This window comes from Mycobacterium genavense ATCC 51234 (genome assembly GCF_000526915.1).
Lineage (GTDB): Bacteria > Actinomycetota > Actinomycetes > Mycobacteriales > Mycobacteriaceae > Mycobacterium > Mycobacterium genavense.
In genome coordinates, this window is the sequence record NZ_JAGZ01000019.1 from 1 (window position 1) to 54,013 (window position 54,013).

The following is a 54,013-nucleotide window of genomic DNA, read 5'->3' on the forward strand; positions in this document are numbered from 1 at the left end:
CGGTCACCACGCTTAGAAGGGTGGGGGTTCGTCGTCGGGTGGGTGGCTCGGTGTGGTGAGTTGTGTTGGGGGTGGGCTGGTTGGTGTGGTTGGTGTGCTTGGCGTGTTGCGTGGTTTCGGCGTCGTTCGGCGGCGATGTAGTCCGATGTAGTCGTAGCGGCGTCGGGTGCGGGTGCGGCGGCGTCGGGGCATCATGGCGGTGCGGTCGGTGCAGGGGTGGGGCGGGTCTGGTGTGGTGATTTCACCGGTGGGGGCGCATAGGGCTGGGAATAGTAGGGCGGCGCCGGGGGCGGTGATGTGGGTGCGCCCGGCCGGGGAGGTCCAGATGATGGTGCCGTCGGGTAGTTGTCGGTCGTGCCATCCCCAGAAGGTTTTGATCAGGTGGTGCAGTCGGCATAGGCATTTGATGTTCGCCGCGCAGGTGGGGCCGCCGTGGGCGTAGGGGATGGTGTGGTCGAGGTCGGTGTCGATGGCGGGGCGGTCGCAGCCGGGGAATCGGCAGGTCAGGTCGCGGCAGCGGACGAAGTCGGCCAGCGCGGGTGTGGGGGTGTAGTGGGGTTCGGCTGGTGCGTTGCCGGGGTGGACCAGTGGTCGCAGGGTGGCCTGTGCGGCCAGTTGGGCGATCAGTTCGGCGGGGATGAGTACGTCGGTGCCGATCAGTGCGCCGGGTGCGGGGGCGCTGCCATCGAGGGTGGATTGGGTGGCCACGACGTGGATGAGTACCGGGCTGGGTGCTGTGGTGGTGGCGGCGGGGCAGGTGGGTTGTCCGCAGCGACACAGCAGCCGGTCGGCGTCGGTGGCCAGTGCGGCCATCGCGTCGGCGCGGCGCTGGGCCAGCGTGCGCGGATCGGCCGGACACACCGACTGGGCTAGGGCGGTTAGGCGGGCGTCGACGAGGTGGGTGTTAGGGCTTTGTAGGCGGCCGAAGATCTCGCTGAGCCCGTTGCCGCTGTCGTGGAAGGACACCTCGCGGTCGGCCTGCTGTTGTCGGGTGCGCCGGAGCGCGTCACGGTCAGTGGTCGCGACGACGCGATCGACCGCCGCACCCAGTTGGGCGCGGGTCATCGAGGGCCAGTGACGCACCTTGGCCGCCAGGTGGGCGTCGACGGTGGCCATGGCCTCGGGGTCGGTGATCAAGTCGGTGCGGTACACGATCGTCTGAAACGTCGCCTAACTGATGTCGCCGGCCAGCAACAGCGCACCGATGCGTGGCAGCCGCATGCGCAGCGCGCGGGCATAGTTCAGATAACTCGACGCCAACCCCTGGCTGATATCCAGGGCGGCGGCGATCTCGGCGGAGATGGCCGCCCAGGTATCGGCCACCCAGGACTCTCGTTCCCCCCACTGGCGCAGCCGCAGCACGTCGAGCTCACCGATCGCCGTCAACCGCGCCCCGGCCGCCCGGTTCTCCGCCAGCGCCGCCGCCCACATCCGCTCCACCACCGCCGCATCGGCATCCCCCGTCGAACACGTGTTCGATTATAGTGAAGGGCCCCGACAAGTTCCCTCAGCCGCCGCGGGCCGCGATCATGGCCGATCGATTGACCTTGGTCGCGGCGGTGCGGGGGATGGCGTCGACGAACTCGACCGTCTTGGGCGCCTTATAAGGGCGAGTCGGCTCTTGGCGTACTCGATCACCTGGGCCTCGTCCAACTCGGCGCCGTCGGCGCGCTGCACCACCGCGTGCACTCGGCGCCCCCAGCGCTCGTCGCTGAGTCCGATGACGACGACGTTGGCGATGCCGGGGTGGCCCGACAGCGCCGATTCGACTTCGGCGGGAAAGACATTGGCGCCGCCGCTGACGATCATGTCGACGCGGCGGTCGACGATGTAGAGGAAACCGTCCTCGTCCAGGTGGCCGATGTCACCCGCGGAACGGAATCCGTCGTCGGTCGACGGCAACGGCGGCGCTCCACGCAGATAGCGGTAGCCCGCACTCATCACCGAGCGCAGATAGACGTCTCCGTCTTCGCCCGGACCCAGCGGGTTCTTGTCGGCGTCCAAGATGCGAATCTCGGTGTCGCGGAAGCCGCGGCCGACATTGCCGGGATGAGCCAGCCACTCGTCGCCGCGCAGTGCGGTGAGGCCGAGATTCTCGGTCATGCCGTAGGCCGTCACGATCTGCTCCGGGCTGAGCAGTTTGAACCAGGTGTGCAGCAGCGACGGCGGCATCACCGCGGCTCCTGCAGGATGAACACGATGTTGGACAGGTCGCGCTCTCGGATGTCGGGCAGGGCCGCGATGCGTGCCAGCATCGTCGGCGTGGCCGTGAAGTTCGTGATCCGGTAACGCTCGACGGCATCGACAAACACTGCCGCATCGAACTTTTCGAGAATCACCAGATGGTCGCCGCTGAGCAGCATCAAAAAAGTCGCGAAGCCGTTGGTGTGATACATCGGCGCGGGCACCAGGATGGTCTGCAGCTTGGCCACCGGTGTCCAGTTCGCCAGGAACGGTTCGCCCTGCTGCGGGATCCACAGCGACGGCGCCAGGTTGAGAATCACTTTGGGCACGCCGGTGGAGCCGCTGCTGCAGATGCCGTTGGCGGTGGGGGACACGGCTTCGGGTAGCGGGTCCGGGGATTCGCCGGCCGCCAGCGCGTCCAGCTCCCACCGGGTGTCCTCGTCGACGACCACCGCCGGGTTGATCACCGCGCGCACCCGGTCACGCTCCCATTCGGGCAGATCCCAGTGCATCGGAATCGGTACGGCATCGATCTTCCAGCACCCCAGCGCGGCCAGCACCAGATGCTGTGAGTTCGGGATGGCAAGAGCGACAAACGAACCCGCTTCGGCGCCGCTAGCGGCCAGCGCCCGTCCCCACTGGTTGACGCTTATGTCGAGCTCGGCGAAGCTCATGGTCTGCGCGGTGCCGTCCAGCGCGACGATCGTCACCGCCGGCTGGTCGGCCAGTTCCTCGGCGAGCTCGGCGAGTTTGGTGCCGAACGGGATCCCGTCTGCGAATGGGTTCGGGGTCACCTCGGTCGCGGCGGACTCTGCGCTCATCGGCGCACATCGCTGCGCTCTGCATGGTCGCCGGCGCGGCTCACGCCGATACCGGCTCGCTGAACAGCGTCTCCAGGGACCCATCGCGGACATTGGAGATCAGGCGCAGCCCGAGCGCCTCGGTGCCCAGCGGCAGCCGGATCAGCGGTTGGGTATGGCGGTCGAGCACACTGACGTCGGACTCGTCGCAAAAGCCCAGGGCGCCCAGCAATTGGTGGGAGGTGCGCAGCACCTGCCGTGCGGTGTCGGTCGCCTTGAACCGCAGCACCAGCGCGTCGGCGGAATGCACCTGCATCGCCAGCGATTCGGGTCGGCAGATGGTGAACTTGGCCACCTCGTACAGTCCGCGCACCGCGACCGAGGCATCCGCGGCGGCGAACCGGACGGCCTGGAAGTCCGCCAACGGCTTGCCGAACTGAATGCGGGCCTGCACATGGTCGGTGACGATCCGCAGCGAACGCTGCATCGCTCCCAGAATCCGCCATGATCCGAGCACGAGATGAAGATTAACGTCGGCGGCCGGCACTGTCCCGTCGGGTGTGACCAAAGAGGCCGGCACCAGGAATGGGCCCAGCTTGGCGTTGGTCCGCGACCCCATCCGCAGCTGGTAGCGGTTGCCATCCAAATCGGCGGCGATCCAGTCGCCCGGCAGGTCGCCGTGGTCGATGCGTACCGCCTCGGGATTGACCAGCGCCAGCCGGGCACCGTCGATCGCCAGCAGCTCCTCGACGAGTAGATAGGGCAGCGCGTGCGCACCGGCCGTCTGGCACAGCACCGCCGCGGCCAGCAGGTCGTCCGGACCGGACCGGACATCGAGGTCGAACGCGCCGAGCTCGCCGAGCGCCGTGCGCGCCGCGTCCCGAACGCTGTCGTCTCGCTCGGCCCGCAGTGCGGCTTGTGGACCACCCAGCCGATCGAACCGTTTGGCGGCGACGGCCGCGAAGTCGCTAATATCTTGTGGCAGTGTGGTTTTCACCGGTGTTCTCCCAGGGCGTCGCGGGCGACCAGCATGCGCTGCACCTCGATGGTGCCCGACGCCACGATGGCCGCTTGTGCGTAGCGCCAATGGTCTTCGCTCGCCCCGTGCAGTGCCGACGATGTGCCGCTGTCCAGCGCCGTTGGTCCGAGCACGTCGAACAGCAGCTCGGCGACCTGTTAGTCGCAGGTGGTGGTGGCGATGCGGGCGGCGCTGGCCGCCGCCCCGGCCGACGGATCGTCCTGCAGCGACACCGCGCGGTAGGCCAGCAGCCGGGCCACCCGCAGGTCGACAAGCGCCCGGACCCACCGGGCCCGCAGCGATTCGGGCAGTCGGTCCCATTCCTCGCCGAGCTCGCTTTGCATGCGATGCAGCAGGGACTCGCAGCGCGCGTAGCGTGCGATGCCGACCCGCTCGAACGCGAGCGCCTCGCGCATCACCCGCCAGCCGTCACCGACCTCGCCGAGCACGTCACCGGGGAACGCCGGCACGTCGTCGAGGAACATCTCGTTGAGGTGATGCGGCCCCAGCATCGACGGGATGAGCCGCACCGTGAAACCGGGCCGATCCATCGGGATCAGAAAAAGGGTGAGCCGCTTATGTTTTGGCGCATCGGGGTCGGTGCACGTCGCCAGTACGCACCACGACGCCATCTGGGCATACGACGTCCACACCTTTTGGCCGGTGATGCGCCAGCCGTCGCCGTCGGGCACGGCGCGGGTACGCAGCGAGACGAGGTCGGTTCCGGCCTCCGGCTCGGAAAAGCCTTGGCACCAAATCACATCGCCGGAGGCGATGGCGGCCAGGTGCTGGGCCTTCTGCTCTTCGGTGCCGTAGCGCATCAATGCCGGGCCGACCCAGTTGATCCCCATGTACTGCGGCCCGCGCGGCTCGTGCTGGGCCCACATCTCCTCGCGCAGCGCGGTGTTGGCAGACCGGATCGAACCACCGTCGCCGCCATGCTCTTTCGGCCACGCCAGCGCCAGCAGTCCCTCGACGGCCAGCAGTTTGCAGAACGTCTCGGTGGTGGCGTGGTCTTGCGGATCCTCCGTGCACGCCCCCAGGAAATCCGGCGGCACGTGGTGAGCGATCAACTCCCGCAGGCGGTGTCGCAGTTCGACGGCGTCGTCGCCGAGGTCGTAATCCATCGTCATCCCTTCGGCAGCCCGAGCAGTCGCTCGGCGATGATGTTGCGCTGCACCTCCGACGTTCCGCCGTAGATGGTGGCCGCGAGCGCGTCCTGGCGTTCGAACAGCAGGTCCGGGTCGCCGGCCGATCCGGGTCCTTGGGCCGTGGCCGCAAGTTACCAAACCCGTTGCAAGGTAACCGATCCGAGCAGCTTCATGATGTCGGCCTCCGGGCTGTTCCGGCCGGCGAGTTCGTTGCCCAACGCGCGGTACCCGGTGGCCCGCAGCGCTTCGGCGTCGGCGAGCAGCGACCCGAGTTCGGCGTAGAGGTCGGAGTCTTCGGCGCCCGCAGTGCGCACCGCATCGAGTCCGCGCTTGATCTCGACCCAGTTCATGATCCAGATCATCTGGCGTTCGTGGTGCAGCGACGACAGCGCGACGTTCCAGCCGCCGTTGACCGGGCCCAGCAGGTTTTCCGCGGGGATCTCGACGTCGTCGAGGAAGACCTCGCAGAACGTCTCGTCGGAGATCGAGGCCATCCAAATGGGTTCGATGCACACGCCGGGGGAGTGCAGGTCGAGGATCAGACACGAGATACCACGGTGTTTCGGCGCGTCCGGATCGGTACGGGCATACAGCGTGCACCACCGCGATTCGGTGCGCCTGCGTCGTCCAGATCATGGACCGTTGACCCGGAAGACGTCGCCGTCCCGCTCGGCGCGCGTGCGCAGGCTCGCGAAATCCGATCCGGCTTCCGGCTCGGACATGCCCAGCGCCCACCATTCGTCGCCGCGCAGCAGCGGCACCAAGAACCGCTCGATCTGGGCGGGCGTGCCGAACTGGCGAATGCCAGGAGCCGCGACGCCGGGCCCTTGAATGCTGGGCAGCTTGGGTGCCGAGCGCAGCGCGCCCTCGATCCGGATCTCCATCGCGTCGCGCAGGCCCAGCGATCGGCCGCCGTGCTCGCGCGGCCAGGTCGGCTGCAGCTACCCACCCTCGAAGGCTGCGCGTTGATAATCGCGGCGCAGCGGGATATCCCAGCGGTACCGGCGGTAGTTCTCGTAATAGTCCTTCGGCAGAAACGCGACCAGCCACTCGACGAACTCGGCGACCACCTCGGATTTGGTTGTCATGCCGCGCCTGCGGCGACAAAGCGGCGGCCCACCTGTTGATAGAGCGCGCGACTGTCGCCCAACAGTGCGGCGCCCTGCCAGGCGTGCCGGACGTAGAGGTGTGCGTCGTGCTCCCAGGTCTGCCCGAGCGCACCATTCACCTGGACGGCGGTGCCCGCACAGTTGGCCGCGGCGTCGCTGGCCGCCGCCTTCGCCAGTGCCCCGGCGGTCCAAGCGTCCGCGGGTGCAATGTCCGGATCGGCCAGCCGGGCCGCGGCCGCGTAGGTGAGGCTGCGGGCGCGCTCGACGGCAACTTAGTTGTCGGCCAGCGCGTGCTTGATTCCCTGGAATGCCCCGATCGGTGAGCCGAATTGACGGCGTGACTTGGCGTGCTCGACGGAGAGGTGCAGGGCGGCGCCGGCCACGCCGACCAAATCGGCGGGGACGGCCACCATCGGTGCGGTCAGCGCCGACTCCAGGTCGACGGGAGTGGACGCCACCGGTTCGGCGTCGATCTCGACGTCGGCGACCGGGTGCGCGGGATCGGTGGACTCGCCCGCGGTGATCGTCACGCCGTCGCCGATGCGCACCACCACGGCGACATGGCCGTCGATGGATTTGGCCAGCGCGACGATCAGCTCTGCCCGAGATGCGTTGGGAACAGCGACCGCTGGGCCGCGCACCCGGCCGTCGCGCAACGTCATCGGTGGCTCGGGTAGCCGAGATCCCTTGGCGTGCACCGCCAGGGTGGCAACCACCCCGCCGGCGATATCGGTGAGCACCTTGTCCAGACCACAGGAGCGCCCGACGCCCGCGGCCAGGCCGACGCTGCTGAGCAACGGAATTGGCGCCAGCGCGGCACCGCACTCCTCGAGAACCACTGTCTGCTCGACGGGTCCGTAATCGCCGCCGGTGGGTACGGCGAGTTCGGTCCAACCGAGATCGACTACCGTCTTCCACAGAGCGCGCCAGCGCTCCGGGTCCGTCAGGGCCTGCCGGGCGGCATCGGGAGGACATTCGGTAAGCAAGATGTCGCGCACGGTGTCGCGCAGCGACAGCTGATCCGAAGTCAGTCCGACAACCATAAGACCCCTAACATAATAAAGATAGTAAACTAGCCGCGCTTTTGTAATCGGCACGAGCATAGGTGGCGCATGGTCGAGTGGTATCTGTTCCTGCCGCAGGTGCGGCTGTCTGTGGGTGACATCACGGACCGGGCGCGGTCCGTCGAAGCCAGTGGCTTCGACGGAGTGGCGTTCATCGATCACCTCGAGGCTCCGGGGTTACCCGGCGAAAGCATTTGGGAGGCAATGGCCGTCGCCACCTGGGTGGCGGCCAAGACCGAGCGGCTGCGCATCGGTCATCTGGTGCTCTGCGACGCCTTCCGGCATCCCGCCGTGCTCGCCAAGCAGTCCGTCACCCTGTCTGACGCATCCGACGGCAGGTTCGATCTGGGCCTGGGTTCGGGATCCTGGCCCGCCGAGTTCACCAGATTCGATGTCGGTCAGCAGGATCCGGTGGCCCGTGTGCAACAGCTCGGCCGTCACCTGGCCCTGATCAAGCAGTACTGGGGCGACGGCAGCAACGACGACGGTGCGGTTCAGCTACCCAAGCGCAACCATCCGATACCGCTGGTTCTGGGTGGCAGCGGGTCACGCATGATGGAACTCGTTCGCAATCACGCCGATTGGTGGAACCTGCAGGCCGACCATATCGACCGGTTGCCGAAGCTGGCCCCGTCGACGGGCAGCGCCCGGATCTCGGTCCAGCAGATGATCGGCTTCGCCCGCGCGGGCACCGACCCCGACACCGTGCGCGAGGTGAGCACCCGCCGCTTCGGCAACCTGGGGGCGGGCCTGGTGTGCGGTACTGCCGACGAGCTGACCCGGCACTTCGCGGGTCTGGCCGGCCAAGGGGTCGAGCGTTTCTACGTGTGGTTCGCCGACTTCGCGAAGCCGGAGTCGCTGCACGAGTTCGGGGAAACGGTGATCAAGCCTTTCCCTGGTGGCGGCGCGCTTCGTTAGGGACCACCGGCGGTCGGGCATACGGGCCGCGCTGCGCCGCCGAGAGCCGGATCTCCGGCAGATCGACCGACGGGTCCACGGTGTCCAGCCAGGCGACGGCGTGGGCGACGTCGGAGATCTGAATCGCGTACATCTCGAAGGGAACGTCTTGCAGCATCTCGGTTTCCACCGGGCCCGGCGTCACGATGTGCACGGTGATACCGTCGCGGTCGACTTCGAGCGCCAACGCCCGGGCGAACGCGTTCATGCCGGCCTTCGATGCGGAGTAGGCGGTCCGGGCCATCATCGGCTCGTGCGCGGCCGACGACGTGATGAACACGAACCGGGAGCCGGCGCGCATCCGCGGCAGCACCGCCGAGGTCACCACGAAGCAGGAATCCAGGTTGGCCGAGATGATGGTCCGCCACTGCTCGAAGGTCTGCTTGCGCGCATACGTTCCACCCAGCGTGCCCGCGGCACGAACCACCAGGTCGATCGTCGCCAAAGTGCTTATCGCAGCGGCGAATCCGTCCGGATCGGAGGCGTCGGCCACGATGTGACGGGCCCCGATCTCCTCGGCGGCCGCGCGCAACGGGTCTGCGCGCCGGGCCACCAGCACCACGTCGTAACCCAGTTCGGCTAGCTTGCGACCGTAGCCCTTACCTATCCCGCCGCTGCCGCCGGTGACCACCGCGGTTCGCATGGGGACTTAAGACTGCCGGAGGCCCGGCGGGCGTGACCCCGAACGGGAAAGAGCTTGCGGCGAAAGCGCATAGATCCGTTGCGTGGGCCGACCGGCCAGCACATAGGTCTGTGTATCGGCGAGGTGACGACCCGCGATGCGCCGCGCCCGGTCGACGTCGCCCTCCGCAATGGTCTCGGCCAGCTTGATGTGCGTGTTGAGCACCACCCGCCGCTGGGTCAGCGAGGGGTAGGTGCCGCGCGCCGCGCTCTCGTCGGCCCATTGCTTTTCGTGGCTGCTCCACAGCGTCTCCAGGCTGCCGACGACCGCGATGATGGTGTGATTCCCGCAGCCCTGCACGATGAGATCGTGGAACTGGCGCCCGATTTCGGTAAACAGCCGCCCGTCGTCGAGGTGCTCGGCCATGGAATCGTTGACTCCCTTGAGCTCTGGCACCAGGGTGTCCGCCCGGTCCGGCCGCTGAGCGGCCAGCGCCGCGCAGGCGGGCTCGAGTTCCTGCAACGCCATGCCGAGGTCGGCGACCTGAACGGACTCGCTCTGCAGTAACAGCCCGAGCATGTAGGCCGCGCTGGTCTTGGCCGGCGCATGCACGACGGCGCCACCGCGGTTACCCCGCCGCACCGAGACCAGACCCTCGGTTTCCAGGATGCGAAGCGCTTCGCGCAGCGAGACCAGGCTGACGTTGAATTGTTCGACGAGTACTTCCTGACGCGGCAGGAGATCGCCGTCGGCGAGTTCGCCGTCGATGATTTGGCGGCGCAGCTCGTCGGCTACGATTTCGGCGATCCTCGGCGCCGACAACCGGCGACGGGCATCGGGACCAATTCCCAGGGTGGTCATCCAATCCTCGCAGGAACAGCGGGAAGAGCGGCGAGCGCGCACTCAGCTGGCTTAGCTATTTTAGCAGTAATGATATAAGTAGCATCTCTGATTGCGTGTCGATCGGAAGGACGCGCGTGTCGATCGGAAGGACGGATGCAATTGAGCCAGGGGTCTGACGACCGTCCGACACCGCTGCACGGGTTGCGTGTCGTCGAGATCAGTGACCGGATAGCTGGCAGTTACTGCGGCAAGTTACTGGTCGACGCCGGCGCGCAGGTGCGCAAAATCGAGCCACCACAAGGAGATTGGCTGCGGCGCTACTCTGCGTCGGGTTCGCCGGTACCGGACGACCAGCCGTCGCCGTTCTATTGCTACCTCAACGCCGGCAAGCAGAGCATGACGTTCGCGCCGGGCTCGCAGCGATTGCGCGCGGAGCTGGCGGGCGCCGACGTGATCATCCTCACCGCCGGCCCGTCATCATCCTCACCGCCGGCCCGTCGCGAGCGGCCGCGCTGGGCATCGATCCGCGCCGGCTGCTGGCGGATGCGCCGCGGGCCGTGGTCGTCACGATCTCCGACTTTGGCTGGACCGGACCGTATGCCGACCGTGCCGCCAGTGAATTCACCCTGCAGGCCTGGGCCGGCTCGCCCGGTTTCCGCGGTGATCCCGCCGGGCCCCCGATCTCGATCGGCGGCGACCTGGGGGAGTACATGGGCGGCGTGTTCGCCGCGTTCGGCGCGCTGGCCGTGCGGCGCCGCGTCGAGCACGGCGGTCCCGGCGAACATCTCGACCTGTCGATGCTCGAGGCGATGACCCTGATGCAGAGCAGCGAGTGGCTGCATTCGCAGCTGCTGCGAGTGCCGCCGATCCGCCGCACCACCGAAGTGCCGTCGATCGAGCCGGCCAAGAACGGCTTCGTCGGGATCACGATGGTCACCGGCCAGCAATGGCTCGACTTCGTGGTGATGGTCGAATGCCCGCAGCTGGAAGAGATCGAGCAGCTGCGTTTTCAGATCGGACGCTGGGCCTACCGAGACCTGATCCGCGAGCAGATCGGCCCATGGCTGGCGCAGCGGACCGTCGCGGAGATCGTCGAACTGGGCCAACTGTTCCGGCTGCCGATCGCGGCGCTGGGCAACGGCGCGACGATCCGCGAGGTGGAATACGCCACCGAGCGCGGGGTGTTCCGGCAAAACCCGGCCGGGTTTCATCAGCCCCGCCCGCCGTGGCTGATGTCGGCGTGCGCGCCGGCCCCGGTGGGCAGGACCGCCGCAGCGGGTGCCGACAATGACGAAACAACCTGGCGCACAACCGAATCAGAGGACACAGTGGCGACCGCTGATCGGCCGCTCGAAGGCGTTCGAATCGTGGACCTGACCGCGTTTTGGGTCGGGCCGGCGGCGACGCATCTGCTGGCGGCCTTCGGCGCCGAGGTGATCAAGGTCGAGTCGATCCAGCGCCCCGACGGCATTCGCTACTCCGGTGGGATGCGCAAGGACGTCGACGACTGGTGGGAGTACGGCTGGGTGTTCCACGCGATGAACACCAACAAGCGTTCTGTCACATTGGATTTGGGTTCCGAGGAGGGGCGGCGGCTGTTCAAGAAGCTGGCCGATGTGGTGATCGAGAACTTCTCGCCGCGGGTGATGGACCAGTTCGGGCTGACCGCCGAGGTGCTGCTCGATGTCAATCCCCGACTCGTCGTGGCCCGCATGCCCGCGTTCGGGCTGGACGGCCCGTGGCGCGACCGGGTCGGATTCGCCCCCACCATGGAGCAGCTGGCCGGGCTGGCCTGGGTGACCGGACTGCCAGACGGGCCGCCGGTGACACCGCGCGGCGCCTGCGACCCGCTCGCCGGGGTGCATGCCGCCTTCGCCGTGCTGGCCGCGCTGAACGTCACCGATCGCACCGGAACCGGCCAGCAACTCGAGCTGCCGATGCTCGAAACGGTGCTCAACGCCGCCGCGAAACAGGCCATCGAATTCGAGGTATTCGGAAAGACGCTGAGCCGCAACGGTAATCGCGGCTTCGGCGGGGTGATCCAGAACCTTTACCGGTGCACCGGAGACGACGACTGGATCGCGGCGACCGTGCGCGACGACCGGCAGTGGTCCGCGCTCGTCGAGGTGATGGGACGACCGGCCTGGTGTGACGAGGCCCTGGCCACGGCGGAGGGCCGGCGGGCGCGCGCCGACGACATCGACGGGCGGTTGCAGGACTGGTTCGCCGGGCAGCCGCTGGAATCGACGGTGGAGCGGCTGGCGGGTGCGGGTGTTCCCGCCGCGCCGGTGGTTTCGCCGTCGCTGGTGACCGAGAATCCGCAACTGCGTGCCCGGGGTTTCTTCGAGGAAATGCGGCATTCGAGCATCGGGTCAGCCCTGTATCCGTGCCCGCCGTTCGCTTTGCTGTCCGGCCAGGATCGGTGGCTGATGCGCCCGCCGCCGCTGCTGGGCGAGCACAATGGAGAAGTACTGCGCGATCGGTGCGGGCTGACCGACGACGAACTGGCGAACCTCGCAGCCAGCGGGGTGATCGGAACCCGCCCGAAGGGCCTATAAGGAGGCAACTGATGCGCGTGACCGTCGACGAGACCTTGTGTGAGGCCAACGGATTCTGTGAATCGCTCGCCCCGGACGTCCTCGAGCTGGGCGACGAGGACGTGGTGCAGATCGCGGACGGACCGGTGGCGCCGGATCGGGAGATCGATGTGCGCGCCGCAGTGGAGCAGTGCCCGAAGGCCGCACTGCGACTGCAGGAGGACTGAGTCGGGCAAACAGGCTCAGCGCCGCTGCGTCAGCGAGATCGCTATCTCGTCATAAATCGACATGTTGGTCGTCAGGTTCGGATAGGACACCTTGGCCGGCCCGATTTCGATGCGCTCGCACCGCAGCAGCAGCTCGTCGAGCACCGCCCGCATTTCGGCGCGCGCCAGCATCGCGCCCAGGCAGTGGTGTGGCCCGCCGCCGCCGAACGCGACGTGCGGGTTGGGTTGCCGCCCGATGTCGAAAGCGAATGGCGCCTCGAACACCTCCTCGTCGCGGTTGGCCGACCGCAGCATCGACACCACCCGGTCGCCCGCGGGGATGTGCTGGCCGTCCATCTCCACATCGACCTTCGCGGTGCGCGTCCAGTACGCCACCGGCGACGCCCAGCGCAGCACCTCCTCGACGGCGCTGGGCCGCACCGCTTCCTCCGTGCGATACCGTTCGATTTGCTCGGGGTTGGCGACGAACGCCTGCAGCCCCATGGCCAGTGCGTTTTTGGTGGTGTCACTGCCGGCAAAAGCTAACACGAAGAAGAAGAACTCGAGTTCGTGTTCGGGCAGGCTGAACTGCTCGCCGTCGTCACCGGTGATCACCGCGGACGCCAGCGTGCTCCAGATGTCGTCGGTGGGGGTGCCGCGCTTGGCCGCGGTGAGCTCCATCGCGTAGCCGAAGACCGAGCCGAACAGCTCGAGTTCCACCTGTCCGCTCGGCCCCGCCTCGGGTGCCATCGCCTTGAGGATGCGGTCGAAAATGTCGAAGATGCGCGGGCGGTCCTCTTCCGGGATACCGATGATGTCGCCGATCACCGTCATCGGCAACGCGTCGGCGACATCGCGATCCAGTCCCCGCCGCCCCTGGCGAGCAGGTCGTCGATCATCCGCGCCGCCCGTGCCCGAATACCGTCCTGCAACTTGGCGATCGCTCGCGGATTGAACGCATTGGAGATCAGCTTGCGGCGCTTGTTCAACTCCGGCGGATCCAACGTAATGATCGTCGGGTACGACGAAAACATCGCGACCGGCTGAATGAGCGGGCCGTCCCCTGCGGTGAACGAGTCGGTGTCGCGGTGCAGGCGGACCGTATGCCGGTGCTTGGTCGCGATCCAGAAATCGCGGCGCACGGTCTGCGCCACGCCGGGCGTCAGGCCGTGTCGGAAAAGCGGCCGGTGGTGCCGCAGCTCGGCGAACAACTCGTCGGGAAAACCGTTACGCCACAACGCGAAATCGGATAGGTCCACTGCAGCAGCAGTCATGTGCAACCCCGCTCGCTTTCCCGCTCCGCGGCCACCGGCCGGTGCCGCGTTGACGTTCAATGCTTAAAATAGTAAAAATAGACTCTAGTCGTCGAAGCGCGGTAAGGTAAGAGCGGCCCGGCCGCGTGGGAAACGGAGTGCTCGTGACGAATACGATTCCAGAGCCAGACCCGTCGGAACGCGAGTTCCGACACTCCGGCATCGCGCTGTCCACCTATCGGTTCCCGACCGGGTGGTTCATCGTCGCCTTTGCCAGCGACGTCAAGCCCGGGGACGTCAAGCGCCTGCACTACTTCGGCGAGGAGTTGGTGCTGTTCCGCACCGCATCCGGCAAGGTCAATGTGCTGGACGCCTACTGCCAGCACCTCGGCGCCAACATGGGCGTCGGCGGCACCGTCGAGGACGAGAACATCGTCTGCCCCTGGCACGGTTGGCAGTGGCGCGGCGACGGCACCAACGCGCTGATACCGTACAGCAAGATCGGCTGTAAGAACAACGTTCGCATCCGCACCTATCCGTGCATGGAGTGGTACGGGTTCATCCTGGTCTGGCACGAACGACACGGGCGGGCGCCGTATTGGCAGCCGCCGGCGCTGCCCGAACTGGAAACCGGCGAGTACTACCCGCTGCACCCGCACAGCCGGATGCTGAACCGGGTCAAGGTGCACGCGCAGATGATCATCGAGAACGCCGCCGACCCGTATCACGTACAGTACGTGCACAAGGCCGCCAACCCGGCCATTACCGCTTCCTTCGAACTGGCGGGCTATCACTTGCACGCCACCGTCAACGCGCACTTCGGTGGTGGCCGGGCCAGAACCTGGCTGACCCCCAATGGGCCGGTCGATGCCAAGATCATCTACGACAACTACTCGTTGGGGCTGGGGCTGGTCCGGTTCCCGAGTGACCTGGTGGCCACCATCGAGGTCACCGGGCAGACGCCGGTCGACGAGGACTACACCGACTACTTCTACACGCAGGCCTCCGTTCGGGAGCCCGGCGACACCGGCGACGTGCCGACCGGTCGTGCCGCGAAATTCCTGGCGCTGCAACAAGAAGTCATCAAGCAGGACTTCTTCACCTGGGAGAACATGAAGTATCTGGAGAAGCCGAACCTCGCGCCCGAGGAAGCGCGCGACTACGCCGCGCTGCGGCGCTGGGCGCACCGCTTCTATCCAGGCGCCGAGCCGTCGCCCGACGACTTCGGGTACACCGCCAGCGGCGATCCCGACCCGGCGGCCGCGAAAGCCTAAGGGATGCACTCGGTTCGGAGCAGGCCGCCCGGGCCCTCCGATTTCGGAGTGGATCGATTCACGGTTCCGGCCGTGCTGGATCGGCGGGCCGAGCAACACCCCGATCGGGTGATGCCGAGATAGCCTTCGCCCTTGCCCAATCCGGAACGAAAATTCTCCTGGTCGATGACCTCTTCGCGCCGGAGGTGGCAGGCCTGCAAGAGCGGCTTGCCGAGCTCCGAACCGTGGTCTATATGGGCGAAAACGTCACGCCCCCAGGCATGTTCGGCTACGAGCAGTTAATCGCTGATCACCTCCCGTGCGAGGACCGTCGGGCCAGTGGTGATGCATTGTTTGGGCTGTTCTACACGGGCGGGACGACCGGGACACCCAAGGCGGTCATGCTCACCCACAACAACCTGCTCACGTCGGCGCTGGGGGCGTTGGCCTCCGAACGGTTGATCAGCCGCGGGGGCCGCATCTTGCATGCGGCACCGATGTTTCATCTCGCCGACCTCGGTCACTGGGTGCTCGGAAACCTCGTCGGGTCGACGCACGTCACAATCCCGTCATTTACAGCCGAGGCAGCAGTCGAAGCCATTGATGAACATGCGATCACCGATGTCCTGTTGGTACCGACGATGCTCCAGATGTTGGTCGACCACGTCGACGACGGTGTTCGGGTTCGCACGGTGCGTCACGTCCTTTACGGCGCCTCGCCCATGCCCGAGGACCTGCTGCGACGCGCGATGACATTGTTTGGGGCGGCCGACTTCACTCAGGTTTACGGTATGACCGAGCTAGCGTGTTTCGCGTCGTTGCTTTCGTCGGCTGCGCACCATCATCCGTTTCGGCGGCGTGGCGTCACAAAGCCAGCATTACACAACGAGATCCGGGTTGTCGATGACTCCGATCGTCAAGTTGCGTGCGGAACGGTCGGCGAGGTCGTGGTTCGTGGCGACAATGTGACGGCCGGCTACTGGGAGAATCCCGACGCAACCGATGCGGCTATCCGGGATGGTTGGCTGCACACTGGTGATGCCGGTTACCTCGACGCCGACGGCTACTTGTATGTGGTGGATCGGCTCAAGGACATGATCATCACCGGTGGCGAAACGTATATACGACAGAAGTCGAGAACGCGCTCACCGAACATCCGGCGGTGGCTTTGTGTGCAGTTTTCGGCCTTCCGCACCCGCAGTGGGGAGAGTCGGTTGAAGCGGCGGTGGTGCTGGCGCCAGGTACACACGCGTCGGAAAGTGAACTGCGCGAGCACTGCCGGGGACTGATCGCCGGCTATAAGGTTCCGCGGCGCATCGCGTTTGTCGATCAGATGCCGTTGTCGGGAACGGGCAAGGTGCTCAAACGCGAGCTCATCAAAGCTTTCGCCGCGTCGCAGTGAACCAAGAAATTGGTATGGGAGGTCAATCGATGACAAATCAGACAACATCCAGTGCCGAATCCGCTGGGGGCGTCGTACCCGACTACTTGAATGAACTGGCCGAACAGCGGGCTAGGGAGCCCGGCGAGGATCTGATCTCGCACATGATCGGCGTCAGCGCCGCCGACGGTAGACAGTTGCGCGGCGAAGAACTCGTGGCCCAGATCGCGCTTCTGCTGGTGGCCGGCAACGAGACCACGCTCAATCTGGTCGGCAACGGCATCACGCTGCTCCTAGATCATCCCGATGCCAAGCGCGACCTGGTCGCCGACCCGGCGCTACTGGGCGGTGCGGTCGAAGAGATGCTGCGCCTGGACCCGCCGTTACACCTGACTATGCGTCGCACGACCAAGCAGGTGACGCTGGGCAGTCACGAGATCAAGCCGGGAACAATGATGCGGCTCTGCATCACGGCCGCCAACCGAGACACGAGGGCCTTCAGTGAGAGCACGACGTTCAACATTCGACGCTCCGACAACAAGCACCTGGCCTTCCTGCACGGCATCCACTTTTGCGTTGGCGCCGCCCTGGCGAGACTGGAGGCCAAGATCATCTTCGAGCGGCTGTTGGCACGATTCCCCGACATTGGCCCCGGCAGCACCGCGCCCGTGCGCCGGACCTTGAACGTGGTCTTACGAGGTGGCAGACGCGCCCGGTGAAGCTGTGAGCGCACCGGTTCACGTCGAAATCCGCCCCGAGACGTGCATGGCCAGCGGACATTGCATTCGCAGCGCGCCGCGCGTGTTCGGCAGCGACCACGATGGCTGGGTGACGCTTCTTGACGCGGATCCGACGGGCCAGACAGAGCAGGTGCTCAAGGCCGCCCGCATGTGTCCGGTAGCAGCCATAGACGTGTTCGACGGCGACGGCTGCCAGCTGTCGTGAGCTGGCGTCCTAGTCGTGCTGAAGCTTCAAGAAAACCGCCTTAAACGCGGCGAATGTCTGATCCAAATCAATTTCTTCTGGCGCGACTCGCCACTGCTGATGGATACCGATTGCCGCACCGGTGAGCACCGTGACAACGTCGTCGCGGTTGACGCCGGCCGGCAACGGCATCTGTTCGGTCCAATTCTTCAGCCATTTGCGCATCGTGCGATGCAGCTCAGCATAGAAGCCGTGCACGGGGGAGTCCGGTTCTAAGGCCTCGGCGGTCAATGTGATCAACAGCCTGGTCGTCGGCCGACGGATAAATTCCCGAAGTTCGTCGAGGTTTTCTGCGGGATTGTCACCGGGCGGCGGGGCGTGAATCAGGCTTTCCGTGATCTCTTCGACGACCGCTTCGAGGAGGCCGTCTTTATTCCCGAAATGCCACGGAATCGATCCGCGGCTGATACCCGAGCGCTGGGCGATGTCGACGAATGTTGTTCTGCGAAAGCCTTGTTCGGCGAACAGCTCAGCGGCCGCCGAGATTAGCAACTGCCTGCTTTCGCTGCTCGTCTGCTCTCGCCTGGTCGGCATTGCTGCTGTGCCTCCTCTGCCAGATTTACTTCAACCATCTTGCCACACAACTCTCCACATGCCTGTTAGCATATGGTATGCTGGACAACACATAGTGTGGTGAATCGTGGAGGTGGTCACAAATGCGGTATTCCGGTCTGTTAGAAGTGCGCGACCGACCCGACTAAACCCGGCTGAGATCCCGTAACAGCCCCGCGGCCGGCTATCTCACCCGTGCTGAAAATTGGCCAGCAGGAATGGCCGCATTCATTAACTCCGTGTCCGCAGGCGGCACTCAGTGACGGAAATAATTCTCATCCATCTGGTTTAAATTGCCGCCGTTTAGCTTTCGGTCAGTTGACTGTTTGAATTAATCAAAATCCCTGACGGGGGATTGTGCGGGGCACAGTCTGCTCAAAATTCGCGTCACACAACAAACAAAACCCCTACTGCCTCGAAGAGTTGGAGAATCCCGAGTTTCGTTGGCAGAACACGCTTTACACGGCGGGGCTTGATTCGGACGGCTTCGACCCCGACGCTCCGCTGCCCGCCGAGCTCTGGGCGCAGCGGTCGGCGCCGTCGAGCCGGGCCGAGCAGCTCTTTGCGGCCTCGCGTGCCCGACCCGAGGCGTCGTTACGGGAGATCACGCGGGAAGTGACGGGCGGGCTGGCGGGGCAGACGCACTTCATCGGCACGCCCGAGCAGCTGGCCGACCACGTAATCGATTGGCAGGACGCGGGCGCGGTCGACGGGTTCACGATCATGGGATCGACACTGCCGCATGAGCTCACGACGTTCGTCGATCATGTCGTGCCCATCCTGCAGCGCCGTGGCCGATTCCGCACCGAGTACACCGGGCCCACTTTGCGCGATCATCTCGGACTCGAGCGGCCGGCCAATTAGCGTCTTAGGATTCCACGCGATCAACGACGAAGCGAACCTGGCAGCTTTTGTGAATATTACCGGGGCGGAAACCAGTGATTTCTGTATCCACAACACAAAAACCGAGACTGGTGAACAATGAATGCCACTCGCTAACCCGTTTGAACTGGCAGCCGAAATTCATATCGACAAGGCCCTGAGCGACGGCGTTGCCGAAGAAATCGACAAGTACGAGCACCTGAAATTGGTCATTTTCGGTCAATTTATTGAACTCGACTAACTCAGACTGCACCGCAGCAGCCCCGAGAGAGTCGGTGGGGACCGCGTACGTGTCCTCCTCGATAATCAACCGTCGAGCAACACGCCGCAAATTAATCAACAGCGGAATCACATCGGTGGCATCAACATGATGGAGAACCGTTTTGACGATCGCGCTGTCGAACATGTCGTCCGCATACGGGACATCAACAGGCGAGGCCATCTGCCGAAACGGCAGAACGTCGGCGTCCGCGCCACGATAGTCCATGACGTCAGTGGTGTAGCAGTCGAAGCCGGCGCGGGCGATCAGCGCAGCTAAATGACCGCGGCCGGAGCCGAAGTCGAGTACGGTGCTGCCGCTAATGGCGTCGGCAAGATTGTTGAAGTCCTGTATCGGCTTCCGCTGCGACTTGTACGCCGAGTAGCCCACGGTGAACCATGAGCCGTTTCCTTCGGGGGTGAAGAATTGCTCGTGCACCTCTTCCGATGCTTGATACAGCTCCCCGCCATCACCAGCTGCCAGCAAAAACTTAAAAGCGTCTTCTAGAATCCCACTCACATCGCTGGCATAGTCAGGAAAATGAGATTTGTAGCTCTTGTCCAACACCGACATCGTGAAATTCAGTGCCGACGTTCCCTGCTGCAAAGTCTCATGGATGAAATCGTATTGAGCTCGTTTGGTGGCTGTTGTCACCAAGGATCCTTTCGTCGCCCATACTGCAAATGCCTGACGCAGCGTCGTTGGGTAGCGGCAGGCGGAGGCCCAGCAGTGGATTGAACGACATGATATCAGGGCAATGCAAATAGAAGCCGCCCGGCTAAAACTAGTTAAATTTTCTTGATCCGCCTTTACAAATGTGCCACGCGCGCGTATTGGCAACGATGGCCTGCCCGCATGTCTTTTATGCACACTCGTCAGCAGATCCTGTTTGACGTGCAGTTTTCGCCGCGAACTGCTCCGTTCGTGCCGGTTTGAACCTTGCCGAGCGCCGCCTGGAAGCAAACCGCGAACCTTGCAGGGCACGAGCGTGCGGTGACCGGTAACCGTAGGGTTGCGGATTATGGCGGTGCTGCGTGGCAAGAGGATCCTGTTCGACATCGACGGCACCTTGGTCGACTCCACCGCCACAGTCGAACGGTCCTGGGGTACCTGGGCCGACGAATACGACGTCGACTACGAACAGGTCCTCAAGGTCTGTCACGGCAGGCGAACCGAGGACACGGTCGCGCAATTCGTCGCACCACGGCAGCGCGTCGCGGCGACGGCTCGGCTACTTGCCTTGCAAGAGAGCGCCGATCTCGAAGGTGTCCTGGCGCTACCGGGGGCACGCCGATTGCTTGATGCCCTACCACGTACCCATTGGGCCGCGGTGACGTCCGGGCCGCGCTCGTTGATGGCTGCCCGGCTGGCGGCAGCGCGGCTTCCGGCTCCGGAGTTGCTGATCGGCGCAGAAGACGTCTCGACCGGCAAGCCAGACCCCGAGAGCTACCTCAAGGCGGCCGCCGCGCTGGGCTTCGAGGCACAGGACTGTCTGGTGGTCGAGGATGCGCCCGCGGGCGTCGGGGCCGGCCGAGCCGCCGGGGCGCAGGTACTAGCCGTCACGACCACCCACTCCGCGACCGAACTGTCGGACGCGCACGTCGTCGTGGCCGATTTATCCTGCGTCAGCGTCGAAGCCACCGGCGACGGCGTGGCCTTGCTGACCACCTAATCCAGTGGACAGCCCCGCAACGATCAAGCGGCGGTGAGATGACGTGCGGTCCCCAACGGTATGGAGACGGCGAGTTCGGTGCCGGGGGAGGTGGAACGCACGTCGAACTGTCCACCGGAGGCGAGTACCCGCGCGCGCATCGATGCCATTCCGATATGACCTTCCTCGGCCTTGCGCGCGATAGCCGCCTCGGAGATGCCCACTCCGTCGTCGGCGACACGCAGCCAGGCCAACCCTTCGCGGTATTGCAACTCGATCCAAATATTGTGTGCCCGGGCATGTTTGATGACGTTCGTCGACGCTTCGCGCACAGTGTTGTACAGCACGTCGTCGGCCTCGGTGCGCAGGCCGTCGGGCCAACTGGCCGCGTCGAAATCGACGGTGAGTCCGGCGCGCGAACCAAGGCTTTCGGCGAGAGCGGAGACCGCCGACTTCAATCCCATCCGCACCAGCACGTCTGGATGCAGTTCACGGACGACGTCGCGCAGCAGCCCCGAACACTCGGCGAGCGCGGACGCGACACGGTCGGCGGCATCGGCTGAGCCGGCTTGCACATCCTCCATGTCTTGGCGTGCAACCAAGATGTACTGAAGAGCCCCATCGTGTAGACGTTCCGAAATCGCTTGCCGCTCATGCCGTTCCACTGCCAGCAACTCTTCCAGCAGGTGGCTTCGCTGCCGCGCCAAGTCGGCGATCATTTCCAGCCTGGACCGCTGGAGGAAGGACAGGGCAACCGACCCGCCGGCAAGTGCTGCCAAGACGAATGCGCTCAGCAGGATCGACGCCCACGGCTCCTGGTCGGCCGATCTGGTGATCGAGCAGGTCAGAACGAACACGGATATGGTCGGGTTCGCCACCGCCGCACTGATCTTGGGATCCAGCTGCGCGCCCGCGATCAACGGGATCAGGAAGAAACCAATCCGCATCACATCCGACGTCCAGTCCTGCGGGGAGGTCACACCGGCGAGTATCGACAGGACCGAAACCATCATCACGTCGGCGGTCAGCATGAGCAGCGGCACCAGCGTCGTGGTGGATGTCGTCGTGGGCGACCCACGGCGCAGCGTCAACGCACTCCAGCAGCCGAGGATGACCATGTACACCAGCGGGATGGTCGCGCAGACCCACTCGTAATGGTCCGGCGGGTCCAGCACCAACGTCGCTACGACCAAGACGATCAACACCGAGCGCAATCCAAACTGCAGCAGGGTGCCTTGCCACATCGTCCGGCGGACGTCGGGTACCACCTGTTGCGCTCGCAGGTCGACCACACGCTGAGGATCTCCGGGCATTAGCGGCTCCTGTCGTATCGCAATGGCGAGATCATAGCCACCGATTTCCGGCAAGAATGCGTGCTGCGGCAAACAAATTAGACGTGGCCCACGAGAACGCCAGCCCGGCTCCGTACGGGCCGGAAGGCTAAGGTCGCGCGGGTGCGGCCGCACTTCCACGCATGCAGTCCTGAAACTCAGGACTGCCCGGGGCGAAGTCGAAGCCACAGTTGCACTCATGAGTTTGCTGGGGGTTGGCCAGCGAATCGCAATAGGGAGTGCCTGCCGAGGCCGGCGATGCGGACACAACCCCGGCGGCCAAGACCGCCAATGCGGCGCAGGCGGTGGCCGTCAATACTCGCGCCTTCACGTTGGGATTCCTCTGCTCTGAAGACGACGGTACTGCCGCCCTTGGTTCCGGCGGTGACAACGATTGTCGCACCGCGCTAGCCAAATAGTAGGGATCTTGTGGCTCGTTCGCGATTCGAATTGCGTCCCGGTCAAAAGCGTTGCCCCCGCCGGCGCGCGTTCTCGTCGGCAGGTGGCCACTTTTACTCCCGTGCGTGCGGGGCTTGCGGCGGTACTGGCGATGACGGCGTGCGCGACGGCACCCGTCGGCGCCGCGGACCCGACGACCCAACAGTCGCCGTTCCCGACCGGAAAATCCGGTACGACGATCCATGTCACGGAGTACAGCACCGCGACCGCCGACGTCACGCTCAACAACGTGGCCTGGGTGTCGTCCGGCTGCACCAGCAGCGGGGGAGGCTGCAACGTCATCGAGCTCACCATCGTCGGCAAGTCCGACGCGCCATTCAGCTACAGCGGCGCACCATCACCGCCGCGTCTTCCCCGTGGCGGCAGGACCCGTACCGGGACGTCCAAGGCGGCTCGTCCGTGGTCGATTACTAGACGATCGGCAAGACGCCGCCGCTGCGCTCGGGCGCCGTCGCCAACGGCCAAACCGCGCATGGATTCATCGCCTACGACGGCAACGTGAAACAGGGCGATTTTTATGTCGAGTTCAACGATCCCAATGCCCCGGCGGCACCCACCCCGTTGGCGGGCTGGAAGGTTCACAGCTAGCGCAAGCAGCGACGCCAAATTCCGAACGCATTGACGAAAGGTCATGCGGGTTGACGATATTCGTCTTCAGGTGTGTGGCCAGAAGCGGTACACCACCAGCACCGGCACGATCACCCAGGGCAGGTTGAGCGGTAGGTAGGTCGCCAGGTGCGGGGGACTGTCAGGCCCGAGAAGGGTCTGCATGAAGTAGAAGCACATGTTCACCACCGCGCTGACGACGTAGGCCATGGCCAATCCGGGCAGCCAGGGCCACGATTTGAGCTTCCAGACGCCGACGGTGAGCACAACGAGCAGCGGGAGCTGCACGAAACCGTCTTGCTGCCAGATCGCGTGCATACCTGGATCTTGACGCACTTTGTGCGGATGACCAGCCACCCACGGATGGCGGCGCAGATCGACCGCGGGCTGGCGGCCGCAAGTCCGATGAGGCGATGCGCACCGTGACCGAAACCCGGGTCGTCGAGATCCATCCAACACGTGCACCGGTCGAAAGTGTCTGCGTACGCGGCGATTTCGACTACCCGTCCCGCTGGTTATGGCTCGTCAAATGGTGCGTGCTGGCGGTGCCGCACTATCCCATCCTGATTCTGCTGTATCTGGTGTATCCGATCCTGACGATCGCGGCCGGTTTCGCGATCCTGTGCACCGGACGCTATCCACGCCCGATCTTCGACTTCAATGTCGGCGTGCTGCGGTGGTCGTGGCGAGTGATGAGCTACCGGTTTCCGATGAACAGCACCGACAAATATCCACCATTCACCCTGGCGGCCCGGCCCGACTATCCAGGCGAGCTCGAGGTCGAATACCCCGAGCACCTGACGAATTGGGCCGTCCTGGTGAAGACGTGGCTATTGGGGGCCCCGCAGGTGTTGCTGTGCTGGGCGATGGAGCCGCTGCTGCAGCTGCTCTGCGTGATCTCGGCGGTGGCGTTGTTGTGCACCGGGACGATCCCGCGAGGCATCTTCGATCTGCTGATGGGCATTGTGCGATGGCGCTACCGGGTGGCGGTGTATGTATCGTTGATGCGTGACGAGTATCCGCCTTTTCGAATGGACCTAGGTAGCCGCTGACGCCCGGAAATCCGTTGTTTCCCTACATATACCGGTTCGGCCAGCCGATCTTCGATCGCGTCTTCTACAACCGGTATCGCCGCGACGCGATCGCGCACGCGACCGGACGGTTGCTGATGGTGGGCCTGGGACCAGGTACCGACATGAAGTTCGTCCCGCCCGCGGTCACCGCGATCTCGGCCGTCGAGCCGGTGGCCGCGTTCCGCCAGATGGCGTCTCGTCTCGCGGCGCGCCAGGGGATCACGGCCGACATCGTCGATGGGACCGGCGAGTCGATTCCGTTCGGCGACAACAGTTTCGATTCGGTTCATATCGGGTTGGTGTTGTGCTCGGTCGACGACGTCGCCGCGACGCTGGCCGAGATCCGCCGGGTGCTGGTGCCGGGTGGCCGGCTGGTCGTGCTCGAGCACGTGCGCGGAGAGGGCGCGACGGGCCGGTGCCAGGACCTGGTCGCCAAGCCGTGGTCCTGGTTGGCCGCGGGGTGCCAACCGAACCGGCGAACCATCGACTCGATTGCGGCCGCCGGATTTGATACCGCGAACCTGCGCAGCATCCCACGCACCCCGGTGCCGTTTCAGTGCAAGCCTCATCTGCAGGGGTTCGCCACGCTCACCGAATAGCACTCACTCGACGCCGATCGCTTCGATGATGTTCAATCGGGCGGCGCGCCGGGCCGGTGGCACCGAGCCGAGCAGACTGATGGCCAGCGCGCCGAGCGTGAAGGCCAGCGCCATCCAATTGGGATGGAAGGTGACGTGGAAATTCATCATGTCGCCGCTGACCAGGCTGAACAACCACTGGTCCGCGCACCCGAAGGCCAGTCCCAAAATTCCTCCCACACAACCGATTCCGACTGCCTCGACCAACACCATCCGCAGCGTGAACCGGCGGCTGGAGCCCATCGCCCGCAGTACCCCGATTTCGCGGCGCCGCTCCAGCACGGACAATGTCAGGGTGTTGAGCAACGCGACCGCGGCCACCAGCACGACGATGATCCAGACGGCGTTGGCGATGAACATGCTCTGATGCATCGGCGCTTCGAGTCCCGCCAGCTTGGCGCCGCCGTCATAGACATAGTTCGGTGCGGGCACCGCCGCACGGATATCGGTCAGCAGGCGATGGGAATCCACGTCCGGGGCCGCAGCGATCTGCAGCGTCGTCGCGACCGGGCGGTCAAACCAGTCCCGCATTTGACCCAGGCTCAAACCCAGGGTGCCGATGACCGTCGAGAAATAGGGCACCAGCGCCAGCACCGTCGCCTGCCGCACCCCGTGCGGTGTTTGCATGGGGAGCGGGTCGCCGACCCGAACGTGCAGGGTATTACCCAGATTCTGCGAGAGCACGACCCCGCGACCGGCCAGCACGTCGTCGCGCACCTGTCGGTCGAGCGCGCGGAACAGCGGGTCGGCGGTTCCGGCCGAGAAGCCGTCGAGCATCACCCGCGTACCCCCGACCTCGGCGAACCCGTACGCGCCCTCGGTGACATGAGCCACGCCCGGCACGGCCGCCAGTTTGCCGGAAAGTCCTTGCGGCAGCGCATCAGTGGGGTAGGTGTCCGGAGAATTCGCGCTCACCCACACCGGGGTGTCGGTCACCGGGGCGAAAATGCCTCGCGCCGAACGAATCATGTCGTTCTTCGTGCCGGTGATCGTGACGGTCGTGATGACCGCGATGACCACCGTCATCACCGTCGCCCACACCTGCCGCAGCGCACGCTCGATGGTCGCGGCGGCAATGGCGCCGACGGTGCCGAATATTCGAGACGTTGCGGCCGCGGCGGTGACGATGGGCATCGTGAGCGCGAAACCGAGCGCGATCTCCACGGAGAACACGGCCGACATCGCGACGAACGCCAGCACGCCGCGCTGGGTGATCACGACCGCGATCGACGCGGTGAAAACCATCACCGCTCCGATGCCGCAGACCATCCGCAGCCAGTGCGGCACCCGGTCGGCGGCCGATACTACGACGGGTGCCAACGCCTCGATGGGTGCGACCTTGTACACCTGGCGGGCGGCCATCGCGGAGGCCATCGCGCTGGTGAGCGCGGTCGTCACGATGGCGACCGGGATCGCATAGCCGGCAGCCAGTATTCGATGCGGGCTTCGAGGCCATGCGTCATCGCCGGCGGCAATCGGCCAATCGCGATGCGTCCCATCCCGATTCCGATCGCCGACCCGATCGCGCCGCCGATCGTCCCGAGGATCGCCGCTTCGGCCAGCATGTCGCGGACGATCAAGGCACGCCGGCCACCGAGCGCACGCAGCAGCGAGATGACCGGCCGACGCTGGGTGATGGCCATGGTCATCGTGGTGTAGATCAAGAAGGCGCCGACCATCAGCGCCACCATCGCACCCATCAGGGCCATGTAGTTCATCAGCTTGACACCGTCGTCGGCCCGGGTAGCCCGCATACTCGGGTCGGCGACGATGGCTCGTCCGTTCACCGCTGCGCTGACCGCGGAGCGCACCTGGCCCAGGTCCGCACCCGGCTTGATCGTGATCAGGATCGACTCGAGCTGACCCTGACGCCCGGTGACGCTCTGCGCCAACGCAAGTGGCGCCAGGACGTAATGCCCGCCGTTGAGTGCGGCAACCTCTTTGCCGGCGAGCACCTCGGTCACCGTCACCGAACCCGAACCGAGCTACAACGTCTGGCCTTTGGCGCGACCGACCGCCGGGCCGACGCGAACTCCGTTCGCGGGTCCGGGTGGGTTCGCCGCCGACTGTTGTGGCGCAGCAGTTTTCAACGCGTCTTTGAGCGCACCGCCCAACGCCGCGAGGCGATCGTCGGCGCCGAACAGCAGCACCGGTCCCGACGAGGTGGACACCGTCGTCCGGATCATGGGCGCCGCGGTAGCCACCCCGGGGACCGCGGCCACGTCGGCGGCGATACCGTCGGGAAATCCCGCGTCGGTGATCCCGGAAACCTCCAGCGCGGCGATGCCGGCGATTCCGTCGCTGAGCCGATTGACCGATCCGGTGATCGACTCGAAGATTCCGAACACGGCCACCAAATCCATTGCGGAGACCGCTATTACGGCGATCGAGGCGACGGTCCGTCGCCGGTGCACGGCAAGCTCGCGCAGGCTGCAGACGCGCAGCCGGCTGGCGGTGGCGGTGATCGCCGGACCCGCTCTCACACCAGGACCGCCGATCGTTCGTTGGACACGATCCGCCCGTCCTGCAGCATGATGACCCGGTCGGTTGCCTGGGCGGCTTCGGGGTTGTGCGTCACCATCACCACCAGCCGGCCGCGCCCGGCCTCGTGCGCGACGTCGCCGAGCAGCGTCAATATCGAAGCGCCGGTTGCGGTGTCGAGGTTTCCGGTGGGTTCGTCGGCCAGGATCAACGGCGGGTCCATCATCAATGCCCGGGCCACCGCGACGCGCTGCATCTGACCACCGGACAGCTCGGCCGGCCGGTGCTCGGTCCGGTGGCCCAGGCCCACACGTTCCAGCAGCCGCATCGCATCCGGTTTGGCCTTGCCCAGCCGCACGCCGTCGAGCAGCTTGGGGACCGCGACGTTCTCCCAGGCCGACAGCGTCGGCAAGAGGTTGAAGAACTGGAAGATGAAGCCGACGCGATGATGGCGAAACCGCGATTGCTGGTGGTCGTTGAGGCGGCCGATCTCGTCGCCGTCGAATTCGATGGACCCGGAATCGGGAGAGTCCAATGCACCGAGCAAATGCAGCAGCGTGCTCTTGCCGGCGCCGGACGGCCCGACCATCGAGACGAACTGCCCGCCCTCGAGCCGCAGGCTGATCTCGTCGAGGGCGCGTACGGTTTGTCCGCCGATTCGGTATTCGCGTACCACATCACGCAGTTCGATGGTCAGCAATTTGTGCTTGGGACCGGTGCAGGTGTCGATTCGTCTGAACATGATCCTCCTGCGGCTAATCAACGCGCGCGTCTGCCGCTACCCGCACGGCGCCCGGGGCGCTGGTACCCGGTTAACGGGACCGAACCGTGATCGGTTCATCCAGGGTTTCGGCGGAATACCGTGGCGGTATGTCATCGAGAATTAACCAAGAGCGTTTGCTAGCGGTGTAGCCGCGCCATTTTGAGCTACCTAAACTCCTAGGAGTTCGGGGGGTATGCCTAACCACTAGTCGGGCAGGCGGCTATGGAACGACTGAGCGGGCTGGATGCGTTCTTTCTCTATCGGGAGACGCCGACACAACCACTGAACGTGTGCTGCGTGTTGGAGTTGGACACGTCGACAATGCCGGGCCGCTACAGCTACGGCGCATTTCGCGCGGCGTTCGGCGAAGAGCGTTGCGGTCGTGCCGGAATTCCAGATGAAACTCGCCGACAACCAACTGAATCTGGATCACCCGGTGTGGGTGGACGACGAGAAGTTCCAACGGGAGCGCCACCTGCAGCACGTCGGTGTGCCGTCGCCCGGGGGACGCCGTGAGCTGGCCGAGATCTGCGGATACATCGCCGGGCTGCCGCTCGACCGGGATCGGCCGCTGTGGGAGACGTGGGTGCTGCAGGGCGGCGCCAACAGTGACGCCGTCGTGGTGATGCTCAAGGTACACCATGCTTTGATCGACGGCGTCGCGGGTGCCAACCTGCTGGGTCACCTGTGCAGCCTGCGGCCCGACGCGCCGGCACCGGAGGCCGTCCGCGGCGCGGGCGGGGGTAACCCGGTGCAGATCGCGCTCAGCGGCCTGATGGGATTTGCCCGCCGTCCATTGCGGCTGGCGACCGTGGTGCCCGCGACGCTGCTGACGTTGGCGCGGACGGCGCTGCGGGCGCGCGAGGGCCGCACCATGGCCGGCGCCCTTCTCGGCCCCGCCGTCCCCGTTCAACGGCTCCGTCACCCGCTACCGCAACATCGCCTACACCCAGTTGGACATGCGCGACGTCAAGCGTGTCAAGGACCGCTTCGGCGTGACCGTCAACGACGTGGTGGTGGCGTTGTGCGCCGGGGTGTTGCGACGATTTCTGCTGAAGCGCGGCCAACTGCCGCATAAGCCGCTGGTGGCCACGGTGCCGGTCTCGGTGTGCGGCAAGTCCGATCGCCCCGGGCGCAATCAGACCACCTGGATGTTCTGCCGGGTGGAAAGCCAGATCAGCGATCCGGCCGAGCGCATCCGCGCGGTGGCCGCGGGAAACCGCGCCGCCAAGGAGCACACCGCGGCCCTGGGCCCCACCCTGCTGCACGACTGGACCCAGTTCGGCGGCCCGACGATGTTCGGCGCGGCGATGCGGCTGTTGCCCCGCATTCCGATCAACCGCAGCGCGTTCAACCTGATCCTGTCGAACGTGCCGGGCCCGCGAAACCAGCTGTATTTCCTGGGTTGCCGGGTCGCCGCGATGTATCTCTTCGGGCCGGTCATCGGCGACGCCGGACTCAACATCACCGTGATGTCGCTCAACGGCGAACTCGGCATCGGCCTGATCGGCTGCCCGGATCTGCTGCCCGACCTGTGGGGCATGGCCGACGCCTTTCCCGATGCGCTCAAAGAGCTGCTGGAGTGCGCCGACACCGCGGGCGGCGGCAGCTACACGCCGCAGATGTGAGGAAACGGGCGCACCGTCGCTGGCCGGTCACCGTCAGCCGGGGCACCGGTGTGTCCGTCGGCCCGGCAATGTCGCACGTTATGCGTGTGTTCCTGGGCGCGGCGGCCTACGCTGGCTGCGAACCGCAGGAGGGCCTTTGACAATGGAACCGCAGTCGCTCGATCCGGTAGCCAGCGAACGTCAATCGCACGCCGGCAAGTTATGGACGACCGATCTTTCGATCAACGAATTCGCTCTGCTGCACGGCGCCGGATTCGAGCCGATGGAGCTAGTGATGGGCGTTTCGGTGTATCACGTCGGCTACCAGTTCACCGGGATCCGGCAGCAATCGGAGCTGCCGGTGCTGACCGACGCGACCCACCGGGCGCGCTGGAACGCCATGTCACGCATGCAGGCTGAGGCCGACGCGCTGGGCGCCGACGGGTGTTCGGTGTCCGGCTCGATTGGCGCCAACAAGGCGAGGGCGAGCATCTGGAATTCATCGCGGTCGGCACCGCCGTGCGCTACGTGCCCAAACCGGGAGCGTTTCGACGGCCCAACGGGCAGGCGTTCAGCAGCCACCTGTCCGGCCAGGATCTGACCACGTTGCTGCGCTCCGGGTTCGTGCCGGTCGCATTCGTGATGGGCAATTGCGTGTTTCACATCGCCGTCCAGGGTTTCCTGCGAACCCTTAGCCAGGTGAGGCGCAACGCCGAGATGCCGCAGTGGACCCAGGGCAGCTACCAGGCCCGGGAGCTGGCCATGTCGCGCATGCAGAGCGAGGCCGAGTGAGACGGTGCGAACGGCGTCGTCGGCGTGCACTCCGCCATCTCGAACTACGCCTGGGGCCATCACACCGTCGAGTTCTACGTGGCCGGCACCGCGGTGCGCCGCACCGGCGAGCCGCAAACCATCACACCGACGTTCGTGCTTCCGATGAGCGATTGATGACGACCTACGACCAACAGCGGGCCAGCCACGCGATCGGGGTGGCGCTGACCGGGCCCGGCGGCGTCGGACAAGTCATCCGGGTGTTTTGCGGCGTTCCCGGCGTCATCCTGAGCCCGGCGCGGCGTGGCCTGTTCCGGTCCGCGCCGGAGCGGGTCCAGATCGGGGAGTGGCGTTACGCACTCACCGCCGACGGGCGCCTGAGCGCCGGCCACGTCGTCAATGACATCGTCTTGGCCGAGGAGGTACTGGCCGCCGGCGCCGTCGGTCCCCACATCGCCCGGGCGCTCGCGCAGTTGGTGGGCCACTACGGGCCGACGATCGTTCCCAATATCGACGCGGCGGTCGAGATTCTCGAAGTAACACTCGGCTACTGAGTGAATTACGCGGTAAGCCAAGGGCTTTCGCGCGAATTCAGTCACCGGCAGGTCACGCCGCCGGTCCCGGGGGCGGTCCGGGACGATGCGATGCCACCGGCGCGGGCGTCGGGGACGGCGCGGCCGAGGGTGCGGTCGAACGTACCGGCGCGGGTGTTGGGGCGTGCGACCGACCCGGCGTCGGTGTGGGAGTCGGGGGAGTCGCCTCGGCAATGCGGTTCGCGCTGAAATCCGCTGCCTGATCGATCATCCCGATCTGCTGGTATTGCCGATGCGCGGCGAAGTCGCCCGAGTCCGAACAGATCGGGTCGTTGGGGGCGCACAACTCGATCGTCTTGGCCGCATACAACGGGCCGACGGTGACCGGCGGCTGATTGATGAGGTTCATGAACTGGGCCGACGGTTTCCCGAACAGTGCGACCGCGGCGACGTGGTTGGCGACCTCGGCGGGCATGGGTCGTAGGCCCTGTCCGAGGCTCGTCCCGTCGGGCACCCGATTGGCGGTGACGAAGCCCATCACGGCCGCTCCCTGGGAGTAACCGCCAAGCACCATCAGGGTTTTGGGGCAGCTCGTCGCCATCTGTTCAACGTGTGTAGCCGCGTCGGCAATGCCGTCGACGGCCCGGGGAAAGTCCATGGATGCCGGATAGCTCACCGGGTACACCCCGACAGACTTCGCGCCGACGTGCGCGCGCACGGAGTCGACGAAATTCTCACCGACGTCGCCCAGACCGGGCGCCTCGTCGGTGCCTCGAGCGAATACGACCTCCACGTCGGGACAGGGCTCGGCGGACACGGCGCGGGTAGGGGCGATCAGCACCGCCCACGTGGACGTTGTAGCGGCGCAAAGTACAACCGGGAGGGCGTACGCCTTCACGCGTGGGATTTTGTCACATTTTCACCACGAGCGCCTGCTATGCATTGTCGTGTCGTGTCGTGTCGTGCCGTGCCGCCGCCCGGCGGTGGTGGCTAAGGCGCTGTCGCGCCACTACTTTGACGCGCCTTGCTCGCCGGCGCGGTGCCGGTGCAGAAACGCACTGCCCGCACGCAGGGCGCCGCGGAACGCGTAGGCGGCCGCAACCACGCACAGCAGGATCAGCAGGATGAACATCGGCAACCAATTGGCCCGGCTGTGGTCGACGCCCCACCAGACGATCGTGAACAGCACCGCGCAGAGCGCCACCACCACATCGCGCCAGTTGCCCTGGTACGACATCGCCGCTCTGCGCAGCGCGCGGCTCCGGTCCGCGGCGTCGACGAGGTCGTCGATGCGGGCATCGATCGAGCGGCGCAACGCGTCACGTCGCTCGGTGGCCTCCGCGGGGAGCCGCTCCAGCAGATCCATGTCCTGCTGGATCGATTGTCGATAGTCCGGCCCCCGGAATTGCACGGCCGTAACCGCCAGCAAGGCACCACCGAAGGCGGGCGCGCTGTCCAGCGCGAGCTGTCCGAGTCCGACCATCTCCAACCTCCTTCGGCGGCTGACCGGGGATCAGGAAGCCGCCGGCGGCCGGCGACGGGCCCGAGGCTCGGGAACCCGCAGCGGGTCCAGCGCTTGCGCGATTTGCGGGTAGGCGATCGCCGGTCCGATCCAACGGATCAGGTAGCGCCGGAGGTCCGAGCCGCTGCGCGGGGGCCGTCCCGGGTCGGCCAGGAACGAATGCAACAGGCGGAGGGTGAACTCGTTCAACTCGTCCAGGCCCGCATCGTCGAAACCGTGCTTCTCCCAATCGATGTCGAAACGGTGCAGCATCGATCGTCCGAACGCCAGCGCCGTGTCCGACACGATGGAGATCGTCTGACCGCCGCGGGTGCGTCGATTCAGCACCAATTCGAGCTGGTTGTCGGCGGCCAGCTGTTCCACGGCGAACGCGAAACTCTCGGTCACCGCCAGCACGGGATCGGTGATGCCCTTGAGGTGGGCCGCCAGATGATCGAGGAAGCCGTCGGCCGAGCGCATCGCGCTTGCCACCAGCAGGGCCCGGGTTCCCGGGAAATACCGGTACACGGTCTGCCGGGTCACGCCCAGGGCGCGGGCGACGTCGGCGATCCGCATGGCCGAACCGCGCTCGTCGATGATCTTGTCCGCCGCATCCAGGATCCGCTCGATCGCCTCCTCGTCGGAGGCCGGCGTGTTGCCTGCCCAACCGTGGCTGCGCATGGTCAGCGCACGGCGATCGCGTCGTCGGTCATCATCACGGCTGGATCATATCGTCGCAGCTAGACGAATCGCGGCCGATGCGCGCGGCGGGCCCAAAGCGGCGTCCGCCGCGTGATCAATCTGTGATGGGACACTATCTGACGTGTGTATGATCACTGCAAATCAGGAGGCCCCCACCATGCAGTACGACACCGTGATCATCAACGGGCGCTGGTTCGACGGGACCGGCGCGCCGTCGGCCCTGCGCAACCTCGGGCTGCGCGACGGTCGCGTCGCCACCATCAGCGACGGCCCGCTGGACACCACGGGTGCCGATATCATCGACGCGACGAGGCAATGGGTGATCCCCGGCATCATCGACATCCACACCCACTACGACATCGAAACACTATGCAGCCCGCGCTTTCCGAGTCGCTGCGACATGGCGTGACCACGGTGATGCTGGGCTCTTGCTCGCTGTCGACGGTGTACCTGGACAACGTCGACGCCGGCGACATCTTCGGCCGGGTCGAGGCTATTCCGCGGCGTTATGTCATCGAGCAGCTGGATGAGGCCCGGTGTTGCAACAGCCCCAAGGAATATGTGGCCGCCCTCGAGGAGCTGAACCTGGGCCCCAACATTGCGGCGTTCATCGGACATTCCGACATGCGGGCCGCGACGATGGGACTGGACCGGTCGACCCGCAAGGACATCCACCCGTCGCCCGCGGAACTGGCGCGGATGGAGTCGATGCTGACCGAGGCCCTCGACGAGGGATTCGTCGGGATGTCGTCGCAGCAGTTGCTCTTCGACAAACTCGACGGTGAGGTCTGCCGGTCGCGCACGCTGCCGTCGACCTATGCCATATGCCACGTCGCGCGAACTGCGCCGGCTGAACGCAATTCTGCGGCGGCGCAACAAGATTCTGCAGTCGGGTCCCGACATCAAGAATCCGCTGTCGATCCTGTCGCAGCTGGCCGCCTCGCTGGGGGTGGGGCGGCGACGCCTCAAGACCAGTCTGCTGTCGGCCGCCGATGTGAAGGCCCTCCCGCCGGTCATCCATTTGATGGAGGCGCTCGCGCGTGTCGTCAACCGGCTTGGCGGGGACTTCCGCTGGCAGCATCTGCCGGTGCCGTTCGAGGTGTACGCCGACGGGATTTCGCTGGTGATCTTCGAAGAGTTCGGCTCCGGCGCCGCGGCGCTGCATCTGCAGGACGAGCTGGCCCGCAACGAGCTGATACGGGACGAGGAATATCGGCGTCAGTTCCGCAAGGACTACGACCAGAAATACGGGCCGCGGGTATGGCACCGTGACTTCTTCGACGCCGACATCGTGGCCTGCCCGGACCAATCGGTGGTCGGCAAGTCCTTCGGTCAGGTGGGTTTGGATCGCGGCGGCCTGCACCCCGTCGACGCGTTCCTGGACCTGGTGCTCGAGGACGGCGAGGCACTGCGCTGGCGCACCACGATCTCCTACCACTGGCCCGAGGTGCTCAAGAAGCTAGCGCAAAGCGGATGCGTCCAGATGGGTTTGTCCGATGCGGGCGCGCACCTGCGCAACATGGCGTTCTACAACTCGGGTCTGCGGTTGCTGCGCCACGTCCACGACGCCGAGAAGCGGGGCACCCCGTTCCTGTCGATCGAGCGGGCGGTACACCGGCTCACCGGGGAGCTCGGAGCCTGGTACGACATCGATGCGGGCACCCTGCGGGTGGGCGATCGCGCCGACATGGTGATCGATCCCGACAAGCTCGACGAGTCGCTCGACGCCTACGCCGAGCACCCGGTCGAGTCCTACGGCGGGCTGTCGCGCATGGTGAACCGCAACGACGACACCGTGACCAGTGTGCTGGTGTCCGGTCAGTTCGTGTTCGGGGCGGGCCAGCCGTCACCGGTGCTCGGCACGCAGCGGTTCGGCCGGTTCCTGCGCGCCGGCGAGCGAAGGCTCGCACCGGCGGTCTAGCCGGATCACGTTGTGGTGGAAAGGCTTTCGGCGGCAACCTGCTTGGCCCACTGGTAGTCGGCCTTGCCGGCCGGCGAGCGCTGGACCTTGCCGGTGCGGATGATTGCCTTGGGCAGTTTGTATCCGGCGATGTGTTGTCGGCACGTCTGTAGCAGTTCCTCGTCGGAGGGGTCTTGGCCATCGACGAGTTGGACGATCGCGACGACCTCGTTGCCCCAGCGCTGCGAAGGCCGGCCGGTGACCACGACGTCGTAGATACCGGGGTGCTCGGCCATCGCCGCCTCCACCTCTTCGGCGAAGATCTTCTCGCCGCCGGAGTTGATCGTGACGGCGTCGCGCCCGAGCAGCTCGATGCGTCCGTCGCCGAGGAAGCGGGCCCGGTCGCCGGGAACCGACCAGCGCACGCCGTCGACGATGGGGAAGGTGCGCGCCGTCTTCTCCGCGTCGCCGAGGTAGCCGAGCGGGATCGTGTTGCGCCGCGCCAGCCAGCCCTCGCCATCTCCGGGCCGCAGCTCACGGCTGAAATCGGCTGCCACAACGCTGGTTTCGGAGCCCGGGGTGAAGGTGGCCAGCGCAGTGGGTTCCGACTGCGTCGGTGTGGCGCTCATCTGCAGGCCCGATTCCGAGGCCCCGGCGGAATCGATGACCAGCAGGTTCGGCAGCGCGGTGAGAAAACGTTTGCGCACGCTGGGGGTCAGCGCCGCGCCGCCGTTGCTGATGTTGATCAGCCCCGACAGGTCGTAGTCACCGCGTTCGATCTCGTCGATCAGCGGGCGGGCGATCGCGTCGCCGACGACCGGGATGCTCATCACCCGTTCGCGTTCGACCAGTCGCAGAATGTCGTCGGCGCGAATGCTGTGCACGTCGTCGGGGAAGGTGACCCAGCCGCCCATCGTCATGATCTGGAACGTGCCCCATTGCGCGGCGCCGTGCATCAGCGGTGGGGATCAGCAGCACCGACGCGAAGCCGGGCGCCGCCGACGCGCGCTCGGCCAGCTCGGCGTAGGACTTCATCGCCTCGTCGGAGCCGAAAGGGCGTCCGCCCATTGAGGATACGAGCACGTCGTGCTGCCGCTACAGCACACCCTTGGGCATGCCGGTGATGCCGCCGGTGTAAAGCAGGTACAGGTCGTCCCCGCTGGGGGTGGGCATGCCGCCGGGCGGCGGCGGGGTCGCGATGCTCGATTCGTAGTCCACCGCGCCGGGCAGCAGCGGCTGCCCGGAGTCATCTGCCACCTGAATCAGGAACTGCAGGTGGGGGAGTCGGTCGCGGATCGCCGCGACGCGGGGCGCGAACTCGGCGTTGTAGACCAGCGCCCGTGCTTTCGCGTTGGCGAGCAGATAGACCAGCTCGGCGTCGACGTAGCGGTAGTTGACGTTGAACGGTGCGATGCGCGATCGGTAGGCGCCGATCATCGCCTCCAGATAGTGGTTACCGTTGCGCAAATACAACCCGACGTGGTCCTGGCCGGATTCATGGCCCTGCAGTCGATCCCGTTCGGTGTGACAGCCCAGTCCCAGCGATGCCAAGTAGTGGGCGACGCCGTCTACCCGCGCGTCCATCTCGGCGTAGGTCCATTGGTGGCCGCGCCAATACAGCACGCGCTGCTCGGGAAGTGCTTGTGCCAGAGTCGAAAACACCGTCGACAGGTTGAACCCGCTATCACCCATGGTTTTCCTCGAATTCGGTTGTGCGGTGGGGCGATCAGGCAACCGAGGCTCCCAGGATCAGGTTGACCGCCTCGTCGAGTCGCCCGGCGATCTCCTCGTAGCTGACGAATCGCGCCGTCATCAGCGCGCCGGCGAAGGTCATCTGCAGGGTCGATTTCACCGCGCGCGGCCACTCCGGGCCCAATGCGGCGGCGATCCGCTTGCCACTTCTTCGCCGATCTGCTCACGCAGCGGTTGCACCGCCGGATCGTCGGCCATCAACGCGGTTCCGCAAGCGGCGCTGAGCTCGGGTTCGTCGGTCACCGCCACGGCCATGTCCCGCAGCGTCGCGCTGACCCGGGTCTTGGTGGTGTCGTTGACGTCGGTGTGCAGCGGCAGCGCGCGCAGGAAACGCAGATAGACCGCGGCCACCAGCGCGCTCTTCGACGGAAAGTAGGTGTAGGCGCTGGCCGGCGAGACCCCGGCGCGGGCGGCGACGGCACGCATCGTCAGGTTGGCGAAGGACGATTCGCGAAGTTCCGCCAGGCCGGCGTCGAGGACCTTGCGGATCGTCTGGCCGGGCCGGCGATCCGAGCGGCGGGCACCGGTCACGCCGTCTATCGACCCGGCCGCAGCTGCCACTTCTCTAGACACCCGTCCAGTGTAGGAAACCGGATGACCGCGGCCGACGACACCGCCCCTTGGCGGTCAAACGGCCCGCCACAGCAGCTACCGCGTCTCACGTGCCACACCCGGCCGCTGGCCGGTTAGCGTCAAATACAGACGACTGTCCAGAATTTCCGGGTCGCGCTTTCCCGGCCGCGCGAGTCGTAAGGTGGCGGCTGTGACCCGGGAGGACCAGCGCCGGTGGGACGAGCGGTACACCGGCACGGGGCCGGCGTCCGGCGGCGCCGTCGGTCCCCCCGGCGTCTTCGCCGCCTACGCCGACAGCTTCCCGACCACCGGCCGGGCTCTCGACATCGCCTGTGGGCGGGGCTACGCCGCGCTCTGGTTGGCCCAGCGCGGCCTGGAAGTCGTCGCATTGGACATCTCCGCGGTGTCCATCGGGCAAGCACGCGAACTGGCCCGGCACAGCGGGGTCGACGAGCGGTGCCGTTTCGAGGTCGTGGATCTCGACGACGGCCTGCCGCCCGGGCCGCCGGTCGACGTCATCGTCTGCCACAAGTTCCGCGATCGACGCCTCGACCAGGCCGTCATCGACCGCCTGGCACCGGGCGGACTGCTGGCCATCGCGGCGCTGAGCGAGGTCGGGGCCGAACCGGGACCGTTTCGCGCCGCGCCCGGGGAGCTCGCGGCGTCCAACTCGGGTGCCCGGCGGTCGCGGGCCGCCAGCGCGTTGTCGAGCTCGCGCTGCGCATCAGCCAGAAGTTCGTTCGCGGTTCGGGTTTCGGGTCCGGCGCCGGGATCGCCGGTGATGCGGGTCTGCGGACACCCCGCCGGGGTGGTATTCGCCGCGCGCCACGACCAACGCGTTGTCCTGTTCATTGCGGGCCTGGGCGACCGCGGCGTCCAGCGCGCCGCGCGCGGACCGTGTCTGTTGCAGTACCGCCGACGCCTGCGCGACCGCCGGCGCCGAGTCCGCGGTACGCAGCGCGCGCTCTCCTCGAGGCGCTGATCGATCGAGCGGGAGAACACGACCAGGGCGGCGAGTTCGCCGACGACCACGCCGACCGCCACCGCCACGGCGATCCGCCCCGCAATGCCGGGACGACCGCGATGCGGGCCGCTCGCGATGCCCCGCGTCACCGCCCCGACCAGCAGCGCGAAGATCAGCGTCAGCGCGACGACGGCGATCAGCGGCCGGTGTCCCGATGCATCGACGGCCAGGGCCGCGACCAGCCAGGCCAACACGGCTCCGAGCAGCACCACCGCGCCCGCGACGGCGTGTGTGGACCGCTCGTGAGGTTCCCCCAATTCGCGCCAGTGTCCGCCGCCAAGCCAGGCGAGCACTCCCTCGACCCGGGAGACGGCTGAGGACGGCTCAATCGATTCGTGGGCGCCCATCAGACTCCAACACCTCCGCCGTCCAGCGTCCCAGGCGATCGCCCGACACACCGAATCGAAGCGGCGACTGTGGCGTTGTTCACAACGCGACACCGCCGGGCCGCACCCAGGTGAAATTCCTGCGACGCGGGCAGATTAGCTAAGTTTCCGGCAGGTGGCGTGAGACGGTATAAGCCTATGCATAACCACGACTACGTCACCTACGAAGAGTTCGGACGCAGATTCTTCGAGGTCGCCGTCACGCCCGAGCGTGTCGCCGCCGCCTTCGCCGAAATCGCCGGCAACGAATTCGCGATGGAACCGATCGCGCAGGGACCCGGCAGGATTGCCAAGGTCAGCGCCAACGTCAAGATCCACGATCCCCGCGTCACGCGGCGGTTGGGCGACAGCATCACCTTCGTCATTCACATTCCGCTGTCGATCGATTTGCTGCTGGACTTGCGGCTCGACAAGCAGCGTTTTCAGGTCTCCGGGGACATCGCGTTGCGCGCCACCGCCCGCGCCGCCGAGCCACTGGTGCTGATCGTCGACGTGGCGAAGCCCCGACCCTCCGATATCACCGTCAATGTGTCGTCGCAGTCGTTCCGCGGCGAGATTCTGCGCATCCTGGCCGGCGTCGACGGCGAGATTCGCCGCTTCATCGCCCAATACGTGGCCGACGAAATCGACGCGCCGCAATCCCAAGCCGCTCAGATCATCGACGTGGCAGAGAAGCTGAACGAAGCCTGGCCGTAGCCGAGCCGAAACACGTTGACCGACAGGGTAATATGACCGGGACCCAGGGCGCGGGTTTATCGGGTCACCGTCCGCGGGTACCTGGTGTGGGACCCGATTCGCGGCACGGTTTCACGGGGAGCGACAAACCTTGGCACATGTGGATGTTTCGACCAGGTCTGACCTGGAGCCGAGCACAGCCTGGAAACTGGCGTCCGATCTCGCCCGATTCGACGAGTGGATGACGATCTTCGGCGGTTGGCGTGGCGAGCTGCCGTCGACGATCGAGTAGGGCACCAAAGTCTCGTCGTGCATCAAGGTGAAGGGGTTCCGTAACGTCGTCCACTGGACGGTGACCCGCTACGACGAGCCCAAATCGATTGAGCAGCAAGGTCGCGGCCGCGGCGGCATCCGGATCACCGTAACGATGGCGGTGACCGACATGCATCCCGGATCGACCTTCGACCTCACCGCCAACCTCAGCGGCGGCGTGCCCAGCGGGCCGGTCGGCAAGGTCGTGGCCAGGGTGCTGCGGTCCGATGTGCGCAAGTCGGTGGAAAACCTCGCCGCGATGCAATAGCCGCGGGATTACCGGCTCGGACGGCGGCGGCAACGCCCGCGCCTACTGTTGGTCCCACGGCAACAGCTGACGGACCAGCCGCGTCTCGATCGCATTGACGGTCAACGATCGGCGCGCGATCCGCCACCCCGATCCCGTCGACTCGTACTCGTCGTCATAGCGCACATGCCAAGCCGCATCGATCACCTCGTCGGCGCGCCGCGTCCAGTGATGTGCGACGCACGCGATCCGGCCGTGCGCCGTTCCCGGCCGCGGCCGCCAGGGCGGCTGTGACCAGTCCTGGCCCAGCTGATTGAACTCGTCGGGCGGCGCGCCCGCGGTCACTCCCAGCGCCAGCACATCCTGCAGCGCCCAGGCGTCGGCCCCGTTCGGGTGCACCCCGACCGCCAGATCGTGCATGATCCCCAACGACATGCCCGCCCGGACCGCCTGTGACTGGGCCGCGGCGAGTTGCTCGTCGAGTTGCCATTGCATCCAGCGATGGAAATCCACTGCCTCCGCGTGCTTTTCGGCGAACCGGGCGACACCGATCGCGGTGGGATGCTGCAGGAAGTCGGGCCAGCAGTGTCAGTCGCCGCCATACTTTTCGGCCAGCGCGCACCAGACGGCGAAGTTGTCGAGCGCTTTGCCTTCCCGCTCGCGGAACGCGGCATAGGCCAGCTCCCGGCCCGCCGACCGCGGTGCTCGATAGACCAGCCTGAGCGCCTCCCGCTTGGCCGTCCAGGCGCTGTCCCGGTCGATCGCATCGAGCTTGCCGGCGCGCTGCTGGACGTCGTCGCGCAGCCGCCGCACCCGGCCGCGCTTGGCCAGGCCGGCGAACTCCGGGATGGACTCGACGCGAAGATAAAGCGGATTGAAGAAGCGCCGCGACGTCGGAAGATACGGCGACGGCTCCATCGGGAGCGTCGGGGTGGCCGCGTGCAGGGGATTGACCAGCAGGTAGTCGGCGCCGTGCCGGGCCGCCGACCAGACGGCCAGATCCGTCAGGTCGATGAGGTCGCCGACGCCCCACGACTGCTCGGACCGCACGCTGTACAGCTGGGCAGCCAGACCCCACGCCCGGCGCGCGCCGAGTTGTTCCGGTAACCCGAGCCAGTCGGGCATCACGATCAGCGCCGCACTGGTTTCGATGCCCCTGGACCGCAGATGCAACCGGTGGTAGCCCAGCGGCAGGTCGGTGGGCAAGACGAAACTGGCCTCGCCGACCCAGCGTCTGTCCAGGTTGAACGGGGGTGTGAAGTTGTCGACCTGCTGCACGCGGCCGTGCACGGTGCCGTCCTCGAACCGCAAACAACACCACGGCCGGATCACCGTGGGTGACGTGCACCCAGAACCGGGTCCGGGCGCCGGTGCGCGCCACGATGGTCGCGGGCAGCTGACGCGACCAGTACGCGCGCAACTGACCGGCCAAGGCCTCGTTGCGGGCCTGCTCGGTGCCGGCCTGGACACCGAGAGCCGTGAGCACGGACACCAGCGTGCTCTCCGATATCTGGACGTGGCGGCCCGTCCAGTCCTCGTACCAAGTGGCGATGCCGAATCTGCCGGCAAGTTCGACCAACGAAGGTGTGAGCTCAGTCATGCCGCCCATCTTGCTGCCTAACGCCGCCGGGCACGACTCGGGCCGATTACTTGGCAGGTCAGCCGAATGCTCGACAGGACGGCTTGGCCTTGCGCAGCTACGATCCCATAGCAGTAGAGGAATAGTCTGGCCGGGGGATCAAGTGGGGAACTTGAAAACTGCCAGCTCAGCGGCGCGTGCCGCCGCGGTGCGGGCGGGGGCTGCCGTTTGACGCCAGCCGAATTGATGGACGCGACGAGGCGTGGAAGTGAACCCGCATTGCGTTACATGGCGAGGTCATTGCGGGTGGCTTACGGTTATCGATGTGATTCGGGCGCTGGACGGTGTCCAGGCGTTCCAACAGACCGGATGGTGAATTAGTGGCGGAAGAGAGTCGCGGGCAGCGCGGCTCGGGGTACGGCCTCGGGCTATCGACGCGCACCCAGGTGACCGGCTATCAGTTCCTTGCTCGCCGGACCTCGATGGCGCTGACCCGCTGGCGGGTCCGGATGGAGGTCGAGCCGGGGCGGCGCCAGACCTTGGCGATCGTGGCGTCGGTCTCGGCGGCGGTGGTGATCTGCCTGGGTGCCCTGCTGTACTCGTTCATCAGCCCGGCCGGCACGGTCGGGGATTCCCCGATCATCGCCGACCGCGATTCCGGCGCGTTGTACGTGCGGGTCGGCGACAAGTTGTACCCGGCATTGAACCTGGCCTCGGCGCGGTTGATCACGGGACGACCCGACAACCCGCACCTGGTGCGGGCCAGCCAGATCGCCAACATCCCGCGCGGCCCGATGGTGGGCATCCCGGGTGCGCCGTCCAACTTCGGGGCGAAGACCCCGACCTCGTCGTCGTGGCTGATCTGCGACGCCGTGGCCGGCTCGACCGGCGTCGGCGCGCCGTCGGGTGTGACCGTGACGGTGATCGACGGCACCCCAGACCTCAGCAACCGCCGGCACGTCCTCAGCGGCTCCGACGCCGTGGTGTTGAGCTACAACGGCGACACCTGGGTGGTCCGGGAAGGACGCCGGTCGCGCATCGACGCGGCGAACCGTTCGGTCCTGTTGCCGCTCGGCTTGACGCCCGAACAAGTGAGCATGGCAAAGCCGATGAGCCGCGCCCTGTTCGACGCGTTGCCGGTGGGTCCCGAACTGACCGTGCCCGAGGTGCAGAACGCCGGCAGCCCGGCAACCTTCCCCGGCGCGCCCGGCCCGGTGGGGACCATCCTCGTCACGCCGCAGATCAGTGGGCCGCAACAGTATTCGCTGGTGCTGCCCGACGGCGTGCAGACACTGCCGCCGCTGGTCGCCCAGATCATGCAGAACGCCGGCGGTGCGAACAACAGCAAGCCGGTGACGGTGGAGCCCGCGGCGCTGGCCAAGATGCCGGTGGTCAACAAGCTGGACCTGTCGTCGTATCCGGACAACCCGTTGAACGTCACGGACCTTCGGGAGAACCCGGCCACCTGCTGGTGGTGGCAGAAGACCAGCGGCGAGAACCGGGCCCGTATCCAGGTGGTGTCCGGACCGACCATCCCGGTGTCCCAATCCGAGACGAAAAAGGTTGTGTCGCTGGTGAAGTCGGACACCACCGGCCGCACTGCCGACCAGGTGTACTTCGGTTCTAACTTCGCGAACTTCGTCGCTGTCACCGGCAACGACCCCGGTGCCAAGACCACCGAATCGCTATGGTGGGTGACGGATGCCGGTGCGCGATTCGGGGTGGACGACACCCGCGACGTGCGCGAGGCGCTGGGTCTGCAAACCACACCGAGCCTGGCGCCGTGGGTGGCGCTGCGGCTCCTTCCGCAAGGCCCGACGCTGTCGCGGGCCGATGCGCTGGTGGAGCACGACACCCTCCCGATGGATATGTTCCCTGCAGAGTTGGTGGTACCGAAGTGAAGCGTGGATTCGCCCGGCCGACACCGGAGAAGCCTCCGGTAATCAAGCCGGAAAACATCGTCCTGCCGACGCCGCTGAGCATTCCGCCGCCGGAGGGCAAACCTGTCTGGCTGATCATCGTCGGCGTCCTGGTGATCGGCCTGCTGATCGGCATGATCGCGATGGTTTTCGGCAGCGGCTCCCGCGTGTTCGGCGGCGCCGGCGCGATCTTCCCGATCTTCATGATCGGCGGCGTCGCGATGATGATGTTCGGCGGCCGGTTCGGCGGTCAGCAGCAGCAGATGAGCCGCCCCAAGCTCGACTCGATGCGCGCCCAGTTCATGCTGATGCTGGACATGCTGCGCGAGACCGCCCACGAGTCGGCCGACAGCATGGACGCCAACTACCGGTGGTTCCACCCGGCGCCCGACACGCTGTCCGCCGCGGTGGGCTCGGCGCGGATGTGGGAGCGCAAGCCCGACGACAAGGACCTCAACTTCGGTGTCGTCCGCGTCGGCGTGGGTATGACGCGTCCCGAGGTGACCTGGGGTGAACCCCAGAACATGCCGACCGACATCGAGCTGGAACCGGTGACCGGTAAGGCGCTGCAGGAATTCGGTCGTTACCAAAGCGTGGTCTACAACCTGCCCAAGATGGTCTCCCTGCTGGTGGAGCCCTGGTATGCGCTCATCGGTGACCGCGAGCAGGTGCTGGGGTTGATGCGCGCGATCATCTGCCAGCTGGCGTTCTCTCACGGCCCCGACCACGTACAGATGGTCGTGGTCACCTCCGACTTGGACGAATGGGATTGGGTCAAGTGGCTGCCGCACTTCGGTGACGCCCGCCGCCAGGATGCCGCGGGTAATGCCCGCATGGTGTACAGCTCGGTGCGCGAATTCGCCGCCGAGCAAGCCGAATTGTTCGCCGGCCGTGGGTCGTTCACGCCCCGCCACGCCAGCTCGGCGGCGCAGGCCCCGACACCGCACACGGTGATCATCGCCGATGCCGTCGACCCCCAATGGGAGTACGTGATCAGCGCCGAAGGCGTGGACGGTGTCACGTTCTTCGACCTGACCGGTTCTTCGATGTGGACGTCGATCCCGGAGCGGACGCTGCGGTTTGACGACAAGGGCGTGATCGAGGCGCTGCCCCGCGACCGCGACACCTGGATGGTGATCGACGACAAGCCGTGGTTCTTCGCGCTGTCCGACCAGTTCAGCGCCGCCGAGGCCGAGGAGTTCAGCCAGAAGATGGCGCACTGGCGCCTGGCCGAGGCCTATGAGGAGATCGGCCAGCGGGTCGCGCACATCGGCGCCCGGGACATCTTGGCCTACTACGGGATCGACGACCCCGGCGACATCGACTTCGACGCGTTGTGGGGCTCCCGCACCGACACGATGGGCCGCTCCCGGCTGCGGGTGCCGTTCGGCAATCGCTCCGACAACGGCGAACTGCTGTTCCTGGACATGAAGTCGCTGGACGAAGGCGGCGACGGTCCGCACGGCGTCATGTCCGGAACGACGGGTTCCGGTAAGTCGACGCTGGTGCGCACCGTGATCGAGTCACTGATGCTCGCGCACCCGCCCGAGGAGCTGCAGTTCGTGCTTGCCGACCTCAAGGGTGGTTCGGCGGTCAAGCCGTTCGCCGGGGTGCCGCACGTCTCGCGGATCATCACCGACCTGGAGGAAGACCAGGCGCTGATGGAGCGGTTCCTGGACGCGCTGTGGGGCGAGATCGCCCGGCGCAAGGCGGTGTGTGACAACGCCGGAGTCGACGACGCCAAGGAATACAACTCGGTGCGCGCCAGGATGCGCGCCCGCGGCCAGGACATGCCGCCGCTGCCGATGCTCGTGGTGGTCATCGACGAGTTCTACGAGTGGTTCCGCATTATGCCGACCGCGGTCGACGTCCTCGACTCGATCGGCCGGCAGGGCCGCGCCTACTGGATCCACCTGATGATGGCCTCGCAGACCATCGAGAGCCGCGCCGAAAAGCTCATGGAGAACATGGGTTATCGGTTGGTGCTGAAAGCGCGTACCGCCGGCGCCGCGCAGGCCGCGGGTGTGCCCAACGCGGTGAACCTGCCCGCGCAAGCCGGTCTGGGTTACTTCCGTCGCAGCCTCGAGGACATCGTCCGGTTCCAGGCCGAGTTCCTCTGGCGTGACTACTACTCGCGTGGTGTCACCATCGACGGCGAAGAGGCGCCGGTGCTGGTGCACAGCATCGATTACATTCGCCCGCAGTTGTTCACCAACTCGTTCACCCCGCTCGAGGTCAGTGGCGGTGGGCCGGACATCGAGCCGCCGCCGCCCATCATCGGCAACGGCGAGGTGCTCGAGGCCGAGAGCATCGAGAGCGAAGAAGACGACGAAGGCATCAGGACGCCGAAGGTCGGCACCGAGATCATCAACCAGCTGCGCAAGATCGACTTCGAGCCCTACCGCCTGTGGCAGCCGCCGCTGACGCAGCCCATCGCGATCGACGAGTTGGTCAACCGGTTCCTCGGCCGTCCCTGGGACCAGGACTACGGCTCGGCCAGGAACCTGGTCTTCCCGATCGGGATCATCGACCGGCCGTTCAAACACGACCAGCCGCCGTGGACGGTGGACACCTCCGGGCCGGGCGCCAACGTGTTGATCCTCGGCGCCGGTGGTGCGGGCAAGACCACGGCCCTGCAGACGCTGATCTGCGCGGCCGCACTGACCCACACGCCCGAACAGATCCAGTTCTACTGCCTGGCCTACAGCGGTACCGCGCTGACGACGATCGCGCGGCTGCCGCACGTGGGTGAGATCCCCGGTCCGACCGACCCGTACGGCGTCCGCCGCACGGTGGCCGAACTGCTGGCGCTGGTGCGCGAGCGCAAGCGCAGCTTCCTCGAGTACGGCATCCCGTCGATGGACGTGTTCCGGCGCCGCAAGTTCGGCGGCGAGGCCGGCCCGGTGCCCAACGACGGTTTCGGCGACGTCTACCTGGTGGTCGACAACTACCGGGCGCTGGCCGAGGAAAACGAGGTGTTGATCGAGCAGGTGAACCAGATCATCAACCAGGGCCCCTCCTTCGGGGTACACGTGGTGGTCACCGCCGATCGCGAATCCGAGCTGCGGCCACCGGTGCGCAGCGGATTCGGCTCCCGCATCGAGCTGCGGCTGGCCGCGGTCGAAGACGCCAAGCTGGTGCGGTCCCGGTTCGCCAAGGATGTTCCGGTCAAGCCGGGACGCGGGATGGTCGCGGTCAACTACGTCCGACTTGACAGCGATCCGCAGGCGGGTCTGCACACCTTGGTGGCCCGCCCCGCGCTCGCCAGCACCCCCGACAGCATCTTCGAATCCGACAGTGTGATCGCCGCCGTCAGCCGGCTGGCCAGCGGCCAGGCACCCCCGGTGCGCCGGCTGCCGGCCAGCTTCGGCGTGGAGCAGGTGCGGGAGCTGGCCGCCCGCGACCACCGCCAGGGCGTTGGGGTCGGCGGAATCGCTTGGGCCATCTCGGAATTGGACCTGGCGCCGGTGTACCTCAACTTCAACGAGAATGCGCACCTGATGGTGACCGGGCGACGCGAATGTGGACGCACCACGACGCTGGCCACCATCATGTCCGAGATCGGTCGGCTGTATGCCCCGGGATCGAGCACCGCACCGACGCCGCCGGAGGGTCAGCCCTCGGCGCAGGTCTGGCTGATCGACCCGCGTCGTCAGCTGCTGACCGTGCTGGGCACCGAGTACGTGGAGAAGTTCGCCTACAACCTCGACGGCGTGCAGGCGCTGGTGGGGGAGCTGGCGGCGATGCTGGCCGGTCGCCAGCCTCCGCCCGGACTATCCGCCCAGGAGTTGCTGTCGCGGTCGTGGTGGAGCGGTCCGGAGATCTTCCTGATCGTCGACGACGTCCAGCAGCTGCCGCCGGGCTTCGATTCGCCGCTGCACCAGATCGCTCCGTGGGTGACCCGGGCCGCCGATGTCGGCCTGCACGTGCTGGTCACCCGCACTTTCGGCGGATGGTCTTCGGCGGGCAGCGACCCGATTCTGCGGGCCCTGCATCAGGCGAATACGCCGCTGCTGGTGATGGACGCCGACCCGGACGAGGGCTTCATCCGCGGCAAGATGAAGGGTGGCCCGCTGCCCCGTGGTCGAGGCCTGCTGATGGCCGAGGACACCGGTGTGTTCGTCCAGGTGGCCGCGACCGAAGTCAACAAGTAGGACGGTAACCGCTGGGTTGGGATCAGCGTTCCCAACTCAGCGGCAATGCCTTGAGCGCGAATGTCTTTGACGGAAACCTGATCTCGGGCTGGTAGTCCGGCGGTACGTCGAATTCGGGGATCTGTTTCAGCCATTCCGCCACGATCACGGTCAGCTCGATGCGCGCCAGATGAGAGCCCAGGCAACGGTGCGGTCCACCACCGAATCCCCAGTGCCGGTGCACCTTTCCGTCCATCACTATGTCGTCGGTGGACACCGAGTCGGTGCCGTCGCGATTGATCGCCGCCATGCACAGCCGTACCGGAGTGCCCGGAGGTAGCGTCATACCGCCGATTTCGACGAACTCGGTGGTCGCCCGGGGAGCCACCGGCGCCGAGGGCTCCAGCCTGACGATCTCTTCGATGAAAACCCTGATCTGCCTTGGGTTGTCGCGAAGCATCTCGCGCAGCTGCGGCCGGCGGGCCAACTCGTATAGGGCGTATCCGATCGCCGCCGTCACCGTGTCCAACCCGGCCAGGATCAACAGGTGACTCATCCCCAGCAGTTCGAGATCGGTGAAATCGCCGTCACCCGTCATCACCTGGGACAGCATGTCGGTGCCCGGGTTCTGCCGGCGCTGGGCGACCACCTCGGCGAGGTAGTTGTACAACAGATGGCCCTTGTTGAGGTCCTCCTGGCTCAGGTAGGGATTGTCGGCGATGAGGGCGTCTTTCCAGCCGATCAGCAGGTCGCGATCTTCCAGCGGCAGGCCGTAGAGGTCGAGGAACACCTGAAAGGGATAGAGGCTGGCGAAATCCGCCATCGCCTCGCACTCGCCCTGGTCGGCGAACGCGGCGATCATCTCGGCGGCGTGAAGCTCGAGCACTGGCCGCGACTTGCTCAGCGCATGCGGACTGAAGTAGGGCTGCAGGATCTTTCGGTAGCGAGTGTGCTCGGGTGGGTCGAACGCCAACGGCACCACCGGCAACGGGTAGCCGGGCGGCTGCAACGCCAATCGCGACGAGAAAACCTTCGGATTGCGCAGTGCGGCAAGCACGTCCTCGCGCCGCGTTATGTAGTAGAAGCCGTTCATGAACACCACCGGGCCGGCGTCCCGGAGCACCTTCCATCCCACACCGCGATCCGCGGCCATGGGCAGGTTGGCGTATTCAAGCCGCGGTAGGTAGAAGTCGCCTGGCTGGTAATCGCCAGAGATGCTCATGCGCTCTATCTCCGCCTGTCGTCCGCGTCCCGTCACAGGATTTCCGGTGGCACATCAATATCGCACGTGTGTCCCACATGCTCCAATCCGGCTGGTGGACCGTGGAACTGGCCGACTGCGCGTCGAACGATCTTCTAGAATTCGGAGCTACCATTCGTCAGGCATCGGGGGAGGGAACCTTGTGAGGGTTCGTCTCGAGAAGTCGAAGTGCGTCGGCCACGCCCAGTGCTACGCCGTCGATCCGAAGTTGTTCCCCATCGACGAGTCGGGCTATTCGATCCTCGAAGAACACGAGGTGCGCCCCGAGGACGCGGAACTGACCCGCGACGGGGTGGCCTCGTGTCCGGAAATGGCGCTCGTCCTCGACGAGGACTGACGCCGTGGGTGGCGACCGACCCGAAACGGGCTGGCGAACCAAGGGTGAACAACCGGTCGCCATAGATGAACTCCAGTTGGCCGGGAATGAACAATGGTTGGCCTGGTGTGAATAGTTGGCTTCGCCGGTCGGTGGCACGGGCATCAGCCATTAGTGTCTTCCTCGAGCGGCAGTTCAGCCCAAGTGAGCTGTCGCTCGGTTGCTGATAGCGGGGGTAATCAAGGCGGGATGGGCATGACGTTCCTGAACAATCGTCGGTGGAACCATGGTGGTACATCACCATGCCGAAGTGGGCGAACGGATGCACCGGGTCCTGGCGGATTGCTCGCTCTTTGAGTTTGCTGACCTGTGGACGCGACTGGATGGCGACGAGTCGGCGGTCCGCAGGTAGCAGGCGCTTAGGCGGCCACTGATGGTTACAGGTTCTTACGCGATAGCCGAGATTGCCAGCGCAATCACGGCCAATTGAGGAGGACACGGTGTTGGACTTCGGAGCGTTACCGCCCGAAATCAATTCCGATCGCATCTACGCGGGCCCGGGATCGGGGCCGATGATGGCCGCGGCCGCAGGCTGGGACGCGCTTTCGGCAGAGTTGGCCCTGGCCGCCAGTGGGTACAACTCGGTGGTGTCCGAGCTGACCAGCGGACCGTGGTTGGGGCCGGTATCGCAGCGGATGCTGGCCGCGGTCGTGCCGTACATGACCTGGCTCAGCACCATGGCTGTCGACACCGAGCAGACCGCGACGCAGGCCCGGGGAGCCGCCGCCGCGTTCGAGGCGGCGTTCATGGCGACCGTGCCCCCGCCGGTGATCGCGGCCAACCGCTTGCAGTTGGCGACTCTGGTCGCCACCGACTTCTTCGGCCAGAACCTGCCGGCGATTGCGGCCACCGAAGCCGAGTACGCGGAAATGTGGGCCCAAGACGCCGCTACCATGTACGCCTACGCGGCCGCATCGGCGATCGAGACCGAGGTGCCCCCGATTACGTCGTCGCCGCAGACCACCAACCCCGACGGAACGGTGAACCAGGCGCAGGCGGTGGCAAAAGCCGCCTCCGAGCCGGCCAGTCAAACCGGGCAGACCGCGACGAACGCCGGCACGCAGATGGCGTCCAACAGCACGGTGCCGCAGTTGCTGCAACAAGTGTCGGTCAATGCGGCAAACGACCCGTCCGCCGCGCAGGATCCGCCGTGGTGGTCGGGGTGGCTCACCATCCCCACTCCGGACAACCCGATGGGATTGCACCCGAGCTTCTTCAACACGTTGCGGCAAGGCCTGCAGGCCTACTTCGGCGTGGGTCTCGCCGCCTTCGGTTACCAGATCGTTCAGCAGCTGACCTTCGGTGCCGGTACCACGGCCGGTGGTAGTGGTGCCTGGTATCCGACGCCGCAGTTCGCCGGCCTGGCCGCCCTCGGTGGTGGCCACCCCGGCGGCATCGCGGCCACCGCGCACCTGTCCTCCTCGATCAAGGTCGGCGGCCTGTCGGTCCCCAACACCTGGGCCAACGCCGCACCCGCCGCCGTGGATGAACCCGTCGTCCACGTCACCACCGTCAACTACGTCACCAGCGCCGCCGGACCCACCAACAACGGCATCCTCCAGGGCATGCCCATGACCGGCAGCGGGCGACGCGCCGCCGCCGGCGGCTTCACCCATAAATACGGCTTCAAACGCAGCGTGCTTATCCGACCTCCGTCGGCAGGGTAGGGGCGACGTGGAATTGGAATCTCGAAGAACAGAAGTGTCTGCCAGATGAACAGAGATTGTCCGGATCTGAACAGTTCGTAGGGGCAGGGCAAGCCCAACTACGAGCGAACTAACGTCATCATCGAGAAAACCCGCCGGTGTTCGCACCGGACGGCTACTGAGGAGGGAATCACATGTCGTTTGTGACAACGCAGCCAGAGGCGTTGGCGGCGGCGGCGAGCACGTTGCAGGGGATCGGTTCGGCGCTGACCGCCCAGAATGCTGCGGCCGCGGCCCCGACAACGGGTGTGGTACCGGCCGCTGCCGACGAGGTGTCGGCGCTGACCGCGGCGCAGTTCGCCGCACACGCGCAGATGTATCAGGCGGTCAGCGCCCAGGCAACGGCGATTCACGAGCAGTTCGTCAACACCTTGAGCATGAGCGCGGGGTCGTATGCGCTGACAGAGGCGGCCAACGCGGCCGCGGCGGGCTAAGGGGATCACGATGATTGATTTTGGGGCGCTCCCTCCTGAAGTGAATTCCGCCCGGATATACGCCGGTGCGGGTTCGACGTCGATGACGACGGCGGCTTCGGCCTGGCGTTCGCTCGCCGCCGAGCTGAATTCGGCCGCACAGGACTACGACAACGTGATCACTCAGCTGTCCAGAGAGCAATGGCTGGGACCGGCCTCGGCGAAGGCAGTCCAAGCCCTGGCTTCGTATGTGGCGTGGGTGAAAACCACTGCGGCCCAGGCCGAACACGCGGCCCAGCAGCTGTCCTCGGCGTCGGCCGCGTTCGAGTCCGCCCTTTCCTTGGTGGTCCCGCCGCCGGTGGTCGCCCAAAATCGCATCTTGCTGGCCCAGGCGATGGCCAGCAACGTCCTGGGCCAAAACAGCGGGCTGATCGCTCAGCTCGAGTCGCAATACGGCCAAATGTGGGCCCAGGACGCCACCACGATGTACAACTACGCGGCTCAGTCGGCCTCGGCGACCAAGGTGACCCCGTTCAAGCCGCCACCCCAGGTCACCGACCCGTCCGGCCAGGCCAAGCAGGGTGAAGCGACCTCGGCGGCGTCGGGCACCGCGGCGGGCAACGCCGCGAGCACCACAGCGAGCGCGATCCAGCAGACACCCAGCACGCTGCAGTCCGCGGCGACGCCCGCGGCCGCCGCGCGACCCACCGACCTGTTCAGCGAACTGTGGTTCCTGCTGACCGGGCAGACCACGTTGCCCAGCAGTTTCGCCGCGTTCGTCGACGGCCTGAGCCCGTACGTCGGTTTCGCCTATAACACCGAGGGTCTGCCGTACTTCTCGGTCGGTATGGGTAACAGCGGTGTGCAGATCGCCAAAAGTACCGGGGGTATCGGGGGTGCGGCCGCCCGCGCGGCGTCGGCGGCGCCCAAGGGGTTGGCCGGTCTGGGCGGCATGCTCGGCGGCGGTGCTTCGCATACGGCGCCGGCGGTGGTCGCGGGTCTGGGCAACGCGGCCTCGGTCGGGCGGCTCTCGGTGCCGGCGGTCTGGTCCGGGGCGGCTCCCGCGGTCAGCCACGCCACCGCCGTACCCGTCAGCGCGATCACCGCGGCCCCCGAGGCCGCCGGTTCGGGCAACCTGCTCGGCGGCATGCCCCTGGCCGGCATGGGCGGCGCCCACGGAGTGGGCGCCGCCGGCCCCCGCTACGGCTTCAAGCCCACCGTCATGGCCCGCCCGCCCTTCGCCGGCTGACCCGATGCCGGTAGTTACTGAACGGCGATTGCGGTGACCCGCACAGGCGCACAGTTGCCGGCCGACATGCGGCGAAACGCGTCCGTGCACCACGCGGGAATGCCACTGTCCGTTAGCCATGCCGCCGCGGTCCGGACGAGTTACCGGCGACAAGATTTTATTCCTGCGCCTGTCGAGGCGGGCCGCGGCAACGCCCCTGCCAGCAGGCTTTCGACAACGATGGAGGTCAAACCACGCCAGCCCGGTGATTTCGCAGCTCAGGGCCCCCAAACGAGGCCCAACGCTGTTACTGTGTCGTTGCCAAAAGTGAATTCGTCGTACCGTTCCGTGAACAATTGCGAACGGGCGGTCCACGGATCAGGCTTTACCGAACACGGTCATCTACTCTCATCGGAGAGTTTGGGGATTATGGAGGAGGAAACAACATGTCGTTCGTGACCACACAGCCGGAAGCTTTGGCCGCGGCAGCCGCCACCCTCAGTGGGATCGGATCTGCTCTCAGCGCCCAAAACGCGGCTGCGGCGGCCCCGACGACCGGGGTCGTGCCGGCCGCTGCCGACGAAGTGTCGGCGCTCACCGCGGCGCAGTTCGCCGCTCACGCGCAGATGTACCAGGTCGTCAGCGCCCAGGCGATGGCGATTCACGAGGAGTTCGTGAAGACGCTGGCCATGAGCTCGGGCTCTTACGCCGCCACCGAAGCAGCCAACGCGGCCGCTGCCGGCTGACGGTTGCTTCCTTTGAGGCTAAGGACACTTACATCGAGGTGGGTCACGCCAGCCGCCCAGCGGTCGGGCAATCCGTCTCGCGAGTAGACGGGCCGGTGGGTGCTGGTCAGGAGGGGGATCATCCTTAGGTGTTCGGTTCGGCAGTTGCGTTTCCGCTGTAACTGTTCCGACCCATCCGCTGTCCAACACAACAAAATCTCGAGTCGCAAGAATTAAGAATTAAGATTAAGAATTAAGGAGAAAGGCAACATGGCAACACGTTTTATGACCGACCCGCACGCGATGCGTGCGATGGCGGGCCGTTTTGAGATGCACGCGCAGACGGTGTCGGATGAGGCTCGCAAGATGTGGGCGTCGTCGATGAACATCGCCGGTGCGGGCTGGAGTGGTCAGGCCCAGGCGACCTCGTACGACACGATGGGTCAGATGAACCAGGCGTTCAACAACATTGTCAACATGCTCCACGGCGTGCGGGACGGACTGATCCGTGACGCCAACAACTACGAGACGCAAGAGCAGGCCTCGCAGCAGGCCCTCAGCCACTAACCGCGAAAACCACTGGTTTCCAAAACTTTCAACTCAGAAGGACATAGACAATGTCGATCAATTACC

The 54,013-nt window shown here is 66.1% G+C and carries 31 protein-coding genes and 20 pseudogenes; 28 read left to right on the top strand and 23 right to left on the bottom strand.

The genetic code is table 11. The annotated features are described in order from the left end of the window. Positions 1 to 12: 12 nt before the first annotated feature. From T428_RS30590 to T428_RS30610, 6 genes and pseudogenes are all read right to left on the bottom strand, one after another. A pseudogene (locus T428_RS30590) lies at positions 13 to 1,431 on the bottom strand (HNH endonuclease signature motif containing protein). Positions 1,432 to 1,507: 76 nt separating this feature from the next. Continuing rightward, positions 1,508 to 3,005: pseudogene (locus T428_RS30595) on the bottom strand (class I adenylate-forming enzyme family protein). A 40-nt stretch (positions 3,006 to 3,045) separates the two neighbouring features. Beyond that, complete coding sequence (locus tag T428_RS0123815) at positions 3,046 to 3,981, bottom strand: acyl-CoA dehydrogenase family protein (protein WP_025738426.1); 936 nt, start codon at positions 3,979 to 3,981, stop codon at positions 3,046 to 3,048. After that, a pseudogene (locus T428_RS30600) lies at positions 3,978 to 5,129 on the bottom strand (acyl-CoA dehydrogenase family protein). The gene T428_RS0123815 and the pseudogene T428_RS30600 overlap by 4 nt, the downstream one beginning before the upstream one ends. Before the next feature lie 2 nt (positions 5,130 to 5,131). Next, positions 5,132 to 6,241, bottom strand: a pseudogene (locus T428_RS30605) (acyl-CoA dehydrogenase family protein). After that, positions 6,238 to 7,305, bottom strand: a pseudogene (locus T428_RS30610) (acyl-CoA dehydrogenase family protein). The pseudogenes T428_RS30605 and T428_RS30610 overlap by 4 nt, the downstream one beginning before the upstream one ends. 69 nt (positions 7,306 to 7,374) lie before the next feature. On the opposite strand from T428_RS30610, the gene T428_RS0123845 reads away from it, so the two are divergent. Further along, positions 7,375 to 8,244 carry an LLM class flavin-dependent oxidoreductase gene (locus T428_RS0123845; protein WP_025738429.1) on the top strand — a complete coding sequence of 290 codons (870 nt, stop codon included), beginning with the start codon at positions 7,375 to 7,377 and terminating at the stop codon, positions 8,242 to 8,244. On the opposite strand, the gene T428_RS0123850 is transcribed toward T428_RS0123845, so the two are convergent. Together T428_RS0123850 and T428_RS0123855 are read right to left on the bottom strand one after the other, a co-directional pair. Further along, positions 8,210 to 8,926: an SDR family oxidoreductase gene (locus T428_RS0123850; RefSeq protein ID WP_025738430.1), complete on the bottom strand. Its 717-nt coding sequence runs from the start codon at positions 8,924 to 8,926 to the stop codon at positions 8,210 to 8,212. The two genes, T428_RS0123845 and T428_RS0123850, sit on opposite strands and share 35 nt — an antisense overlap. A 6-nt stretch (positions 8,927 to 8,932) precedes the next feature. Then, complete coding sequence (locus T428_RS0123855) at positions 8,933 to 9,766, bottom strand: FadR/GntR family transcriptional regulator (RefSeq protein ID WP_025738431.1); 834 nt, start codon at positions 9,764 to 9,766, stop codon at positions 8,933 to 8,935. 135 nt (positions 9,767 to 9,901) lie between these two features. Between T428_RS0123855 and T428_RS30615 the strand changes: the two are divergent. Then, a pseudogene (locus tag T428_RS30615) lies at positions 9,902 to 12,306 on the top strand (CaiB/BaiF CoA-transferase family protein). Positions 12,307 to 12,317: 11 nt separating this feature from the next. Beyond that, complete coding sequence (locus T428_RS0123865) at positions 12,318 to 12,512, top strand: ferredoxin (RefSeq protein WP_025738432.1); 195 nt, start codon at positions 12,318 to 12,320, stop codon at positions 12,510 to 12,512. A 15-nt stretch (positions 12,513 to 12,527) separates the two neighbouring features. On the opposite strand, the pseudogene T428_RS30620 reads toward T428_RS0123865, so the two are convergent. Next, positions 12,528 to 13,825 (bottom strand): annotated as a pseudogene (locus T428_RS30620) (cytochrome P450). Between the two features lie 83 nt (positions 13,826 to 13,908). On the opposite strand from T428_RS30620, the gene T428_RS0123875 reads away from it, so the two are divergent. From T428_RS0123875 to T428_RS0123890, 5 genes and pseudogenes are all read left to right on the top strand, one after another. Beyond that, positions 13,909 to 15,018, top strand: a complete 1,110-nt coding sequence (locus T428_RS0123875) for an aromatic ring-hydroxylating oxygenase subunit alpha (protein ID WP_425412075.1) — start codon at positions 13,909 to 13,911, stop codon at positions 15,016 to 15,018. Positions 15,019 to 15,176: 158 nt separating this feature from the next. Continuing rightward, positions 15,177 to 15,920: pseudogene (locus tag T428_RS36260) on the top strand (AMP-binding protein); the annotation flags it as partial. A gap of 239 nt (positions 15,921 to 16,159) precedes the next feature. Next, positions 16,160 to 16,399, top strand: coding sequence for an AMP-binding enzyme (locus T428_RS36265; RefSeq protein WP_084298855.1), 240 nt, complete (start codon positions 16,160 to 16,162; stop codon positions 16,397 to 16,399). 29 nt (positions 16,400 to 16,428) lie between these two features. Further along, positions 16,429 to 17,097, top strand: a complete 669-nt coding sequence (locus tag T428_RS0123885; RefSeq protein ID WP_169733701.1) for a cytochrome P450 — start codon at positions 16,429 to 16,431, stop codon at positions 17,095 to 17,097. A 4-nt stretch (positions 17,098 to 17,101) separates the two neighbouring features. After that, positions 17,102 to 17,323, top strand: coding sequence for a ferredoxin (locus T428_RS0123890; RefSeq protein ID WP_025738435.1), 222 nt, complete (start codon positions 17,102 to 17,104; stop codon positions 17,321 to 17,323). Positions 17,324 to 17,332: 9 nt separating this feature from the next. Here the strand turns inward: T428_RS0123890 and T428_RS0123895 are convergent, their stop codons facing one another. Beyond that, the gene (locus T428_RS0123895; protein ID WP_025738436.1) at positions 17,333 to 17,896 is read right to left on the bottom strand and encodes a TetR family transcriptional regulator; all 564 of its coding nucleotides are present in this window, start codon (positions 17,894 to 17,896) and stop codon (positions 17,333 to 17,335) included. Between the two features lie 375 nt (positions 17,897 to 18,271). Here T428_RS0123895 and T428_RS0123900 point away from each other — a divergent pair, with 375 nt between their 5' ends. Continuing rightward, complete coding sequence (locus tag T428_RS0123900; protein WP_025738437.1) at positions 18,272 to 18,778, top strand: LLM class oxidoreductase; 507 nt, start codon at positions 18,272 to 18,274, stop codon at positions 18,776 to 18,778. Positions 18,779 to 18,782: 4 nt separating this feature from the next. Here the strand turns inward: T428_RS0123900 and T428_RS32445 are convergent, their stop codons facing one another. Further along, positions 18,783 to 19,709, bottom strand: a complete 927-nt coding sequence (locus T428_RS32445; protein ID WP_169733702.1) for a class I SAM-dependent methyltransferase — start codon at positions 19,707 to 19,709, stop codon at positions 18,783 to 18,785. Between the two features lie 367 nt (positions 19,710 to 20,076). On the opposite strand from T428_RS32445, the gene T428_RS0123910 reads away from it, so the two are divergent. Then, positions 20,077 to 20,727 carry an HAD-IA family hydrolase gene (locus tag T428_RS0123910; RefSeq protein WP_036468808.1) on the top strand — a complete coding sequence of 217 codons (651 nt, stop codon included), beginning with the start codon at positions 20,077 to 20,079 and terminating at the stop codon, positions 20,725 to 20,727. A 23-nt stretch (positions 20,728 to 20,750) separates the two neighbouring features. Here the strand turns inward: T428_RS0123910 and T428_RS0123915 are convergent, their stop codons facing one another. Then, positions 20,751 to 22,019, bottom strand: a complete 1,269-nt coding sequence (locus T428_RS0123915; RefSeq protein WP_051465346.1) for a sensor histidine kinase — start codon at positions 22,017 to 22,019, stop codon at positions 20,751 to 20,753. 568 nt (positions 22,020 to 22,587) lie between these two features. Here T428_RS0123915 and T428_RS30630 point away from each other — a divergent pair. Then, positions 22,588 to 23,084, top strand: a pseudogene (locus tag T428_RS30630) (hypothetical protein). 66 nt (positions 23,085 to 23,150) lie between these two features. On the opposite strand, the gene T428_RS0123930 reads toward T428_RS30630, so the two are convergent. After that, complete coding sequence (locus T428_RS0123930; protein WP_025738442.1) at positions 23,151 to 23,420, bottom strand: DUF2781 domain-containing protein; 270 nt, start codon at positions 23,418 to 23,420, stop codon at positions 23,151 to 23,153. Positions 23,421 to 23,524: 104 nt separating this feature from the next. Here T428_RS0123930 and T428_RS0123935 point away from each other — a divergent pair, with 104 nt between their 5' ends. Both T428_RS0123935 and T428_RS0123940 read left to right on the top strand, forming a co-directional pair. Next, the gene (locus tag T428_RS0123935; RefSeq protein ID WP_245605060.1) at positions 23,525 to 24,154 is read left to right on the top strand and encodes a DUF4389 domain-containing protein; all 630 of its coding nucleotides are present in this window, start codon (positions 23,525 to 23,527) and stop codon (positions 24,152 to 24,154) included. After that, positions 24,151 to 24,774, top strand: coding sequence for a class I SAM-dependent methyltransferase (locus tag T428_RS0123940; RefSeq protein ID WP_025738444.1), 624 nt, complete (start codon positions 24,151 to 24,153; stop codon positions 24,772 to 24,774). The genes T428_RS0123935 and T428_RS0123940 overlap by 4 nt, the downstream gene beginning before the upstream one ends. 3 nt (positions 24,775 to 24,777) lie before the next feature. Here the strand turns inward: T428_RS0123940 and T428_RS30635 are convergent. After that, positions 24,778 to 27,296 (bottom strand): annotated as a pseudogene (locus tag T428_RS30635) (FtsX-like permease family protein). Beyond that, positions 27,293 to 27,991 (bottom strand): ABC transporter ATP-binding protein, encoded by a 699-nt coding sequence (locus T428_RS0123950; RefSeq protein WP_025738445.1) that lies wholly within the window; start codon positions 27,989 to 27,991, stop codon positions 27,293 to 27,295. The pseudogene T428_RS30635 and the gene T428_RS0123950 overlap by 4 nt, the downstream one beginning before the upstream one ends. Before the next feature lie 288 nt (positions 27,992 to 28,279). Here T428_RS0123950 and T428_RS30640 point away from each other — a divergent pair. From T428_RS30640 to T428_RS0123965, 3 genes and pseudogenes are all read left to right on the top strand, one after another. After that, positions 28,280 to 29,685: pseudogene (locus T428_RS30640) on the top strand (WS/DGAT/MGAT family O-acyltransferase). A gap of 142 nt (positions 29,686 to 29,827) precedes the next feature. Then, positions 29,828 to 30,612, top strand: a pseudogene (locus T428_RS30645) (heavy metal-binding domain-containing protein). After that, complete coding sequence (locus T428_RS0123965; RefSeq protein WP_025738446.1) at positions 30,612 to 30,989, top strand: DUF5073 family protein; 378 nt, start codon at positions 30,612 to 30,614, stop codon at positions 30,987 to 30,989. The pseudogene T428_RS30645 and the gene T428_RS0123965 overlap by 1 nt, the downstream one beginning before the upstream one ends. Before the next feature lie 211 nt (positions 30,990 to 31,200). Here T428_RS0123965 and T428_RS0123970 read toward each other — a convergent pair. The 3 genes and pseudogenes from T428_RS0123970 to T428_RS0123980 all read right to left on the bottom strand — a co-directional run. Continuing rightward, positions 31,201 to 31,866 (bottom strand): annotated as a pseudogene (locus T428_RS0123970) (cutinase family protein); the annotation flags it as partial. 111 nt (positions 31,867 to 31,977) lie between these two features. Beyond that, positions 31,978 to 32,451, bottom strand: coding sequence for a hypothetical protein (locus T428_RS0123975; protein WP_036468818.1), 474 nt, complete (start codon positions 32,449 to 32,451; stop codon positions 31,978 to 31,980). A 30-nt stretch (positions 32,452 to 32,481) separates the two neighbouring features. Further along, positions 32,482 to 33,150 carry a TetR/AcrR family transcriptional regulator gene (locus T428_RS0123980; RefSeq protein ID WP_025738449.1) on the bottom strand — a complete coding sequence of 223 codons (669 nt, stop codon included), beginning with the start codon at positions 33,148 to 33,150 and terminating at the stop codon, positions 32,482 to 32,484. Positions 33,151 to 33,328: 178 nt separating this feature from the next. Between T428_RS0123980 and T428_RS30650 the strand changes: the two are divergent. Then, positions 33,329 to 35,092, top strand: a pseudogene (locus tag T428_RS30650) (N-acyl-D-amino-acid deacylase family protein). Between the two features lie 5 nt (positions 35,093 to 35,097). Here the strand turns inward: T428_RS30650 and T428_RS30655 are convergent. Both T428_RS30655 and T428_RS30660 read right to left on the bottom strand, forming a co-directional pair. Then, a pseudogene (locus tag T428_RS30655) lies at positions 35,098 to 36,763 on the bottom strand (acyl-CoA synthetase). A gap of 34 nt (positions 36,764 to 36,797) precedes the next feature. Further along, positions 36,798 to 37,354 (bottom strand): annotated as a pseudogene (locus tag T428_RS30660) (TetR/AcrR family transcriptional regulator). A 223-nt stretch (positions 37,355 to 37,577) separates the two neighbouring features. Here T428_RS30660 and T428_RS35155 point away from each other — a divergent pair. Then, positions 37,578 to 38,063 (top strand): annotated as a pseudogene (locus tag T428_RS35155) (SAM-dependent methyltransferase); the annotation flags it as partial. 50 nt (positions 38,064 to 38,113) lie between these two features. On the opposite strand, the pseudogene T428_RS35160 reads toward T428_RS35155, so the two are convergent. Beyond that, positions 38,114 to 38,767 (bottom strand): annotated as a pseudogene (locus T428_RS35160) (DUF4407 domain-containing protein); the annotation flags it as partial. A gap of 177 nt (positions 38,768 to 38,944) precedes the next feature. Between T428_RS35160 and T428_RS0124010 the strand changes: the two are divergent. Both T428_RS0124010 and T428_RS30675 read left to right on the top strand, forming a co-directional pair. After that, entirely contained in the window at positions 38,945 to 39,502 is a 558-nt protein-coding gene (locus T428_RS0124010; RefSeq protein WP_025738451.1) for a hypothetical protein, read from the top strand. Between the two features lie 130 nt (positions 39,503 to 39,632). Continuing rightward, positions 39,633 to 40,061 (top strand): annotated as a pseudogene (locus T428_RS30675) (type II toxin-antitoxin system Rv0910 family toxin). Between the two features lie 252 nt (positions 40,062 to 40,313). On the opposite strand, the pseudogene T428_RS30680 reads toward T428_RS30675, so the two are convergent. Next, a pseudogene (locus T428_RS30680) lies at positions 40,314 to 41,640 on the bottom strand (4-alpha-glucanotransferase); the annotation flags it as partial. 359 nt (positions 41,641 to 41,999) lie between these two features. On the opposite strand from T428_RS30680, the gene eccB reads away from it, so the two are divergent. Both eccB and T428_RS0124035 read left to right on the top strand, forming a co-directional pair. Beyond that, positions 42,000 to 43,520 carry a type VII secretion protein EccB gene (gene eccB, locus T428_RS0124030; protein WP_025738454.1) on the top strand — a complete coding sequence of 507 codons (1,521 nt, stop codon included), beginning with the start codon at positions 42,000 to 42,002 and terminating at the stop codon, positions 43,518 to 43,520. Beyond that, positions 43,517 to 47,692 (top strand): type VII secretion protein EccC, encoded by a 4,176-nt coding sequence (locus T428_RS0124035; protein WP_025738455.1) that lies wholly within the window; start codon positions 43,517 to 43,519, stop codon positions 47,690 to 47,692. Before eccB ends, T428_RS0124035 begins: the two co-directional genes overlap by 4 nt. Positions 47,693 to 47,714: 22 nt before the next feature. On the opposite strand, the gene T428_RS0124040 is transcribed toward T428_RS0124035, so the two are convergent. Then, complete coding sequence (locus tag T428_RS0124040; protein ID WP_025738456.1) at positions 47,715 to 48,893, bottom strand: cytochrome P450; 1,179 nt, start codon at positions 48,891 to 48,893, stop codon at positions 47,715 to 47,717. 181 nt (positions 48,894 to 49,074) lie between these two features. Between T428_RS0124040 and T428_RS0124045 the strand changes: the two genes are divergently transcribed. The 6 genes from T428_RS0124045 to T428_RS0124075 all read left to right on the top strand — a co-directional run bounded on the left by T428_RS0124045 (position 49,075) and on the right by T428_RS0124075 (position 53,947). Beyond that, complete coding sequence (locus tag T428_RS0124045) at positions 49,075 to 49,269, top strand: ferredoxin (RefSeq protein ID WP_025738457.1); 195 nt, start codon at positions 49,075 to 49,077, stop codon at positions 49,267 to 49,269. 479 nt (positions 49,270 to 49,748) lie between these two features. Then, entirely contained in the window at positions 49,749 to 50,975 is a 1,227-nt protein-coding gene (locus T428_RS0124055; protein WP_025738458.1) for a PPE family protein, read from the top strand. A gap of 173 nt (positions 50,976 to 51,148) precedes the next feature. Continuing rightward, positions 51,149 to 51,448 carry a PE family protein gene (locus T428_RS0124060; RefSeq protein WP_025738459.1) on the top strand — a complete coding sequence of 100 codons (300 nt, stop codon included), beginning with the start codon at positions 51,149 to 51,151 and terminating at the stop codon, positions 51,446 to 51,448. A 10-nt stretch (positions 51,449 to 51,458) separates the two neighbouring features. Further along, entirely contained in the window at positions 51,459 to 52,676 is a 1,218-nt protein-coding gene (locus tag T428_RS0124065; protein WP_025738460.1) for a PPE family protein, read from the top strand. Positions 52,677 to 53,101: 425 nt separating this feature from the next. Continuing rightward, positions 53,102 to 53,401, top strand: coding sequence for a PE family protein (locus T428_RS0124070; RefSeq protein WP_025738461.1), 300 nt, complete (start codon positions 53,102 to 53,104; stop codon positions 53,399 to 53,401). 249 nt (positions 53,402 to 53,650) lie between these two features. After that, positions 53,651 to 53,947, top strand: a complete 297-nt coding sequence (locus T428_RS0124075) for a WXG100 family type VII secretion target (protein ID WP_025735564.1) — start codon at positions 53,651 to 53,653, stop codon at positions 53,945 to 53,947. Positions 53,948 to 54,013: the final 66 nt, after the last annotated feature.

Bases quoted from the DNA above. Each gene is read 5' to 3' on its own strand.
- T428_RS0123845 (WP_025738429.1), top strand. From the start codon at position 7,375: ATGGTCGAGTGGTATCTGTTCCTGCCGCAGGTGCGGCTGTCTGTGGGT.
- T428_RS0123850 (WP_025738430.1), bottom strand. From the start codon at position 8,926: ATGCGAACCGCGGTGGTCACCGGCGGCAGCGGCGGGATAGGTAAGGGC.
- T428_RS0123855 (WP_025738431.1), bottom strand. From the start codon at position 9,766: ATGACCACCCTGGGAATTGGTCCCGATGCCCGTCGCCGGTTGTCGGCG.
- T428_RS0123865 (WP_025738432.1), top strand. From the start codon at position 12,318: ATGCGCGTGACCGTCGACGAGACCTTGTGTGAGGCCAACGGATTCTGT.
- T428_RS0123885 (WP_169733701.1), top strand. From the start codon at position 16,429: ATGACAAATCAGACAACATCCAGTGCCGAATCCGCTGGGGGCGTCGTA.
- T428_RS0123895 (WP_025738436.1), bottom strand. From the start codon at position 17,896: ATGCCGACCAGGCGAGAGCAGACGAGCAGCGAAAGCAGGCAGTTGCTA.
- T428_RS0123910 (WP_036468808.1), top strand. From the start codon at position 20,077: ATGGCGGTGCTGCGTGGCAAGAGGATCCTGTTCGACATCGACGGCACC.
- T428_RS0123915 (WP_051465346.1), bottom strand. From the start codon at position 22,019: ATGCCCGGAGATCCTCAGCGTGTGGTCGACCTGCGAGCGCAACAGGTG.
- T428_RS0123930 (WP_025738442.1), bottom strand. From the start codon at position 23,420: ATGCACGCGATCTGGCAGCAAGACGGTTTCGTGCAGCTCCCGCTGCTC.
- T428_RS0123965 (WP_025738446.1), top strand. From the start codon at position 30,612: ATGACGACCTACGACCAACAGCGGGCCAGCCACGCGATCGGGGTGGCG.
- T428_RS0123975 (WP_036468818.1), bottom strand. From the start codon at position 32,451: ATGGTCGGACTCGGACAGCTCGCGCTGGACAGCGCGCCCGCCTTCGGT.
- T428_RS0123980 (WP_025738449.1), bottom strand. From the start codon at position 33,150: ATGCGCAGCCACGGTTGGGCAGGCAACACGCCGGCCTCCGACGAGGAG.
- T428_RS0124010 (WP_025738451.1), top strand. From the start codon at position 38,945: ATGCATAACCACGACTACGTCACCTACGAAGAGTTCGGACGCAGATTC.
- T428_RS0124040 (WP_025738456.1), bottom strand. From the start codon at position 48,893: ATGAGCATCTCTGGCGATTACCAGCCAGGCGACTTCTACCTACCGCGG.
- T428_RS0124060 (WP_025738459.1), top strand. From the start codon at position 51,149: ATGTCGTTTGTGACAACGCAGCCAGAGGCGTTGGCGGCGGCGGCGAGC.
- T428_RS0124065 (WP_025738460.1), top strand. From the start codon at position 51,459: ATGATTGATTTTGGGGCGCTCCCTCCTGAAGTGAATTCCGCCCGGATA.
- T428_RS0124070 (WP_025738461.1), top strand. From the start codon at position 53,102: ATGTCGTTCGTGACCACACAGCCGGAAGCTTTGGCCGCGGCAGCCGCC.
- T428_RS0124075 (WP_025735564.1), top strand. From the start codon at position 53,651: ATGGCAACACGTTTTATGACCGACCCGCACGCGATGCGTGCGATGGCG.